This is a genomic window from Patulibacter minatonensis DSM 18081 (genome assembly GCF_000519325.1).
GTDB classification, from domain to species: Bacteria; Actinomycetota; Thermoleophilia; order Solirubrobacterales; family Solirubrobacteraceae; genus Patulibacter; species Patulibacter minatonensis.
The window spans coordinates 4,406,140-4,463,810 of the sequence record NZ_KI912613.1; the positions used below are offsets into that span (position 1 = coordinate 4,406,140).

Sequence of the window (57,671 nt, forward strand, 5' to 3'; positions counted from 1 at the left end):
CCGTCCGCCGCGGCCGCCCGGTCCGGCGTCGGATCTGCGTCGCTCCGGCGAAGATTTCGCGGCGCGACCGCGAACGCATAAGTGCCCTTGAGGTGCTCCGTGCAGGATGCAGGCAGATCGATTCCTCCCCAGGGGTCATCGGTGTCATCCAGCTCGCACTCGTCCGCCACCCGCCCCGTCCGACGCGCCACCGTGCGCGTCAAGCACGCGGCCGCTCCCATCGCGGTCGCCGGGGTCGTGGCGTTGTCGGCGACCGGTCTCGGGTTGTCCCCCGCGCCGGCCGCCGCCGCGGACCGCGTGCAGCAGCGCCTGGTGGCCGAGGGGTTCCTCTCGGCGGCCGACGTGACGGGCTCCTTCGACGCCCGGACCGGCGCCGCCGTCGCCCGCTGGCAGGCCGCCCGCGGCCTCGATGCACACGGCGTCGTCGATGCGGTGACTGCCGACGAACTCCTGGGTACAGGCTCGACGCAGGTCCCCCAACGAAGGATCCCCCGATGACCCAGCAGAGCGACGTCTCAGCCGGACGAGCACAACGCCGCAGCCACCGCGGCCGGCGCCTCGCGCAGCAGGCCATGGCCGGCGTCGGCAACAACGACCTGGCCCGCCGGCTGCGCCGCAAGGCCCAGGAGCCGCGTGCCGATCGCCCGGTAACGCAGATCACGGCCACCGACGACGACGCTCAGAGGAACCGCAAGCGTCGCCAGGCGCGGCCCCACCGCGGGTACCGCGCCCGCACCCAGACCGCGTAGCGCGGCCGCCAGTCCCGACGGATCGCAGGCCGCCAGCGCGTCGCGCTGCGCGGCCCGCGCCTCCGGCGGATCGCCGTCCCACAGGGGCAGCTCCGCCCACCGCTCCGCGAACGTCGCGGCGCCCTCCTGCTCGAGGAACACCGCCTGCTCCTCGTCCGATCGCCGCCGCGCGGCGCGCTCGTCCTCGTCCTCCATCCCGGACGTCGACGACACCAGCACCACCCGCGACACGAGCGCCGTGTGCTCCAGCGCCAGGTGGAGGCCGACGCGCCCGCCGAGCGAGTAGCCGGCGACCGTCACCGGCCCGTCCGACGCCTCCGCCAGCCCGCGCAGCACCGGGACGAGGTCGTCGAGCACGTGCTCCAGGTCGACGGGCCGCAGGTGCGCCGCAGCGCCGTGGCCGCGCAGGTCCGGCGCCACGATCCGCAGGTCGTCCCCCGCGGCGAACGCGACCCCGTCCCACGACGCGCCGGAGCCGCCGAAGCCGTGGAGGGCCAGGACCGTCGTCTGCGCCATCCGGCCGAAGCCTCGCAGAGCCGCGCGCGCGGCCGCGCTCTGGCACCCTCAGGGGGTGTCCGCGACCGACCCACCGCTCCGAGACGGCCACGGGAGCCGCGCGCTGGTCGCCGCGCTGGTCGACGAGCTCGTCCGCTCCGGGGTCACGGACGCCGTCACGTCGCCCGGCTCCCGCAACACGCCGCTGCTCCTGGCACTCGCCGCGCACCCGGGGCTCCGGACCCACGCGGTGATCGACGAGCGCTCCGCGGGGTTCGTGGCGCTCGGCATCACGAAGGCGTCCGGCCGGCCGACGCTGCTGTGCTGCACCTCCGGCAGCGCCGTCGCGCAGTACCTGCCGGCCGTCGTCGAGGCGCACCACGCCCGCCTGCCCGTCGTCCTGATGACGGCCGACCGCCCCGCGGAGCTGCGCGACGTCGGCGCCGGGCAGACCGTCGACCAGCTCGGCCCGCTCGCCCCCGTCCTGCGCTGGCAGCACGAGGCCGCCGTGGACACCGCCACGGCGTCGACCGTCCGCTACGCCCGGACCCTCGCGGCCCGGGCGCTGCACGCCGCGGCCGGCGGCGGATCCGCCGGACCGGGGCCCGTCCACCTGAACCTGCCGCTGCGCGAACCGCTGGTCGTCCCGGACGCCGACGCCACCGACGGGCCCGCACCGGCCGACGAGCTGGTGCCCCCGCGCGCGGACGGGCGGCCGTGGGTCCGGCGCACCGGCGAAGCCGGGCGGCCCGACGACGACGCCGTCCGGCTCCTCGGCTCGCTGCTGGCCTCGCGACCGCGCGCGGTCGTCGTCGCCGGGCGACACGAGGAGGAGCCGCGGCTCGGCCCGGCGCTCGCCGCGCTCTGCGAGCTCCTGTCGCTGCCGCTGCTCGCCGATCCGCTCTCGAACGCGCGGCGCGGCGACGCCGCGATCGCGCGCTACGACGCGCTGCTGGCGGCCGGCGGTGCGGACGGTCTCGGCACGCCGGAGCTCGTCGTCCGGCTCGGCGACCTGCCGACGAGCAAGCCGCTGCGGGCGTGGCTCGCGTCGCTGCCGACCGACGTCCCGCAGGTCCACGTCGCCGCGGACGGCGCGTGGCAGGACCCCGACGGCGTGCTCTCCGACGTGATCGTCGCGGCACCGCTGCCGCTCCTGGAGCAGCTCGCACCGCGCCTGGCCCACGCGCCGCGCGACCCCTCGTGGCTCGCCTCGTGGCGCGCGGCCGACGACCGCGTCGCCGCCGCACAGGCGTCAGTGCTCGACGAGGGCGACGACGACACGGCGCCGACCGAGCCCTGGCTGGCCCGCGAGCTGACCGCGCTCCTTCCCCCGGCGGCGACGCTGCTCGTGGCGGCCTCGATGCCGGTGCGCGACGTCGAGGGGTACATGGCCCCGCGCGGGCAGGTGCGTGTCGTCTCCAACCGGGGGGCCAACGGCATCGACGGCACGATCGCCACCGCCTGGGGCCTGGCGCTCGGGCGCGGCGACGGCGACGGCGAGGTCGTCGTGCTGCTCGGGGACGTCGCGCTGCAGCACGACGCCGGGTCGCTGCTCGCCGCGGGCCGTTCCGGTGCGGACCTGACGGTCGTGCTCGTCGACAACGACGGTGGCGGCATCTTCCACTTCCTGCCGGTCGGCGAACGGGCCGATCCGGACGTCGAGCGGCACGTGATGACGCCGACGGGCCTCGATGTCCCGGCGATCGTCGCGGCGGCCGGCGGCGTGCTGCACGAGGTGCCTCGCCGCGCGGACCTCGTCCCGGCCCTGCGCGCGGCGTCGGCGCACCGGGGGCTCTCGGTCCTCCTGGTCCGGACGGACCGCGCCGAGAACCGCGCGCTGCACCGCCGGCTCGGCGAGGCGGTGTCGGACGCCATGTCGGCGCCCCCGCTCGCGGTGGCCGACGAGACCGCCCCGTCGGAGTAGCGGGGCCGGGCGCCCGCCGCCGCGCGGGTCGTCAGCCCCGCGGACGCTCCGCCACACGGGCCGCCCACGCCGTCAGCCGCGGGTGCGACGCCGCGTCGAACGTCCCGCGCTCGTGGAGGACGCGGTGGAACGGATCGTCGTCGCCGGGCGGCGGTGCCTCGACGCCGTAGCGGAGGAACGGATAGGCGGTGACGTCGCAGATCCCGAACGCGTCGCCGCAGAGGTGGTCGACGCCGTCGAGGCGCTCCTCGAAGCGGTTGAGCCAGGTCCGCATCCGTGCGGAGTCGTCGTCGACGGCCCGCGACTCGCTGCCGCTCAGCCGGGACAGGTCGAACCCGACGGGCCCGAGCAGCGCGGCGAGCCGGTTGGGCGGGCCCTTCCACACCTCGTTGAAGCGGTGGCAGAAGACGTCCGCCAGCGCGGCGTCGCCCGGATCCGACGGCCACAGGGCCGGGGTCGGGAACCGCGCCTCGATCCACGCCAGGATGCGCGGCGAGTCGGTCACCACGGTGTCGTCGTCGGCGAGCAGCACCGGGACGAGGTCCTGACCGCTGGCCTCGCGGACGACGCGGCGGTCGTCGGGGTCGACGTCGACCCACTCGACCTGCAGGCCCTTGTGCCCGGCGGCGAGCGCTATGCGCTCCACGTTGGTCGAGTGCGGCACGCGCAGGACGCGGAGGTCGGCCATGCGCAGGATCGTACGGGGCGGGGCGCCGCTCAGGCCGAGAGCAGCGGCAGCAGCGCCTGGAGCTTGATCTCCGTCTCCGCGAGCTCCGCCGCGGGGTCGCTGCCCTCGACGACGCCGACGCCCGCGAAGCAGCGGGCGAGCTCCGGTTCCAGGAGCGCGGAGCGCAGGGCGACGGAGAAGTCGCCGTCGCCGGTCGCGTCGATCCAGCCGACCGGGCCGGCGTACCAGCCGCGGTCCATGCCCTCGAGCGCCGGGATGAGCGGCAGCGCCGCGGGCTCGGGGAAGCCGCCGACCGCGGGGGTCGGGTGGAGGCGCTCGACGAGGTCGAGGACCCCGACCGCGGTGGCCAGGTGCGCGCGGATCGGCGTGGCGAGGTGCTGCGCGCTGGCGGCCTTGACGACCTCGGGGCGGGGCGCGGCGGTCGTCCAGATCGCCAGGTCGTCGAGGCGCTCGACGATGCGCCGGACGACGATCGCGTGCTCCTCGCGGTTCTTCGCCGAGCGCATCAGGTGCTCGCCGAGGTGGGTCTCGACCGCAGGGTCGCTGCTGCGGCCCGTGGTGCCGGCCAGCGCCAGCGTCGCGACGCGGTTGCCGGCCCGACGGACCAGGAGCTCGGGGGTCGCCGCGATGAAGGTGCGGTCGCCACGACCGACGGCGAGGACCACGCAGCCCTCGTACGCCTCGTGGAGGACGCCGATGACCGCCGCGGGGTCCGGCGTGGCGCGTCCGGCGACCTGGACCTCGCGGGCGAGGACGATCTTCTCGAACGCCCCCGCGCGGATCCGGTCCACGCCGCTCTGCACCGCGTGCTCGTAGTGGGCGGGCGGGAGTGCCGAGACGATCCGCGCGCGGGAGGCGGGGTCCGGGTCGAGCAGCGGGGCTCGTGCCGGCTCGACCACGTCGACGCGGGCCAGGGCGCCGCCGACGAGCTCCTCGGGGTCGTCGGTCGCCCGCACCAGGACGGCGATCGTCGCGCGGACGCGGCCGCTGCGCCCGGCGAGCGCGAGCGTCGGGACGACGAGCGACGCGGCCGCGAACCCGTCCCAGGCCAGGGTCGACGCGCCGTCGTCGGCGAACGCGAAGCCGCCCACCGCCACGAGGCCCTCGGCCTCCTCCCCCGCGCCGGCGTCGGCGACGGCGTCCGCGGAGCGCGTGCTCCACGCCCGGGCGACGAGCCTGAAGCGCTCGGGCCCCTCGGCCTCGAGCGCCTCGACGCAGCCGAGCGTCGCGAGCACCTGGCCGTCGCGGTCGCGCTGGCCGTACACCGACCAGGCCTCGCCGGGGAGGCGGCCGGACGCCACCGTCGCCATCGCGTCGAGCGTCGGGGGCGCGTCGACGGTGATCGCGGCGAGCACCGGCCGGCCGGAGCGGGTGGCGCGGCGACGGGCGGTGCGGGCGTGGGCCAGCAGGCGGTCGCGGTCCGCCGGGGTCAACGGGACCGCGGGCTCCCGGTCCGCGGTGCGGGACTCGGGGACGACCGTCGAGGACATGGATGGATGATCGCAGCGGGAGGGGAGCACCACAGCGCGACGGGTCACACCCGCACGCGCCGGGGACGGGCCCCGACGAGCGCCCGCCGGACGCGGAGCGCCCGGACCGCCGGGCACCCCGCCGCGGCGCTCAGGTCTCCTCGCGGCCCCGCGAGATCGCGACCTCGCCGGTGCGGATCATCTCGACGAGCCCGTACGGGCGCACGAGCTTCTCGAACGCCTCGATCTTGGACCGCTCGCCGGTGATCTCGGCGATGATCGACTTCTTCCCGATGTCGACGATCTTGCCGCGGAAGACCTCGGCCAGCTCGCGGATCTCGGACCGCGTCTGCGGGTCGCAGGAGACCTTGAACAGCGCGAGCTCGCGGGCGACCGTCTCGGCCGGCTGGAGGTCCTTGATCTTCAGGACGTTGATCAGCTTGTGCAGCTGCTTCGTGACCTGGTCGATCGGCTGCGACGCGCCGTCGAGCGTGAGCGTGATGCGGGAGATCCGCTCGTCGTCGGTCGGGCCGACCGAGAGCGTGTCGATGTTGAATCCGCGGCGCGTGAAGAGGCCCGAGACGCGCGTGAGCACGCCGGGCTTGTTCTCGACCAGCACGGACAGGACGTGCTTGCGGCCGCTGCGGACCGAACCCGCCGCGTGCAGGTCGTCGAGGGAGAGGAGCTCGTTCGTGTCGACCATCATCAACCCACCATGTTCCGTGCGGCCTCGCCGGGCGCGATCATCGGGTACACCTTCTCGTCGCGGGTGACGCGGACGTCGATGAACGCCGGGCCCTCCGCCTCGAACGCGGCGCGCAGATCGTCCTCGAGCGACGAGGACTCCGTCAGGCGGATCCCGCGGATGCCGTAGGCGTCGGCGAGCTTCACGAAGTCCGGGAAGGCCTCCTCGCCGCCGAACGTGTGCATGTCGACCTGCGAGTAGCGCTCCTGCCAGAAGAGCTCCTGCCACTGGCGGACCATGCCGAGGTAGCCGTTGTTCAGGATCACGACCTTGACCGGGATGTTCTCCTGGCGGATCGTCGCGAGCTCCTGGATGTTCATCTGGATGGACCCGTCGCCGGTGACGACGACGTTCAGGCGGTCCGGGACGCCCATCTGCGCGCCGATGGCGGCCGGCAGGCCGAAGCCCATCGTGCCGAGGCCGCCGGAGTTGATCCACCGGCGGGGCTCGGGGTAGTGGTAGTACTGCGCCGCCCACATCTGGTGCTGGCCGACGTCGGAGGAGATGATCGCCTCGCCGCCGGTGACCTCGTAGATCGCCTGGATGACCTGCTGGGGCTTGATCTCGCCGTTCTCGCCCGGCTCGTACGTCAGCGGGTGGCGCTCCTGCCACGTGTGGATCCGCTGCCACCAGGCGTCCATGCGGCTCTGGTCGGCGTCGAGCTCCCGGTACTCGTGCGCGAGCTTCGGGAGGATCTGCTTGGCGTCGCCGACGATCGGGATGTGCGCCGGGATGTTCTTCGAGATCTCGGCCGGGTCGACGTCGATGTGGATGTACTTCGCGCGCGGCGCGAACTCGGAGAGCTTGCCGGTGACGCGGTCGTCGAAGCGGCAGCCGACGGCGATCAGGAGGTCGGCCTCGTCGACCGCGTAGTTCGCGGCGCGGGTGCCGTGCATCCCGAGCATGCCGATCCACTGCGGGTCCGGTGCGGGGAACGCGCCGAGGCCCATCAGCGTGGACGTGATCGGAGCACCGGTCTCGCGCACGAGCTCGCGCAGGGCCTCCGACGCGTTGGCGGAGACGACGCCGCCGCCGGTGTAGAAGACCGGGCGGCGGGCCGCGGCGATCGCGCGGGCGGCCTGGCGGATCTGCTTCGCGTTGCCCGTGGTGCGGGGCTGGTAGCCCGGCAGGTTCACGTCGGTGACCGGCTCGTAGGCGATGTCCGCCTTCGTGAGGTCCATCGGCAGGTCGACGACGACCGGGCCGGGTCGACCGGTGCCCGCGATGTGGAACGCCTCGTGGATCGTGCGCGGGATGTCGCGCGGGTCCGTGATCAGGAACGAGTGCTTGACCGCCGGCATCGTGATGCCGATCGTGTCGGCCTCCTGGAAGCCGTCGGTCCCGAGGAGCTCGGTGCGGACCTGCCCGGTGAAGAACACCACCGGGACGGAGTCCATCATCGCGTCCATGATCGGGGTGACGAGGTTCGTCGCGCCGGGGCCGGACGTGCCGAACGCGACACCGACCTTGCCGGTCGCCTTCGCGTAGCCCTCGGCCGCGTGCCCGGCGCCGGCCTCGTGGCGGACGAGCACGTGGTGGATGCCGGCGTCGTAGAACGCGTCGTACGTCGGGAGGTTGGCACCGCCCGGGTACCCGAATACGACGTCCACGCCCTCCGCCTTCAGGCACTCCATGATCGCGTCGACCGCACGCATACGCCCATCCTCCTCCCCGACTGAACCGCAGGGGACCCGTTGAAAGCACGAGGCCGCCCGGGTCGGACGGCCAGAAAGACCGATGGTAGCAGCGGATCCGTGCCCTTCGCCGCCCCGGACGCACCTGCACGAGGGACGCCCGCGGACGCGGACGACGGGCGGGCCCGCGGTCAGCGCGCGCCGGCGCCGGTGCTGGGCGTCGCCGCGCCCTCGTCGGCGGACTCGGCGGCGCGCTCGTACGGGTTCTCCGCCTCGCCGCCGTCGGCGTCGGGCGCGTCGTCGGCCGACGCGACGGCGCCCGCGGCGGCCTCGTGGTCGAGCGCCGCCTCGTTGACGGCCTCCGGCAGGTACCGGACCTCCGGGAACCCGAGGTCGGTGCCGCAGCTCATGCACATCGTGTCGGTGATCGGCAGCAGCCGGCCGCAGGTGTCGCACTGCCGGCGCTGCTCGTAGCGGTGCCCGGGATACACCACGGAGGCGATGTATCCGAACAGGGGCAGGCACGCCGCGATGAAGAACCACAGCAGGAACGAGCTGCCCTTGGAGCGGCCCTGGAGCCCGCCACCGATCCCGAAGAGGACGCAGATCGCGAGGAAGAATGCGAACGGTCCGTCCACACCACTAGCCTATCCTCTCCGACCGGCTCACCAGGAGCCGGTCACCGGAGACGCACCGAAGGGCACGACCACGTTCCGCTGGGCCAGCTTGAGCACCCCGTCAGCCGCGCTGCTGGGCGAGCCGGTGCTCCTGGCGGCACCGGTGTCGCCGTTCGCGCGGCGTGCGCCGGGGCGCGGTGCGTGGGGTCACGAGCCCCTGACCGGCGCCCAGGTGCGGCTGCTCGTGGTCACTGCGACCCGGGTCGCGGTGCTGACGCTCGACCGCGACGTCGGCGGGCCGGTCTACTACCGGCCCCTGCAGATCGAGATCGAGGTGCCGCGCGACGAGGTCCGCGGCGTCGAGCTCGGGACCTACCGCCCGTCGCGCCGCTTCACCGTCGTCCTGACGGAGGGCCGGTCCTGGCACCTCGAGGTGACGACGTTCGGGCGACGCCTCTGGGGACCGATCATCACGGCGCTCGGACAGGTCCAGCGCGGACCGGCGACGGACGTCGTGCGGGGGCCCGAGGGCGGCCCGGAGAACCAGGTCGTCTCGCCGGACGCGCGCGCGTAACCCGTGCCCCTCCCCCGGATCCCGGCGCTCCGGCGGCCGCGCGACCCCGGGCTGACCGTGGTCGTGCTCGCGGCGCTCCTGCTGTCGGTCGCCTACGGCGTGTGGGCGTGGCAGCGGCACCGCTGGTACCTGACCGCGGGGTACGACCTCGGCATCTTCGACGAGGCGACCCGCAACCTCGCCCACCTGCGCGCGCCGGGCTCGTCGTTGCGGGAGATCCCGAACCTCTGGGGCGACCACTTCCACCCGATCATCCTGCTGTGGGGGGCGCTCCGCGCGCTGTGGCCGTCGCCGGTCGCGCTGCTCGTGTCGCAGGCCGTCCTCGTGTCCGCGGCGATGGTGCCGCTCTACCTCCTGGCCCGGGACCGGGCGGGCACCGTCGCCGGCGTGCTCCTCGCGCTGGCGTACGGGACGTCGTGGGGCGTCCAGCGGGCGATCGACTTCGACGTCCACGAGCTGGCGTTCGCGCCGGCGCTCCTGGCCTGCGCTGTCCTCTTCGCCGACCGGCGGCGGTGGCGCTGGTTCTGGGTCTCCGTGGTGCTCCTCCTGTGCGTCAAGGAGGACGTCTCGCTGCTCGTGGTCGCGCTCGGGATCTGGCTCGTCCTGGAGGGCGAGCGGCGGCACGGGGCGGCGGCGGTCCTCGCGGGGATCGCCTGGTTCGTCCTGGCGACCCGCTGGTGGATCCCGTCGATCGGGGTCGAGAGCTTCACGTACTGGACGTACTCGCAGTTCGGCGACGACGCGCCGAGCGCCCTGGGCGCTGCGGCGACGCACCCGTGGCGCCTGGTCACGGTGGCCGTCGACCCGGCGGTCAAGCTCGGGACGATGGCGGCGCTCGTGGCCCCGTTCCTCGTCGTCACACCGTGGCTGACGCGGCTGGCGATCCTGCCGGTCCCGCTGTTCGCGGAGCGCTTCCTGTCCGACCAGCCGGTCTACTGGGGCACGTCCTTCCACTACTCGCTGCTCCCGACGATGGCCCTGGCGATCGCCTCCGCGGGCGGGATCGCGACCGTGCAGCGCGCGCTCGCCCGGCGGTCGCTCCGCACCGGGGCGGCTCCGCGCTGGGCCGTCGCGGCGCGCCGCACGCCGGCCGTGCTGGCCGGTGCCGGGCTCGTGGCCGGGACGATCGCGTGGTTCGCGGTCTACGACCGCGGCCTGACCAGCCCCGAGGGACCGCCGCTCGCGGCCATGGCGACGCTGCACGGGCCGCCGAAGCTGGTCGACCGCGTCGCGCTGGACCGGCTGGTCGCCGCGGTGCCGCGCAGCGGGTCGGTGGCGGCGCCCCGGCGCATCCAGCCGCACCTGACGGGACGCGGGCAACCGGTCCACGTCCTGGAGAGCCGCCTGATCGGCGTCGGGCACCCGCTGCACGTCGCGACCGACGACAACGTGCTCGTCGACCTGACCGACCCCACGACCGACGTCGTCGCCGAGCGCGGCCGGTACGCCGAGGTCGTCGCCGCCACCGACGACCGCCTGGCCGCGGGCGGGCTCGTCGGCGTGTGGGGCGATCCCTCCGGGTGGGTCGTCCTGCGGTCGCCGCGCGCCCCGGGCGGGGCGCCCGTGAGCCCGTCGCTCGGCGTGCTGTCCGGCGCCCCGGCGCGGACGGCGCGCGACGCCGCCAACGCCTGGCGCCGGGCGCTCCTCTCGACGGCGCAGGACTGCGCGATCAGCTGCGACCCGAGGGCCAAGGCCCGGCTCGACGCCGCCGCCGCGACCCTCGACCGGGCGATGCAGGCCGCCGGCGCCGCGTCGCCGGGCGCGTGCGGTCCGATCCTGCGGGGCGTCGGGCCGTCGGCGGCGGACCTGCTGGCCCGACGCGCGGCGATCACCGCGGCCCCCGGCAGCGGGGCGGCCCAGACCAGCTACCGCGACGCGGTCGACGGCCGGCTCTCCGGTGCCGCCCGCCGGGCGCTCATGGTCTGCGCGCCCGCCGACCCGGCCGTGCCGGGCCGCGGGCTCCCGCTGCCGCCGCCCGGTCCGGGCGCGACCGCCTGAGGGCCGCGCCGGACCTCCCCGGACCTCAGAGCCCGAGGATCTCGCGCGTCAGGCGGGTGACCTCGCCGCCGTCGGCGCGACCCTTGGTCTCCTTCATCACGGCGCCGACGATGGCGCCGATCGGCTTCATGTTGCCCGTCCTCAGCTTCTCGACGACGTCGGGGTTCGCGTCCAGCGCGGCCTGCACGACCGGCCGCAGCTCGTCCGCACCGCCGACGGCCGCGAGGCCCTTGTCCTCGACGATCGCGGCGGGCGAGCCGCCCTCGGCCACGAGGACGTCGAGGACCTGCTCGCCGGCCTTGCGGTTGATCGTCTTCGCGCCGACGAGGGCGACGAGCTCGGCCAGGGCCTGCGGCGTCACCTTCGACGCCGCCGGATCGGTGGAGGACTCGTCGTCGGAGGCGTCGTCGTCGCGGCGCAGGGCCTCGAGCCGGCGGACGAGGTCGTTGCCGATCCAGTTGGCGACCTGCTGCTTGTCCGCGTCATCGCCTGCCGCGGCCAGCGTCGCCTCGAAGTAGTCGCCCAGCGCGCGCCGGAAGGCGAGCAGGCGGGCGGACTCCTCGTGCAGGCCGAGCTCGGTGCGGAAGCGCTCGGCGCGCTCCAGCGGCAGCTCGGGGACGGACGCGAGCGCGGACTCCAGGAGCTCCTTGGGCACCGCGACCGGCGGCATGTCGGGCTCGGGGAAGTACCGGTAGTCGTGCGAGCCCTCCTTGGACCGCAGCGACGTGATCGAGCCCGTGCGCGGGTCGAAGTGCAGGGTCTCCTGCTGGACGCGCTCGCCGGCCCGCACGAGGGAGATCTGACGCGCGACCTCGGCGTTGATCCCCTGCTCGATGAACCGGAACGAGTTCATGTTCTTCAGCTCGGTCTTCGTGCCCAGGCCGGTGTCGCCGACGGGGCGGATGGAGATGTTGGCGTCGCAGCGCAGCGACCCCTCCTCCATGTTCACGTCGGAGACCCCGAGCTGACGCAGGGTCTCGCGCAGCAGTCGCAGCCAGCTGGAGGCCTGCTCGGCGGAGCGGATCTCCGGCAGCGTGACGATCTCGGCCAGCGGCGTGCCGCCGCGGTTGTAGTCGACGACCGAGCTCGTCGAACCGCCGATCCGGCCGCTCGCGCCGGCGTGCGTCAGCTTCGCGGCGTCCTCCTCGACGTGGACCCGCTCGAGGCCGACGTCGCCCAGGCGCCCACCGTCGACCAGCGGTTCGTCGAACTGGCTGATCTGGTAGCCCTTGGGCAGGTCGGGATAGAAGTACGACTTGCGGTGGAAGACCAGCCGCTCGGCGAGCTTCCCGCCGAACGCTGCGCCGATCATGAGGCCCAGGCGGATCGCCTCGGCGTTGACCACCGGCAGCGTGCCCGGCATGCCGAGGCAGACCTGGCAGGTGTGCGTGTTCGGCGGGTCGCCGAAGACCAGCTCGCACCCGCAGAACATCTTCGTCTTGGTCGCCAGCTGGACGTGGATCTCCAGCCCGATGACGGGCTCGTACTCGGTCATGCCGCGTCCTTCCCGGTCGGGTCCGGCGCTCCGAGCTCGGCGACCCCCGAGGCGGTGGCGGACCCGTCCCGCACGCTCCCCGAGTCCGCGCCCCGTGCCGGCGAGCCGTCGAAGGCGAACGCCAGCTCGAGCGCGTGCGCCGCATCGAGGATCGCCTGCTCGGAGAACGCCGCACCGGAGAGCTGCAGGCCGACGGGCAGCCCGTCGGAGAGCCCGCACGGGATCGAGATCGCCGGGACGCCGGCCAGCGACTGCGGCAAGGTCGTGACGTCCGCCTGGTACATCGCGATCGGGTCGTCGGTGCGCTCGCCGAGGCCCCAGGCGACGGTCGGGCTGGTCGGCGTGGCGATCAGGTCGACCTCCTGATGGACGGCCGCGAAGTCCTCGACGATCTTCGTGCGGACCTGCTGCGCACGCCGGTAGTAGGCGTCGTAGAAGCCGCTGGAGAGCGCGTAGGTGCCGAGCATGATGCGGCGCTTGACCTCCGGGCCGAAGCCGTCGTGGCGGGTCTTCGTGTAGAGCTCGACGAGGCCGCCCTGCCCGATGTCGGCGCGGTTGCCGTAGCGGACGCCGTCGAAGCGGGCCAGGTTCGAGGAGGCCTCGGCCGGCGCCAGCAGGTAGTACGCCGAGAGCGCGTGGCGGGCGTGCGGCAGCGCGACCTCGACGATCGTGGCGCCGAGCGACTCGGCCGTCGCCAGCGCGGCGTCGAACGAGGCGCGGACGCCCGGCTCGATGCCCTCTCCGAGGAGCTCGGTCGGCACACCGATCCGGACGCCGTCGAGGCGCTCCGCGGTCGGGAGGTCGATCTCGGGGCTGTTCCCGGTCCACCCGATCGACGTCATGTCGTTCGGGTCGGCGGGGCCGGTCATCGCCCGGAACAGCGCGGCGGCGTCCTCGACGTTGCGGGTGATCGGGCCGGCCTGGTCCAGCGACGAGGCGAAGGCGATCATCCCGTAGCGCGAGACCGAGCCGTACGTGGGCTTCAGGCCGACGACGCCGCAGAGCGCGGCGGGCTGGCGGACGGAGCCGCCGGTGTCGGTGCCGATCGCGGCGGGCGCCAGGCCGGCCGCGACGGCGGCCGCGGAGCCGCCGGACGAGCCGCCCGGGACCTTCGTGCGGTCCCACGGGTTCAGGACCGGGCCGAACGCGGAGTTCTCGTTCGACGAGCCCATCGCGAACTCGTCCTGGTTCGTCTTGCCGAGCACCGTGGCGCCGGCGTCCTGCAGCCGGGCGATCGCGGTGGCCGTGTAGGGCGGCAGGTACCCGCGGAGCAGGTTCGACGCCGACGCCGTGGGGACGCCGGTGACGCAGAAGAGGTCCTTGACGGCCAGCGGCACGCCCGCGAGCGGCCGGTCGGTGCCGGGGGCCGCGTCGCGGTCGCCGAGCCCGGCCTGCAGGTCGTCGGCCAGCCACGTGAAGCTGTTGGTGTCGTCGGCTGCCGCGCGTTCGCGGTAGGCGCCGAAGAGCTCGTCCTGCGAGAGGTCGCCGCGGCGCAGCGCCGAGGCGGCCTCGACGACGGAGAGGGAGGTCGGGTCGGTCATGTCAGGCCTGGGGGCTCGGGACGCGGAAGCCGTCGTCGGACGCGTCGGGCGCCTGGTCGAGCGCCTGCTCGCGGGGCAGCGACGGGCGGGGCTCGTCGGCCCGGAGCGCGCTGCGCTCGACGAGGACGTGAGCGGTCGGCTCGACGCCGTCGAGGTCGAGCTCGCCGATCGTCTCGAGGTGGCCGAGGACGGCGGAGAGCTCCCGCGCCATCGGCTCGATCTCGTCGTCCCGCAGCTCCAACCTGGAGAGCGTGGCGACGTGGAGGACGGTGTCGCGGTCGATCATGCGGTCCCGATGGTAGAGGCGGGGCGCGGGGAGGGGTCAGCCGGGTCGAGTGCCGGTGCCACCGCGAACCGGGGCGACCCGCCCGGCGGCGTTCGACCGGCCCGGGATCAGGTCGGGGACGTCGTCGGGACGGGCCGCGGCTCGGGGAGCTGGTCGTCGGCTCCGCGCCGGCGCGTCCGGTCGTCCGCGAGGGCGACCCAGGGTCCGGCGGCGAGCAGCAGCAGGCCGGCGAGCCCGACCCAGCCGCCCCAGCCGACCACCGCGTCGATCGGCGGGTTCTGGGACCGGACGTCGTCGGAGCCCTGATACATCGGGAGGACCTCGAAGACGTCCGCGGCACGGATCCCGGGGAGGAAGGCGAGCAGCCGGAGCCCCGTGGCCACGAGCGCGATCGCGGCGACCGGGAACGCGACGACGAGACCCGTCACCGCGCCGTACGTCGGGCGCCCCGGACCGGCCCGCAGGGCGAGGACCAGCGCGGCGATCGCGGCGACCGGGGCGAGCAGGACGAGCTCGAGCCACGGGTGCCCGATCCCGCCGAGCCCGCGCGTCGCTGCCAGACCACGGACGTCCCCCGCGTACGCGGACGCCCCGTAGCCGCGCAGGACGTAGACCGCCTCGTCCCCGCCGCCGTGGAGGTCCTCCCGGAGCCACGGCCCCAGCAGCCCGACCACGACGACCACCACGCCGAGGACGACGAGCCACTCGCCGCGCCGCCAGCGGTCCGTCGGGAGGAGGGTACGCATCGCCGGGCACTGTACGGGCGATGCGGGCGCACGAGGATCCCGTCCGGCGCCGGACGGACGCCGGGGCGGCCGCCCGACGGGTCCGACGACGGCGCTCAGGTGCCGGCGCGCGGCAGCGGGACCTCGCGCGGCGACGGTGCCGGGACGTCGCCGCTCCCGCGCGTCCGGTCGTCCGCGAGCGCCGCCCACAGCCCGGCGAGGATCAGCGCGAGGCCGGCCAGCAGGATCCACCCGCCGGTCGCCACGGCCAGCGAGGCGTCGCCCCCCGGCACGCCCTCCGTCGGCCCCGGGATCCGGACGCCGGGACGCACGACGAACAGCCGCACGACGGCGACGCCCAGCGCGAGCGCCGCGACCGGGACCGCGACCACGAGCGCCGTCACCGGACCGTACGAGGAACGGCCCGGTCCGCCCCGCAGCGCGAGGGCCACCACGACGGCGACCGCGACCAGCACGAGCGCCACGAGCTCGACCCACGGGTGACCGAGCGCGTCCCAGTGCCGGTCCTCCAGGACGAGCGTGGCGCCTTCGACGGCGACCCCGCAGACCCCGCGGCCCTCGGCCGCGTCTCCGCCGACGGGGGCACCGAGCGACCCCGAGCACGACCGACCCTCGTCCGCCGTGAAGACGGCGAGGAACGCCGAACCGAGGAGGACGACGGCGCCCGCGGCGGCGAGCAGCTCGCCGCGGCCCGGGAGGCGACGGAGGCGGGTCCGGACGGCGGTCGGAGCGCTCTCCGGGGCGCTTCCGCCGCCGGGGAGCAGGATCCCGACGAGGAGGACGGCGAGCGCGGCCAGGCCCACGACGGCGCCGAGCCCCGGCCACGGGTGCGCGTCGGGCTGGGCGACGAGGAACGCGCCGAGCCGGTCGGTCGTCGCGAGCGTCGAGACGACCGACGTGCCGAACTCGCCGGTCGGGCGGAGCAGCAGGGCCCGGAGGGCGGTCGCGGCGAGCGCGACGCCGACGACCGCCGCCGCCACGGTGCGCAGCGCGGGCGGGACGCCGCCCGTGCGCAGCCGGACCACGAGGACCGCGACCGCGGTGCCGCACGCGACGACCAGGAGCTCGACCCACGGGTGCCCGAGGTACGACCAGCCGGCCGGGACCGCGACGTGGACGTCGAACCCCTCTCCGAGGGCGTCGACGCCGTAGGTCCCGGCGTGGCCCCAGCCGAGGAGCAGGGACGCCAGGAGGCCGACGAGCCCGAGTCCCGTGAGCGCCGGTCCGGTCCCCGCCCTCGGGGACATCAGCCGGAGGTCGGTGCGCCGGGCGGCCCGTGCTCCGGCGGGGCCGTGCCCGTCCCGGGCGGCCCGATGGCCGGACGGCTCGGCGGCTCCGGGGCGGGATCCGCGACGCCGACGGCGTCGTCCGCCGGCCCGGTCTCGCCCGGCGTGCCGGACGCGTCGGCCACCTCGGCCTCGGCTCGGGGTCCGGGCTCGGGCTCGGGCTCGGGCTCGGGCTCCGCCGGAGGGTCCGGTCGCAGCGGCGGGACGTCGAGGACGGGCGACGGGACGCCCGCGCTCTCCGCGGCGTCGGTGCGGTCGTCGGCCATCGCGATCCAGAGACCGGCGACGAGGAGCAGGATCGCCGCGAGGCCGACCCAGCTCCCGATCGCCGGGCTCAGCTGCACGACGGTGTTCGCCGTGTCGGCCGGTCCGCCGCCGGGGGTCACCGGGGTCCCGATCAGGGCGTTGCTGCCGAGCTCGTCCGCGGCGAGCGACGGCTGGCTGAGCAGCGTCCGCAGCAGCACGCCGAGCAGGGCGAGGACGGCGACGGGGACCGCGACGACGAGCGAGACGACGGCGCCGTAGGTCGGCGTCCCCCGGCCGGTGCGCGCGGCGAGGACGAGGGCGGTGACCGCCGCGATCAGGGCGAGCGCCAGGAGCTCCAGCCAGGGGTGCCCGACGACCCCCCAGCCCGACGGCGGCGTCCCGCGCAGGATCAGCCCGAAGCCGCGCTCCCCGAGCGACCGCACGGTCGCGACCTGGTCGAAGCCGTACCAGCGCAGGAACAGCGACCCGACGAGCAGCACGGCGCCGGCCGTGATGATCCACTCGCCGCGGCGGAACCGCTCGATGTTCACGACCGGCCCCCTGGTCGACGGCCCGACGGGCTCACGACGCGCCGGCCCCGGCCTGGATGCGCGCCGCCTGCACCGTGTTGGCCAACAGCTCGGCGATCGTCATCGGGCCGACGCCGCCGGGCACCGGGGTGACAGCGGAGGCGACCTCGGCGGCCTCCCCGAAGTGGACGTCTCCGACCAGCGACGAGCTGCCGTCGGTGGGCGCCGGGTCCCTGCGGTTGATGCCGACGTCGATCACCGTCGCGCCGGGCTTGATCCAGTCGCGGCGGACCATCTCGGGGCGGCCGACGGCGGCGATCAGCACGTCGGCGCGGGCGCAGACGCCGGCGAGGTCGGCGGTGCGCGAGTGGGCGACCGTGACCGTCGCGTTCGCCTGCAGCAGGAGCTGTGCCATCGGCTTGCCGAAGAGGTTCGAGCGGCCGATCACGACGGCCTCCGCGCCGGACAGCTCGACCCCCGCTTGCCGCAGCAGCCGGATGACGCCCGCCGGGGTGCACGACCGGAGCCCGGGGAGCCCGAGGGCGAGGCGGCCGGCGGAGGCGATGGTGAGCCCGTCGACGTCCTTCTCCGCGGCGATCAGGTTCGTCAGCTCGACGCCGTCGAGGTGGCCCGGGACCGGGAGCTGGCAGAGGATGCCGCTGACCTCGGGGTCCGCGTTGAGCCGGTCGATCAGGGCGACGAGGTCCTCACGCGTGGCGTCGGCCGGGAGCCGGTGGTCGAAGCCCTTGATGCCGACCTCGGCGCACGCGCGCTGCTTGCCGCCGACGTAGACGGCGCTGGCGGCGTCCTCGCCGACGAGGATCGTGGCCAGGCCGGGCGGCCGGCCGTGCTCGGCGACGAACGCGGCGACCTCGGTCGCGACCTCCGCGCGGACCTCGGCCGCGACCTGCTTGCCGTCGATGATCGTGGCGCTCACGTCGGTCAGGCTAGCCGGTGGTCCGGCGCGGGCGGGGCCCGGACGCCGAACGGGTGCATCGTGCCCCGCCGCCGTGCCTCGCGGTGATGACCCGGGACGCACGGGGTGGGGCCCGTCCGCCTACCCCAGGGCTTCGAGGCGCGCGAAGCCCGCGATCAGCCGCTTCTCCCCCACGTCGTCGAAGTGCACGACCACGACGTCGCCGTCCATCCGCACGACCTCGCCGGTGTCGAACTTCACGTGCCGGACGCGCTGGCCCGGCTGCCAGGTCGGCGCCGGCGGGGCGTCGGCCTTGCTGGAGACGAGGTCGCTGCCGCGCTTGAGGCCGAGCGACGAGAGGTCGCGCGGCGGGCCACCCGGGCGCGACGGGGACGAGCCGCGGCCGATGCGCCCGATCTGGCTGAAGTCGCGGCGCCCGCGCTCGGAGCCCCCGAACGACGGTTGGCCGCTCATGGCCTCGGGCGAGGTCTCGTCGAGCGCCTCGTGCGGCAGCTCGCGCAGGAAGCGGCTGGGGACCTGCGACTGCGGCGGGCCGTACATCGCGCGGCGCCGCGCCCAGGTGATCGCGAGGTGCCGCCGGGCGCGCGTGATCCCGACGTACGCGAGGCGCCGCTCCTCCTCGAGCTCGCCGGAGTCGATCGCGCGGGAGTGCGGGAAGATGCCGTCCTCGAGGCCGACGAGGAAGACCGCGTCGTACTCCAGGCCCTTCGCGTTGTGCAGGGTCATCAGCGTGACCTGGCCCTCGGGGCCGTTCGCCTTCGAGTCCGCGTCCGAGAGCAGCGCGGTCTGCTGGAGGAAGCGGTCCAGCGCGTGGAAGGCGTCCTCCGATCCCGTCCCCTCCCCCGCCCCCGCCGTGCCCTCCGCATCGAACTCCTCGGCGTACGCGTGGAGCTGGTCGAGGTTCTCGAGCCGGCCCTCGTCCTGGGGGTCCTCGGAGCGCTCGAGCTCGGACCGGTAGCCCGTGACCCGGAGGACGTCCTCGACGAGGTCGGCGACCCGGAGGTCCGAGCCTGATGCGGTCCCACCCACCCCGGCCTCGTCCGGGGCGCCGAACAGGGTCTCGCGCAGCTCGGCGATCTGCTCGGCGAACGCGCCCACGGCCTTGACCGCGGCGGTCTTCAGCCCGGCCGCCGCGGGGTCGGCGATGACCTCGAGCGGCGTGACGCCGGTCGACGCCGCGTGGTTCAGCATCCGGCCGACCGAGGTGTCGCCGATGCCGCGCCGCGGCCGGTTGACGACCCGCGCGAACGCGACGGTGTTGGCCGGGTTGTGGAGCCACTGCAGGTACGACAAGGCGTCCTTGACCTCGGCGCGGTCGAAGAACCGGACGCCGCCGATCACCTGGTAGTCGAGCTCGGCCTGCGTCAGCGACGTCTCGATCGCACGCGACAGCGCGTTCGTCCGGTAGAGGACCGCCATCTCCCCGAGCGGGACGCCCTCGCCCGCCAGACGCTCGACCTCGGAGACGACCCAGCGGGCCTCCGCGTGGTCGTCCTGCATCGCGCGCACGCGGACCTCGTCGCCCTCGCCCTCCTCCGTGAAGAGGTGCTTCGGCCGCTGGTTGCTGTTGTGCCCGATCAGCCCGTTGGCGGCGTCGAGGATGTGCTGCGTCGAGCGGTAGTTCTGCTCGAGCTTGATGACCTCGGCGTCCGGGAAGTCGTCCTCGAAGTCGAGGATGTTGCGGATGTCGGCGGAGCGAAAGCCGTAGATCGACTGCGCGTCGTCGCCGACGACCATGAGGTTGCGGTGCCCGGGCTCCTCGCCCGCCAGCGGCGCGGTCAGCGCGTTCGTGTCCTCCCCGCCGCCCTTCGCGTCGCGGCCGGTCCCGCCACCCGACGGCCCCGCCTGGTGCATCGGGTCGTCCATGCAGAGGAGCTGCAAGAACCGGTACTGCGCGGGGTTCGTGTCCTGGTACTCGTCGACCAGCACGTGCTTGAACGCGCGACGGTAGCGCTCGCGGACGTCGGGGTAGCGCTCGAAGAGGTCGACCGTGCGACCCATGAGGTCGTCGAAGTCCATCGCGTTGTTCGCGACGAGCTGCTTCTGGTACGCCGCGTAGGCGTCGGCGACCGTGCGGTCGTAGTGGCCGGCGGCGAGGTCCTGCGCCTGCTCCACGCTGCGCAGCCGGTTCTTGTGGTCCGAGATCTGGTTGCGGACAGCGTTGGGGGTGAACCGCTTCGTGTCGGCGCCCTCGGCCTCGAGGCAGCGCTTGACGAGGCGCTTGGAGTCGTCGGAGTCGTAGATCGTGAACTGGCGGGTGTAGCCGAGCTTCTCGGCCTCGACCCGCAGGATCCGCGCGCAGGCGGAGTGGAACGTCGCGACCCACAGGCCACGCGTCGACCGGCCGAGCAGGTCGCCGACCCGGTGCCGGAGCTCCGCCGCGGCCTTGTTCGTGAACGTGACGGCGAGGATCTCGCCGAGCCCGCACTGCCCTGACCGGACGAGGTACGCCACCCGGTGCGTCAGGACCCGCGTCTTCCCCGACCCCGCGCCGGCGATCACGAGCAGCGGCCCGCCGGGGTGCTGGACGGCGTGGCGCTGCGGCTCGTTCAGCCCCTCGAGCAGTTCTGCGGCGTACGCGTCGACGGAGTTCACCTATCGAGCATAGGCCCCGATGAGGACAGGTCCCGACCCCGCGGCGGACGCCGGCCAGGACGTGCTCCGGGGGTCCGTCAGGTGCAGGAAGAACGCGCTCCGGGCGCTCGCCCGCCCGGTAGCGTGGCCCCCGATGTCGTCCCCCGGACCGTCGACCATCCCCGAGCGCGTCCGCGCCCACGCCGCCGAGGTCGCCGGGTCCGCGCGGTTCGTCACGATCGACGAGGAGGCCCTCGGCGCGATGGACGCGACGGCGGCCACCGACCCGCCCGGACGCGACGAGGTCCGGCACTTCCACGGCGACGACCGCGAGGCCCAGGCCGCGTACGTCCTGGCGCTCAATGCGGTGAACTTCGGCTCCGGCTGGTTCCCCACGATCCGCAAGCGCCCGCACTCCAGCGGCTACTGGACCGTCGCGTGGGGCCTCGCCGACCGGTGGCGCGACCACGGTCCGTGGTCGGCCGCCGACCTCCGCGGGCTCACCGCCGCCGACGTCGCCGGGACGCTCGGACAGCCCGCCGGCCACCACCTGATGGCGCTCTACGCCCAGGCGCTGCGCGACCTCGGCGCGTGGCTCGGCAAGCGCCGGGCGGTCGACGTCCTGGACGCCCACGCGGACTCGGCGGCGCGGCTCGCCGACGCGCTCGTCGAGGGGATGCCGTTCTACCGCGACCACGGCCTCTACAAGCGGGCGCAGATCCTCGGCGCGGACCTGGAGCACTTCGGCCTCGCGGAGCCGCGCGACCTCGACGACCTGACGATGTTCGCGGACAACCTCGTCCCCCACGTCCTGCGGTGGTCCGGCGTCCTCGTCTACGACGAGGAGCTCGCCCGTTCGATCGACGCGGAGGAGCCCCTGCCGCTGCAGCGGGCCGAGCACGAGATCCGCTGCTGCGCCGTCCACGCCGTCGAGCTCCTGAGTCGCCGGACCGGCATCGCGCCCCGGCACCTCGACGGCTGGCTCTGGCACGCCGGACAACGACCCGAGGTGAAGGCCCACCCGCGGCACCGCTGCCGGACCGTCTTCTACTGACGACGCCAAGCATCGCCCGGCGGACGTCCACGCCGCCGCCGACGACCACCGATGACGGCTGCCGTCGGCGTCACTTCGTGGCGACCTGCCCGTCGTCGATCCCGACCTTCTTCGCGCCGGCGAGGCGGATCCTCCCGACGTCGCCCGGGGCGCCGGCCGCCAGGGTCCCCGCCTCGGCGGGCAGCTCGAGCTGCCCCTCCCGCGCGACCCGCGCCGCGACCCTGCGCGGGACCCGGAACGCCGCACCGAGCTTCACCGTCTTCCCGTCCCGGAGCGGGAAGGCCCGCGGGCGGTACGCGTCCAGGAAGATCGACGGCGCGCTCTCGGAGTCGTCGTCGCCGAAGCGCTCACCGCCGACGACGAGCTGCGGCTCGAACGGCACGTCGATGGGCTCGCCGCCGCTGTTGGTGAGGCGGTAGACGACGACCACGACGCGTCCCTTGGTGCGGTAGGTCCCGTAGCCCGGACCCCGCGACGGGATCTCGGACGTCTGGGCGACTCCCACGAGCTTCGCGCTGAGCCGCCCGGCGCGCAGGCGGGTCCCGGCGTCGACCACCGTGAGCCGCCGACCCTCCTCGGCGCACGAGCCCTCCTTCCCGCGGACCGGATCGATCCCGACCGCCGCGCAGGGCCGTGCGGTGTCGGGGGCCCGCTCCGGCGTCCCGGCGGCCACGGCCGCCATCACGCGGTCGAGCTCGGCGAACCGCGGGTCGGCGATCTCCGTTGCGTCGGCCCTGAGGAACACGCCGCGCCCGTAGTCCTTCACGAACGACGTCGCCGTCTCCCCGTAGAAGCCGTCCTTGTCGCGGACGAGGCGTTCGCCCCGGTCGTTCTCGAGGAGCCGGTCCCGGGCCTCGGACGTCTGCGGAAGCTCGAGCGAGAACCGCGGGAATCGCCGTGATCCGGCGATCGCGTCCGCCAACCGCAGCTCGGGGGCGTTGCCACCCGTCGACACCTTCAGCGCCGCCCCGGTGGCCGTCTCGAAGTTCCGGGACACGACCGCCGCGTCCGTGCGCGGTGGCGGCGTCGGGGCGTCGTCATTCCCACCGCAGCCGGCGACACCGGCGGCGAGGGACGTGACGACCGCGACGAGGAGGAGCGTGCCGCGCGGAGGAGCGGCACCGCGGGCGGGACGAACGAGCATGGACGGCAGGATGGCCGTCGACGACCGTCCGCACAACGCCGATCGGCGGTTCTCTGCGGGCCGGGCCTCAGCCGCCGGCGGGGCTCCGGCCCTGCTTGGGCCGCAGCTCGTGCACCTGCGCGCCGTCCGGCTCGCGGACCGTCGCGTCCGCGCCGGGCGTCCCGCCGAGCGCCCGGACCTGGGCCTCGAGTTCCGCGACCCGCCGCCCGAGCGCGCTCATCGCGTCGGCGATCGGATCGGGCAGGTGGATCCAGTCGGCGTCGGGGCCCTCGACCTTGCGGCCGTCGATCTTCACCGGGTGCCCGGGGTTGCCGACCACGGTGCTGTTGCGGGGCACGTCGGTGATGACGACGCTGTTGGCGCCGACCTTCGCGTCGTCGCCGACGGTGATCGGGCCCAGGAGCTTCGCGCCGGAGCCGATCGTCACGCGGTCGCCGACCGTCGGATGGCGCTTGCCGACCTGGAACCCGGTGCCGCCGAGGGTGACGCCCTGGTACAGCGTCACGTCGTCCCCGATGCGGGCGGTCTCGCCGATCACGACGCCGGCGCCGTGGTCGATGAAGCAGCCGCGGCCGATGACGGCTGCGGGATGGATCTCGATGCCCGTCAGCGTGCGCGAGGTGTGCGCCAGGACCCGCGGCACGATCGGCACGCCGCGCTGCTGGAGCCCGTGGCTGACGCGGTGGACCAGGAGGGCCTGGACGCCGGGCCACGTGGCGAGGATCTCGAACGTGCCGACGCCGCGGGCGGCGGGATCGCGCTCGTGCGCGGCCCGCACGTCACGGCGGAGCTCGGCGCTGACGCGCGCGATGGAACGGAGGCCGAACACGGTCGACGAAGGCTAGCGCGCGCCCCAGCGCGGGCCGTCGCACAGGAGGCTCGCGGCCGGCCCCGCCGTCGGTGCTGCGCCGGACGGGCCGGGACGACGGCCCGGGGTCGCGGCGATCACCGGGGCTGGAAGAACGGCATGCTGGCGTAGCGCTCGCCGCTGTCGGGCAGGATCACGGCGATCCGCTTGCCCTTGTTCTCGGGGCGGGAGGCGACCTGGATCGCGCCCTGCATCGCGGCGCCGCACGACAGTCCGGCGAGCACGCCGCACCGCTTGGACAGCGCCCAGGCGGTGTCGATGGCGTCCTCGTCCGTGATCTTCACGATCTCGTCGACGACCCGGCGGTCGAGGACCGGCGGCACGAATCCCGCGCCGATGCCCTGGATCCGGTGCGGGCCGGGGTTCTCGCCCGACAGGACGGCGGACGACGCGGGCTCGACCCCGACGACGAGCGTGTTCTCGTCGTGCTGCTTCAGCACGTGGCCGACGCCGGAGATCGTGCCGCCGGTGCCGATGCCGGCGACGAGCACGTCGATCCGGCGATCGAGCTGCTCGAGGAGCTCAGGGCCCGTGGTCTTGCGGTGGATCGCCGGGTTGGCCGGGTTGGCGAACTGGTCGGGCATCCACGCGTCGTCGCCGTCGGCGAGGCGGCGGGCCTGGTCGACGGCCTCGGTCATCCCGCCCATCGACTCGACGACCTCGACGCGCGCGCCGAACAGGCGCAGCAGCGTCTCGCGCTCGCGGCTCATCCCCTGCGGCAGGCAGATCGTCAGCTCGTAGCCGCGAGCGGCGGCGACGAAGGCCAGGCCGATGCCCGTGTTGCCGCTGGTGGCCTCGATGATGGTCGTCCGCCCCGGGGCGATCCGACCCTCCTTCTCGGCCGCCAGCACCATCGCGAGGGCGATGCGGTCCTTGACCGAGCCGCCCGGGTTGTACGTCTCGAGCTTGCCGTAGATCTCGACGTCGGTGCCCGCGGGCTCGAGGGGCTTCAGCCGCACGACGGGCGTGCGCCCGATGAGGCCGGTGATGTCCGTGATCTCTTCGGGCACGATCAGATCCAGTACATCGTCTGGCCCTGCTCCCGGGCCTCGCGATCGATGACGTCCTGGATGGTCGTCCCCGCGAGGACGGCGCGCGCGGCCTCCGCGACCTCGGCGAAGACGCCCGTGGAGTCCTGGCCGAGCGGCCCGTCCAGCATCTCGACGACCTCGAGGACCGTGATCTCCCGCGCGTCGCGCGTCAGGACGTACCCGCCGTGCACGCCGCGCTGCGACCGCAGCAGACCCGCCCGCCTGAGCGTCGCGAAGAGCTGCTCGAGGAACTGCCCCGGGATGTCCCGCCGGCGCGCGAGCTCCGCGACGGGGACCGGCGTCGTGACGCCGCCCGCCCGACCGAGCTCGGTCAGCGCCTGCACGGCGTAGGGAGATTTTGCGGTGATGGAGATCATCGAGCGGTGTCGCGGCCCACGGGACGACAGGAGCGGGCCTCCGTACAGTTCGATCCTATGGGAGGAACCGGACCGCACGCCACGCGGATCCAGGAATTCCCGGTCGAGAGACCGGGAATCCGTACGGCGGCGGACGACCCGCGACCCGCGCGGCCCGGAGCGCTGCGCACGATGGGGCTCCTGGGCCCGCCGCTGGCGCTGATGGGGCTCGTCTGGTTCCTCAGCGCGCAGCCCGACCTCAACTCGGGCCTCAAGGAGGACTTCCTCCTGCGCAAGTGCGCGCACGTGACCGAGTACGCCCTCCTGACGGGCCTCTGGGCGCGGGCCGTCGCGGGGCTCGCGCCGCACCTCCGGCGCGCGCGGTCGACGCCCCTGTGCCCGGCCGTGGCCACGGGTGCCGCGGCGACGGTCGCGCTGCTCTGGGCCGCGAGCGACGAGTGGCACCAGACCTTCGTCCGCGGACGCGTCGGAGCGGTCCACGACGTCGGGATCGACGCGATCGGGATCACGATCGCGACGGTGCTGCTCCTCGGGACGCGGGTCGGCGTCCTCGCGGGCGTGCGGGCGCGGCGCCCTTGAGCCGCCGCGGCGCGGCACAGGCGGTGCCGGACCCCGGGACGACGACCGGCCGGGGAGACCCCGGCCGGTGCGTTCGGACGGTCCGCCGTGCGGACCGCGGAGGGTGCCTGGACGGCGCGGCGGCTAGAGCCAGCCGCGCTCCACGGCGATGAGGACGGCCTGGGCGCGGTCGACGGCGCCGAGCTTGCCGTAGATGTTGTGCAGGTGCGTGCGGACGGTGCTCGTGGAGAGCCCGAGCTCGCTGGCGATCTGCTTGTAGACGCGGCCGGCGGCGAGACGACGGAGGACCTCCATCTCGCGACCGGACAGCGGGCACGGCGCGGCGCTGCGGGCACGGCGCTGCGACGGGACGGCCTGGTCGTAGAGGAGCGAGCGGAGCTGGCTCGCGTCGATGCCCATCGAGCGGGCGACGCGCATCAGCGCCTGCGGCGAGACCTCGTCGCCGTGACCGTGGTGCGCGATCAGGTCGGCGAGGCGCAGGGTGGCGACGTCGCGGTCGACGTCGTCGGCGTGGTGGCGCTCGACCAGGCGGGCGAGCTCGCGCGGGAGGCCCCAGCGGCGGACGAGGACGCCACCGACGAGCGCGTGGTCGACGCCGAGCTCGCGGCGCTCGGCGACGATCCGCTCCTCGGGGGTCGCGTCGCGCGGGAGGACCTTGTCCGGGTAGCCGGCGTGGGCGTGCAACAGGACGAGCTTGCCGACGTCGTGGAGCAGCGCGGCGGACGAGAGCGTCTCGACGTCGACGTCGCCGAGGATCGCACCGATGCGGTGGATCGCGGTCTGCACGGCCGCGACGTGGCGACGGTGGGCGTCGGCCTCGCGGCCCCAGCTGCCGGCGCGGTCGAAGTAGTCGACCGTGCGGGTGCGCTCGGCCAGGACGCGCAGCGACGGCGGCGTCACGACCTCGATCGCAGCGGCGATCGAGGAGATGCGGCCGGCGGACGCGGTGTCCAGGCGGTTGGCCACGCGCAGGACGCCGAGGCCGAGACCGAGATCGGTCTCCAGCGCGGCGACGATCGCGGACGGGTCGACCGGGTCGGCGTCGAGCGCGGCGACGAGGCGCGTCTGCGACTCGGCGAGCGCCGGGAAGCCCTCGAGGGCCTCGAACGCGGCGGTCAGCCGGCGGCCGTGCTGCTCGTTGGGCCGGGTCGGGACGGACCCGGAGGTCGTCGAGCGGGGGCTCGTCGACGAGGTCTTGTCCGTGGTGGGCGGGAAGGTCGGGGCGGCGGAGTGGTTCACGGGAGTTGGGCGAGGAGTCCAGGGCCTCACTGGACACATCGGCGATCCCGCCGTCCAACTTGAGTCCTCTTCGGTATCGGTTTCGCGTCAGTTCGGTAGACGCGCTCTGGACGCTGGTTTCCGGGGTCGCTGGACACCCCGTGAGGGTTGGCCCCGAACCGCGACCACGACGGGCGGAACGCGCGGTCCGACCGACGCCCCGCGACGCTCAGCCGGCGAGTGCGGCGTCCACCCGGCGCAGGGTCTCGTCGCGGCCGAGCGCCGCGGCGGACTCGAACACGCCGGGGGAGACGGCCGTCCCGGCCAGCGCGACACGCAGCGGCTGGAAGACGTCCTTCGCCTTCACGCCGCGCTCGCCGACGAGCGCGCGGAGCGCCTGGTCGACCACGTCGGTCGAGAACGGGTCCAGGGCGGCGAGCGTCTCGCGGACCGCCGCGAGGTGCTCGAGGTGCCCGGCGTCCAGCCACTTGTCGCGGGCCTTCCGATCGTCCACCGGTCCGGCGAAGAGGAAGCCGGCGAGCGTCCAGAAGTCGTCGACCGTCGAGATCTTCTCCTGGCTGATCTCGACGGCGGTCCGCAGCAGGTCGTCCCGGCCGGCGATCTCGTCGGCGTGCCCGGTGGCCTCGAGGTGGCCCCTGATGGTGGCCGCGAGGCCGTCGACGCCCTGACCGCGGAGGTACTTGCCGTTCAGCCACTTGAGCTTCTGCTCGTCGAACCGCGCGGGGTTCTTCGAGACGCGGTCGATCGCGAAGCGCTTGACGAGCTCGTCGCGCGGGATCTCGGTCTCGTCGTCGGCGTCGCCCCAGCCGAGCAGCGCCAGGTAGTTGACGACGGCGTCGGGCAGGTAGCCGGCGTCGCGGAGCTCCTGCACCGACGCCGCCCCGTGACGCTTCGACAGCTTCTTGCCGTCGGGGCCGTGGAGCAGCGGGAGGTGTGCGTAGACGGGCTCGTCCGCACCGAGCGCCTGGAGGACGAGGAGCTGCTTCGGGGTGTTCGAGAGGTGGTCCTCGCCGCGGATCACGTGCGTGATGCCCGCGTCGAGGTCGTCGATCGCGACCGCGAGGTTGTAGAGCGGGCTGCCGTCGGCGCGCGCGATCACCGGATCGTCGAGATGGACGTTCTGGAACGTCGTGTCGCCGCGGATCAGGTCGCGGACGACGGTCGCGCCCTCCGGGACCCGCAGACGGACGGCGCCGACCTCGGGGTCCGTGCTGCGCGTGGGGTGGTCGGCGCCTCTGAATCCGCGGTCCGCGCCGTGCTCGGCCTTGTAGGCCTTGACGTCGTCGGCGGTCGCCGTCGAACGGTACGCCTTGTCCTCGTCGAGCAGCTGCCGCACGACGTCGCGGTGCCGGTCCTCGTGGGTGGTCTGGAGGACGGGCTCGCCGTCCCAGTCCAGGCCGAGCCAGCGCAGGGCGTCGAGGATCTGCTCGATGTTCTCCGGCGTCGAGCGCTCCTTGTCGGTGTCCTCGATGCGCAGCAGGAACTCGCCGCCCGAGCCGCGGGCGACGAGCCAGTTGTAGAGCGCGGCACGGGCGCCTCCGACGTGGAGGGCACCGGTCGGTGAGGGGGCGAAGCGGACGCGCATGGCCGCGAACCCTAGGGCAGCGCGGGTGCGCGCCGCGCGCACCTCGGCCCGCGGCGCACCGCGGGCCGAGGCGGTCGGGATCAGCCGGCCGGGACGGCGACCGTGCGCGTGACCGCACCGGCCGTGGCGCCGGTGGTGAGGACCTTCACGACGAGCCTGCCGCCGGACTTGCGGACCTTCTTGGCGATCGACGCCGGGACCGCGGCGGACACCGTCTGGGTGGTGCCCCGCGCGACCGTGATGCTGCGCGAAAGCTTGGCGGCCGATCCGGCGAGCTTCACCGACGGCCGGACGACGCAGCCGGACGCCGGAGCCGAGGCCGGGCAGACGACCTTGACGCTGACGCTCCGGCGGCTCTTGCCGACGGCGACCGACGAGATCCGCGCCCGGGCGATCTTCACGACGGCGGCCGGCGCGGCGGCCGCGGCTGAACCGAGGCCCGCGATGCCGAGCGACGCGAGCGTGGCCGGGTCGATGCCGGCGGTCTTCGCCGCCGCGGACAGCGCCCGGACGGCGGCGGCCTTCGTGGCCGGGTCCGTGACCTTGCCTGCCAGGTCGATGAGCTTCTGGATCAGGGGGCCGATGGCCGGGAGCTGCAGGACGCTCGGCAGGCCGAACTGCGTCGTCAGCTGGTCGAGGATGCCGGTGAGCGACTTGAGCGCGTCGGCGGCGGTCGGGATGCCGCCCTCGAGGATGGCGGTGAAGCGGGAGAGGACGTCCCCGACGAGCGGCAGCTGCGCCGTGCCGGCGATCAGCGTCGTCGTGAGCTTCGTGACCGTGCCGAGCACGCCCTGCAGGAGCTGGGTGGTCGCGGCGACCGGTCCCTCCTTGACGAGCTGGAGGATCTGGGACGGCGACAGGAGGTCGACGATCTCGGTGACGGCCGTGAGCGGCGCGGCGACGAGGGTGTTGATCAGCGAGCTGATCGCGTTCGCCGGGAGGATCCCGGGGAGCGTGCCGGCGAGCAGCTGGTCGGCGATCGAGCCGGTCAGGCCGGTGATCGACCCGACGAGGCCGTTGATCAGCCCACCCAGGTCTTGGTGCTGCACCACGGCGGGTGCGGGCTTGGTGGTCGCGGCCATGGCGGCCGTCGGCGCGATCGTCGCGGTGCCGAGGGCGGCGGCGACACCGACGACGAGGGCGGGGTGGCGCAGGACGTACGGGGGCATGCTGGGACCTCTCTCCGAAGGGACGATGCGGCCGGGTGCCGCGTTCCCCCGTCTCCTCGGCGACCCCCCGTCCGAGCTGTGAGCGAAAGCACAGGAACTCGGCGGATGTCCGACCGAGCACACGATCGTTCACCCAAGCGGCCCGGGATGTGCATACGCCGTCCCGTCCGGTCGCTGCGGACGGACGAGCGGACGCCCCGGCGGTGGCCGGGGCGTCCGGTGGACCGATCTCGTGCGGCGGGGTCAGGCGGCCCTGCGGACCTTGACCGTCTTCGAGACGGCACCCGCCGTGCTGCCGACGGTCGTGACCTTGGCGACGACGCGACCGCCCGACTTCTTCACGCTCTTGACCGCGGCGGCCGGGACCGTGGCGGAGAACGTCTTCGTCTTCCCGCGCTTGATCACGGCCGACTTCGTGGTCTTCGCGGTGCGGCTCCCGATCTTCACCGACGGCTTCACCGTGCACCCGGCGGCGCCGGCCGTGGCGGGGCACGAGACGCGGACGCTGATCTTCTTGCGGTTCTTGCTGACCTTGACCGACACGATCTTCGCGCGGACCGTCCTCGCGACGCCGGTCGCGGGGGTCGCCGGGGTCGTGGCGGGCGTCTTGGCGACGACGCGGCCGAGGCCGAGGAGGTCGAGCGCGGACTGGATCTGCGCGGGCGTCAGGCCGAGGCTCGTCCCGGCGGTGGTGAGCGCCCCGACGGCGGCGGTCTTCGCCGGACCGTCGGGGACGGCCTTGCCGGTCTGCGCGATGACGCCGAGCAGCGGGCCCACGACGGGGAGCGACGCGACGCTCGGGTAGCCGAGCAGGCTCGTCACCTGGTCCAGCAGGCTCGTCAGGGTCGCGAGGCCCGAGGCGGTGCTGGGGACGCCGCCGCCGAGCACGGACGTCAGCTGCGAGAGCGCGGACGTGACGGCGCTCGAGGACAGGGTCGAGCCGCCGGCGAGGCTCGTCAGCGTCGGGAGCAGGCCCTCGAGGAGCGGCGCGACCGCCGCGGGGTTCGTCGCGATCTGCTGCACCTGGGCCGGGGTCAGGACGCTCAGCAGGCTCGTCACGTCCTTGGGGACGAGGGCGTCGACGGTGCCGGTCACACCGGTCAGCGCGTCGGTGAGCGCCGTGATCGTCGCGGGCGGGAGCACCGCCGGGAGCACGCCGGTCGAGCCGTTCACCAGCGGCGTGACGAGCTCGACGACGGGCTGCGTGACGGCGCCCAGCAGGCCGCCGAGGAGTCCCTGGGTCGTGACCGTCGCGGCCGCGGGCTTCGGGGTCGACGCCGCGGCGGCGACCGGGGCGATCGTCGCCGCGCCCAGGGCGGTGGCGACCCCGACGACGAGCGCGGGATGACGAAGGGCGGAGCGGGACATGAGGACCTCGGGGAGACGGTGGGGGCGGCGAGTTGCCGTTCCCCCGTGTCGTCGGCCCGGACCGCGGTCCGCGACGCCGAACGTCCACGAAGTCGACGGATGTCCGACCGGCGAGCCGGCGGCCCGTGCGGCGATCCGCGGCGCGACGGGCCCCTCCGCCGCCGGTCGGGCCGGCCGCCGACCGACGGGCCGGCGAGCGCCCTACGCCGCGACGGGCTCGGCGGTGCCGACCGGCGCCGCGGCGGTCGCCGGCGGGGCGCCGAGGGTCAGGGCGCCCTCGCCGAACAGGCGCTCGAGCTCCATCTGCAGCGTCGCGTTCGGCGCCACGCGGTACTCCGGCCCGAGGCGCAGGGTCCGCGGACCGCCGGAGGTCGAGACCGTCAGGACGACCACGGTCTCGCCGCGGTGGTCGGTCAACAGGTGCTTGAGCCGCGAGAGCGCGGACTCGCGGATCGCGGTCCCGTCGGCGCGCACGAAGAGCTCCGTCGGCGCCGCGGCGGCCACCCGCTCGGCGCGGCGCTCGTCCGCGGCGCCCGCTGCGGCGGCCATCTCCTTCTCCGTGGGCTCGAAGACCTTGGCGCTGTTGACGAGGACGGTCGCGCGCTCGTCGTCCTTGAGGTCGACGCGGCCGCGGATCAGCACGACGGCGTCGGGCTGGAGGATCGGCTCGAGCTCCGGGGTGCCCTTCGGGAAGACGACGATGTCGACCGACCCGTCCGTGTCCTCCAGCACGCCGCGGAGCATGACGTCGCCCTTGCGGGTGTTGATCCGTCGGATGCCGGCGACGATGCCGCCGACCTGGATCCACGAGTCGTGCGGGCGCGAGCGGAGGTCCGAGAGCCCGCACTCCGTCTTCTTCGCCAGCGCGTCGCGGACGTCCTTGAGCGGGTGCGCGGAGAGGAACAGGCCGATGACCTCCTTCTCCATCGCCAGGAGCTCGCGCTGGTCGAACTCGACCGTCGGGATCGGCGGGTGGGTCGACGTCTTCCCCGCTCCCCCGGTGTCGGCGGCCCCGCCGTCGTCGCCGAAGTCGAAGATCGAGCCCTGGCCGGCGGCGGCGTCCTGCTGGACCTTCTTGCCGACCTGCTGGGCGTCGTCGACGATCGCGAGCATGCCCTTGCGGGGCGCCCCGGTGGACGTGAACGCGCCGCAGCGGATCAGGGAGTCCAGGGCCTTGCCGTTGACCGCCTTGTGGTCGACGCGCTCGCAGAAGTCCCACAGCGACGTGAACGCGCCGTCCTCGCGGGCGGCCTTGATGGCCTCCACCGCGGAGTGCCCGACGCCCTTGACGGCGTCGAGGCCGAAGCGGATCTCGCCGTCGTGGACCGTGAACTCGTGGTCGGACTCGTTGACGTCGGGCGGCAGCACCGCGATGCCCATGTCGTCGCACGTGTTGAGGAAGAACGGGACCTTGTCCTTCGTCGACATCACCGACGAGAGCAGCGCGGCCATGTACTCGGCCGGGTAGTTCGCCTTCAGCCACGCGGTCCGGTACGAGACGAGGCCGTAGCAGGCGGCGTGCGACTTGTTGAACGAGTAGTTCGCGGCGTTGAGGTTGGTCTGCCAGAGCCAGTCGACGACGCCCGCGTTGGTGCCCGACTGCAGGCAGCCCTCGCGGAACGCGGGCTCCAGCTCGGCCATCTTGTCGAGCTTCTTCTTGCCGATCGCCTTGCGGAGGTCGTCCGCCTGACCTGGCGTGAACCCCGCCAGGTCGCGGGCGATCCGCATCGACTGCTCCTGGTACAGGATGACGCCCTTGGTCGGCCCGATGATCGGGGCCAGACGGGGGTCCGGGATGTTGATCGTGTTGGGGTCGTGCTTGCCCGACGCGTACGTCGGGATCTGGTCCATGGCGCCCGGGCGGTAGAGCGCCACCAGCGCGATCAGGTCGTCGAACTCCGTCGGGTTGACCTGGCGCATGGCCTTGCGCATGCCCTCGGACTCGAACTGGAAGACCCCGACCGAGTCGCCCCGCGCGAGCATCTCGTACGTCGGCCGGTCGTCGAGCGGGATCTCCGAGATGTCGATCCGCTCGCCCGAGGACCCCTCGATGATCTTCAGGGCGTCCTGGATGACGTCGAGGTTCCGCAGGCCCAGGAAATCCATCTTCAGCAGGCCGAGCTCCTCGACCGGCCCCATCGGGAACTGGGTGACCCGCTTGTAGATCTTCTCGCCGCGCTCGTCGACGGTCTTGGAGTCCGTGATCTGGATCGGCACCACGGACGAGAGGTCGCGGTCCGAGATCACGACCGCGGCCGCGTGGATGCCGGCGTTGCGGACGGTGCCCTCGAGGCCCATCGCGACGTCGAGGACCTGCTTGGCGATCGGGTCGGAGTCGTAGACGCCGCGGAGCTCGGTGCCCTCCGCCAGGCACTTCTCCAGCGGCGGCGTCTTGCCCATGATGGGGTCCGGGATCAGCTTCGCCAAGCGGTCGCCCGTGGCGTAGTCGAAGCCCTGCACCCGCGCGGAGTCCTTCGTCGCGTTGCGCGGCAGCATCCGGCCGAACGTGACGATCTGCGCGACGCGTTCCTTGCCGTACTTGTCGGTCACGTACTTCATGACCTCCTCCCGACCACGAACGGAGAAGTCGATGTCGATATCCGGCATCGACACGCGGTCCGGGTTCAGGAAGCGCTCGAACAGCAGGTCGTACTTCAACGGATCGAGATCCGTGATCCCCAGGCTGTACGCGATGATCGACCCCGCCGCCGACCCACGGCCCGGACCGACCGAGATGTCGTGGTCCTTCGACCACTTCACGAAGTCGTGCACGATCAGGAAATAGGCGTCGTAGCCCATCTTGTTGATCACCGCGAGCTCCATGTCCGCCCGCTCACGCGCCGCACCCGGGATCGGATCGCCGTACCGCGCGATCAACCCCTGCCGCACCAGCTCCCCCAGGTACGCCTGCTCGTCCTCGCCCTCCGGCAGGAAGCGCGGCAGCAGCGACCCCTCGTTCAGCGGGATGTGGACGTCGCACCGCTCAGCGATCTCCAACGTCGTCGGGATCGCGTCGGGCCACTCCGCGAACTGGTCCTGCATCTCCTGCGTGCTCTTGACGTAGAACTCGTTCGTCGAGAACGACATCTTCGGGTTCGCCAGCGTCGACTGCGTCTGCACGCAGAGCAGCGCCTCGTGCGTGTCGTAGTCCTCGCGGTGCAGGTAGTGCACGTCCGTCGTCCCGACCAACGGACGACCCGTCTCGCGCGCGATCCGCACGATCCCCTCGTTGCACTTGTCCTGCAGATCGATGCCGTTCTTCTGCACCTCGAAGTACACGTTGTCGCGCCCGACCACGTTGAACAGATCGTCCACGTGCGCCCGCGCACCGTCGACGTCGTCGTCCGCCAACGTCGTGCACATCCGCGACGCCAGGCACCCCGTCAGCACGATCAGCCCCGACGAGTTCTGACTCATCTGCGCCAGATCGACGCACGGCTTGCCGCGCCGCACCCCGTCGGTGAACCCCAGCGACGACAGCCGCATCAGGTTCTTGTAGCCCTCCGTCGACTGCGCGATCACCGTCAGGTGGTTCGGCTTGACCTTGTCCTTCGACGCATGGTCGTCGACGAGGTACAGCTCGCACCCGATGACGGGCTTGATCCCTTCCTTCTTCGCCGCCTTGTACAGCTCGACGACGCCGTTCATCACGCCGTGATCGGTCAACCCGATCGCCGGCTGATCCAACTCCGCCGCCCGCTTGACGAGCTTGCCGATGTTCGGCTGACCATCCAGCAACGAGTACTCGGAATGGACGTGGAGATGAACGCAGGAACCGGAACGCACGCCGCCAAGAGTAGGCGCCGGACCGGACGTCGCGGGGGTCGGCGGGCGGGGTCGCGGGGTGGTCCTCGAAGACCCCCTGCTCAGCGCGGTGACGGGGCCCGCGGCCGGCCGGTGGTCAGGCGCCCTCGGGGGCGGGCGGTGCCTGCGCCCGGAGCCGTTCCGCAGCGTCCTCGAGGCCCCGGATGACCTCGTCCGCGGCCTCCAGGCGGCCGCCGGCCAGGAGCTCGCGCGCACCGCGCGCGAGCTCGCCCATCCGGATCGACGGGTCCAGCGCGCTGCGGGAGCGGACCGCGACGGCGTCGATCCGGGGCGCCTCGGCGGCGGTCGCCCGTTGCCGGTCGTGCCGCACGGCGACGGCACGCACCGCGTCCAGCTCGCCGCCGAGCTCGTGCAGGCCGCGCCGGAGCGTGGCGATCATCGCGTCACGCTCGCGGACGTCGGCGGCGCGGGCCCCGGCGGTCGCGGCGGCACGGGCCTCGAGCAGCGCGACGCGCGCGGACGCGACCTCGGCCATGGCCTCGGCGTTCTGGGCGCGCGCCTCGGCGCGCTCGCGGCGGAGCGCCTCCTCGCGCAGCCGGAGCTCGAGCTCCGCGGCCCGGGCGAGCGGTCCGACCGCGGACAGGCCGTCCGCGGGGTCGCGGACCTGGTGGACGGGCGTCACCGGCGGGGCGTCAGGAGCCGGGGGTCTGCTGCGACTGCGACCGCGCGTACGCGAACGCCCCGCCACCGGCGGCGACGAGCGCGAGGACGACGGCGCCCTTCTTCGCCTTGGACCGGAGGCCCAGCCGCTTGGCGACGTACCACTTGGCCGCCTTCCAGGTGACCCAGCCGAGCAGCGTGTAGAAGCCTCGTTCGGAACGGCGCATCGACCGCAGACTAGCGACCGCCGTGCGGCGTTCCCGCACGACGTCGTGCGGGAGCGCCGCCCCTCGACCGGCTACTCGGTGCCGGTGCCGGTGTCGACCTTGCCGTTGGCCAGCTGCCACGCGAGGCGCGACTGGAGGGACCACAGCTCGATGAAGCCCGGGGAGGCGTCCTGGGCGAACAGGCCGCCGGAGGCCGAGAACGATGCGAGCTGCGCGTCGTAGACGGCGTTCGGCGACTCGCGCGTGACCACGCGGGCGGAGCCCTTGTAGAGCTTCATGCCGATCGTGCCCGTGACGCGGAGGTTCACGTGCTCGATGTAGGCCTGGATGTCGGTGCGCAGCGGCTCCCACCAGAGGCCGGCGTACACGAGGTAGGCCCACTTCTGGTCGAGGCCCGGCTTGAACTGGTTCTGGTGGATCGTGCCGACGAGCCGCTCGAGCTCCTTGTGCGCCGGCAGGATGATCGCCGCGGCGGGGATCTCGTAGATGTCGCGGACCTTCAGCCCGACGATGCGGTCCTCGATGTGGTCGAGGATGCCGACGCCGTGCTTGCAGCCGAGCTCCGCGACGCGCTCCAGCAGCGGCACGATCTCGAGGCGCTCCCCGTCCAGTGCGACGGGCACGCCGGCCTCGAACGTGATCGCGACGGTCTCGGACTCGTCGGGCGCCTCCTCCGGGCGCGTCACGAGCTGGAAGACGTCGTCCTCCGGCGCGTGGCCGAGGTCCTCGATCCAGCGGCCCTCGGACGAGCGGCCCCAGAGGTTGTCGTCGATCGAGTACGGGGCGGGCTGGCCGGCCGGCGCGTTCTTGACCGGGATGCCGTGCTCGCGGGCGTAGGCGAGCTCCTCGTCGCGGCCCATCGCCCAGGAGCGGACCGGCGCGATGACCTTCAGCTCCGGCGCGAGCGTGGCGATCGTCGCCTCGATGCGGACCTGGTCGTTGCCCTTGCCGGTGCAGCCGTGCGCGATCGTGTCGCAGCCGTGCTCGCGGGCGTACTCGCAGGCGAGCTTCGCGATCAGCGGCCGGCCGAGCGACGTGAAGGCCGGGTAGCCGTCGCCGTAGTTGACGTTCGCCTTGATCGCGGGGATCAGGTACTCGTCGGCGAACTCCTGGCGGGCGTCGTGCACGATCGCCTCGACGGCGCCGAGGGTGCGGGCCTTGCCGGTGACCTCGTCGTAGTCCTCGCCGGGCTGTCCGAGCTCGATCGTCAGCGCGACGACCTGGGCCTGATACTCGTCCTGGATCCACTTGAGCATGACGCTCGTGTCGAGGCCGCCCGAGTACAGCAGGAGGACCTTGCGGACCTCGTCCTTGTCGGCGAGGTAGGACGCGACCCGCGTACGGCCCGGATCCGCCACGCGTCGTACTTCCGTGTGCTCGGCGGAGGTTTCGGGCGGCGTGGGCTGATCGGTCATACGACGGCGTAGGGTACCGGCGCGGCTCGCGCGCCGGACTGCGCCCCGCGGACGGTGTCCGGGGTGCTCCCGCGGCCCGCCCGGACCGACGGGCTCGAGCCTTCGGAGGGGGCGGTGCGATCAGCGCCGCGCGGCGCCGGAGGACGGAGTCCCGGGGGCCGTCGCGTCCCACAGCAGCCGGCGTCCGGACATCACCCCGGACCCGTCGGCGCCCTCGGCCTCGAGCGTCGCCCGGAGCGCCTCGCAGCGGTGGCGCAGGTCCGGATCCGGGTCCAGGACCTGCCGGCACGCGCCGCGCACCACGCGGTCGCTGACCCACCACCAGGCGCCGCCGGACACCACGGTGAAGGTGACCGCGGCGCCCACGCCCCACGCCGCCGGGCTGCCGTCCGCCGCCGACGCGGCCGCGAGCCCGAGGCCGAACGTCACCGCCGCGGCGAGCAGGTTGCCGACGAGGAACACCGCGCGGGCGCCGCGCCCGTGCGCCGGGGCGACGGCGAACCACAGCGCCCAGCGGTCGTCGGTCTCCAGACGTCCCGACGCCCCCGTCGTCTGGAGCACGACGAGTCGGCGCCACCCGGTGACGCCGCCGGGTGGGGCGACGAGCAGCCGCTCCCGGCCGTCGTCGTCCCGGACCCCGAGGACGCCCGGCGCGTAGACCGCGTCGCCCACCTGGTTCGTCGCCCACAGGCCGGCGTCGCCCGGCTCCCGGACGCGCCACGGCTCGTCGGCCGCGGGCCCGCGCGTCGGTCCGGAGGGGTCCGTCGCGGCCTCCGGGGTGCCCGGGGCCGCCGCGCGGGGCGGGTCCGGGTCGACGGGCCCGGTCCACCACAGGCCCCGCAGCTCCTCGAGCCGGGCGAGTGCGGCGTCGTCCCCCGCGAGCGCCGCCCGCGCGACGTCGAGGATCGGACCGTCGACGACCCGCACGGCCCCGTCGACCGCCACGCCCGCCAGGCCGAGGCGCCCGATGACCGTCACCCCGGCCGCGATCAGCGCCAGCGCCGCGGCGACCGCGACGAGCGGCCCGAGCGGGACCGGTCTGCCCGCGAGCAGGTCGAGGAGCACGAGGACCGCGAGGAGCGCGGCCATCGACCGCGACGCGGTCAGGAGCACCGGCGGCATCGCGTGCGCCTGCCCGGGGCCCGCCCAGCGCCGCGCGACGGCGAGGGTCACGTCGTCGGCCAGCGCCGGCCGCGAGACCACCCGGGCCGCGGCGAGCCGCTCGTCCGCGTCGGGCGCGCCGGGGCGCTCGACGAGCAGGACGTCGTGCCCCTCGTCGGTGGTGGCGCCCAGCACGCCCGGGACGAGCTCCCGGACGCCCCCGGGGACGCCGAGGCGCGGGCGTCCGCGCACCGCCTCCGGCAGGCGCCCGCCGCTCACCCGTCGTCCCCGCGCGCCGCGCCGAGCAGCCGCAGCCGGCGGATCCGGCCGTCGCCCGTCTCCTCGACCCGCAGCGTCCGCCCGAACAGCTCGAGCTCGTCGCCGACCTCCGGCAGGCGCCCGAGGGTCTCGAGCAGGTGGCCGCCGACGGTCGCTTCGTGGAAGTCGTGGTCGGTGGTCGGGTCGTGCTCGGCGCCCTCCACGCGGACGAGGAGGTCGTGCATGCCGGCCTCGCCGTCGACCACCAGGTCGTCACCGTCGGGCCGGACCAGGCGCTCCTCGTCGTGGTCGAACTCGTCCTCGATCTCCCCCACGAGCTCCTCGATCACGTCCTCCATCGTGATCAGCCCGACGGCGGTGCCGTGCTCGTCGACGGCGATCGCCAGGTGCTGGCGGGCGCGGCGCATCTCGCGCAGCGCGACGCCGACGAAGGTGGCGTCGCCGACGCGGACGACGGGCCGGGCGAGGCCGACGAGCGCGGAGCCGTCGTCGCGCAGGAGCGCCGCGAGGAGGTCCTTGGCGTGGACGACGCCCTCGACCTCGTCGAGCCCGGCGCCCTCGGGGCACAGCGGCAGGCGGGTGACCCCGGTCTCGACCGCGACCTCCGCGGCCTCGGCGACGGTCAGCGCGTCGCTGGCGACGATCGCCTTCCGGCGCGGGACCATGACCTCGCGGACGCGGCGGTCGTCGAACTCGAAGACGTTCTCGGTCAGGCGGCGCTCGATTGGGTTGATCTCGCCGCCCTCGTCGGACTCGCGCAGGATCTGGAGCAGCTCCCGCTCGCTGAACGGCGACGACCCGGCCTCGCTCGCGGGCGGGATCCCGAACGGCTTGAGCAGCAGGTTCCCCAGGCCGTTGAAGAGCTGGACGAGCGGCCGGGTGAGGAGGAAGAAGATCCGCAGCGGCGGGACGACGGCCAGGACGACGCGGTCGGTGCGAGCGATCGCGGCGCTCTTCGGCGCCAGCTCGCCGACGATCACGTGGAGCATCGTGATCAGGGCGAACGCGAGCACGCCCGCGATCCCGACGCTGCCGATCCTGGCGCCCTCCCCGAGCACCGGTTCGAGGAGCTCGTGGAGCGCGGACTCGCCGAACGCGCCGAGGCCCAGCGACGCGAGCGTGATCCCGAGCTGACAGGCCGCCAGGTACGAGTCGATGTGGGTGACGGCGTGCCGGACCGACTGGGCGCCGGGGCGCTTCCCCTCGACCCAGTCCTCGATCTGGCTCTCGCGCACGCGGGCGATCGCGAACTCCCCCGCGACGAAGAAGGCGTTGGCGAGGACGAGGAGGAGGGTGCCCGCCAGCTCGAGCGCGACGGTCCCTCCGGAGGCGAGCGGCATGAGCCCCTGACGGTAGCGGGCGGCGTCTTCCGAGCACCGCGGCGGCCGACCCGCGAAGATGCCGCCGATGCCGACGCCCGGGTCCACGACGCCGCGGGGACGGGCGGTGCGCCGCGCCGTCCTCGCCCTCGTCGCCGTCTTCCTCGTCGCGACGGCGGCGGCGCTCGTCGTCCGCTCCGGGTCGGGGTCGGACCTGCCGCCCGTCCGGGTCGACCGGGCCTCGACGGCGGGGACCCGGGTCGACCGCTACGACCTCGACAGCGTCGCGGCCGACCGGTCCCTCGTGCAGACCGTGGTGCGGCCGACGGGCGACGTCCGCGGACGTCCGCTCCTCGTCCTGCTCCACGGGAAGTCGCAGGACCCGGCGGTCCTCGCCGGCGGACCGCTGCGCGCCGCCCTGGCCGCGCTGGGCGACCGCGCGCCCGTCGTCCTGCTGCCGGCCGACGACGGCGGGTCCTACTGGCACGACCGCCGGAGCGGGGCGTGGGCGCGGTACGTCCTCTACGAGGCGATCCCCGCGGTCCGCCGGCGGTACGGACTGGACGCCCGCCGGCAGGCGATCGGCGGGTTCTCGATGGGCGGCGCGGGCGCGTTCGCGCTGGCCCGCGACGCGCCGGGCCGGTTCTGCGCCGTCGGCGGCCACTCGGCGGCCCTGTGGACCGATCCGGACGCGACCGCACCTGGGGCCTACGACGACGCGGAGGACTTCGCGGCGAACGACCCGGTCGGACCGGTCGTGCGCCGGGAGACGCAGCGCTACGGCGTGCCGCTGATGCTCGACGCGGGGACCGACGACCCGTTCCTGGCGGCGGACCGCGCGTTCGCGACGGCGCTGCGCCGACGGGGCGAGGACGTCCGGTCCACGACGGGCCCGGGTGGGCACGAGCTGCGCTACTGGGAGCGCGGCATGGCGTCGTACCTGCGGTTCTACGCGCGGGCGCTGGCCCGCTGCGGCCGGCGGTAGCCGGACGCGACGGGCGGGGACCCGAGGCTCAGAAGCCGGCGACGCCGGTGGTCGGCGTCGTCGGCGCCTGGTCGGCCGGCTCGTTGGCGAAGCCCGGGAAGGCCTCCGTGAGCAGGAGGAAGTAGCAGGCGGCGCGCATGATGTAGCCGAGGCAGAACGACATCGCGCCGTGGACCCCGTCGGGCAGCTTGCCCGTGAAGAGGACCGCGAACCACGCGACGACCGCGAGCAGGTACAGGAAGATCGCGATGAAGAACCCGATGAAGTACACGGCGATCAGCGGGATGATGCGGAAGAAGACCAGCGCGCGGCTGTAGGACGCCTTCGGCGGGCCGATCTGGAAGACGACCGGGTACTCCGGGTGCTCGCCGCCGTCGAACGGCGGGTACTGCGAGACCGCGACGAGGCTGTACGCCTGGTACCGGGCGAGGAACCGCACGAAGCCGGCGTTGAAGTCGTAGAGCCCCTGCGGGTACCTGCCCGTGAAGAGCAGCGCGAACCACGCGATGATCGTCGCGAAGTACGCGGCGAAGCCCCAGAGTGCCCCGACGACGGCGTGCGGGATCGAGCAGAAGTAGCGGAAGAACGTGGTCAGGCGGCTGGCGCTCGCCTCGTTGGTCGCCGAGTAGGCGGTCTCGCCGGGTAGTGGCATGGAGGACTCCGGGTGGTTGTGACGCAGCTCTGGCGCGTACGTCGTTTTCGGGGCGGTTGTACCAGTCGCGACGGACGGCCGGTCGGAATATCCGGGTGGTCCCCGACCATCCGTCCGGCGCCGCCCCGACCGCTACCGTCACCGCCGTGGAGCCGATCCCGATCCAGCAGGCGCGTGCCCGCTACGCCGAGCTCGTCCGTGCCCCGCGCGACCTGCTGGAGCTCGCCGATCCGCGGGACGACCGCGCCCGGCTGATCCCCGCGTCGACGCTCGTGTTCGCCCTCGGCGCGTGGGAGGCGTTCTGCGAGGAGCTGCTGCGTGCCGCGGCCGTCGGCGTCGTCGGCGCGGCCCGCCGACCGGAGGACCTCCCCCGCGCGGTCCGGGAGACCCTGGTCGAGATCGTCGGCGAGCCCGGGGAGCCGTGGGAGCACGTGCTGCGGCGGCTCGGCGGCGGCTGGCACCGGGCGGCCGTGCGGCACCTCGGCCGGGCGCTCGAGCACCGCTTCCGGCACTGGAACACGCCGAGCGCGGCCGGTGTCGACCGGCTGGCCGAGCAGGTCGCCGGCATGCCGCCGATCTCGCCGCGCTGGCCGACGGTGGACGGTCATCCGGGCGCCGACGTCCTCGACGACGCGATCCGGCGACGGGGCGAGGCGGTGCACCTGGCGCGCATCGACTTCGGCGCCGACGTCGTCGTCCCCGTGCTCGACCTGCTCGACGGCGTCGTCGACGTCACAGCGAGCACCGTGGCCCGGCGGATCGGGCATCTGCCGCCGGTGTCGTCGGGCTGACGGGCGGTCGCCCCTCGTCGCTTCGGAAGCGACTCGCGGGGCGGCGCCGCGCGGGTCAGCGGGCGGCGAGGCCCGCCGCGATCCGGGCGACGCCGTCGTCGATCTGCTCGTCGGTGATCGTCAGCGGCGGCAGCAGGCGCAGGGCGCTCGGCGTCGGGCCGTTGACCCAGACGTCGTGGTCGGTCACCAGGCGGAGCGCGAGCTCCCCCGCGCTGCCGTGGCGGGCGACGGCCTCGGGCGTCAGCTCCGCGGCGAGCATCAGGCCGCTGCCCCGGACGTGCTGGACGTCGGGATGCGCCTCGAGGCCGGAGCGGAAGCGGTCGCCGGCCTCGACGACGCGGGCGAGGAAGCGGTCGTCCTCGATCACGTCGAAGACGGCCAGCGCCGCGGCGCACGAGAGCGGGTTGCCGGCGAACGTCGAGCCGTGGTCCCCGGGCTGGAGGACGTCGTAGAGGTGCGGGGCGGTCACCAGCGCGCCGATCGGCAGGCCGTTGGCGAGCGCCTTGGCGACCGTGATCGCGTCGGGCACCACGCCGGAGGCCTCGTAGCTCCACATGGTGCCCGTCCGGCCCATCCCGGACTGGACCTCGTCGACGATCAGGAGCGCGCCGTGGGCGTCGCACGCCTCGCGCGCCGCACGGAGCACGTCGTGGTCGATCGGCAGCACGCCGCTCTCGCCCTGGATCGTCTCGAGCAGGACCGCGGCGGTCCCGTCGCCGACGGCGTCCTGCACCGCCTCGACGGTCGGCGGCACGGCGCGGAAGCCGGCGACGAGCGGCGCGAACGGCTCCTGCTTGGCCTCCTGCGGCGTGGCGGACAACGCGCCGTAGGTGCGGCCGTGGAAGCCCTTGAAGAGCGACACGATCTCGCCGCCGCGCTTGTTCCGGCGCGCGAGCTTGATCGCGGCCTCGTTGGCCTCGGCGCCGGAGTTCTGGAAGAGGACGCCACCCCCGAGCGAGCTCGTCGAGAGCCGCTCGGAGAGCCGCGTCGGGCCCTGGAGGTGGACGAGGTTGCTCGTGTGCAGGAGCTTCCCGGCCTGCTCCTGGATCGCCATCGTGACCGCGGGGTGCGCGTGCCCGAGGGACGTCACGCCCAGGCCGCACAGGAGGTCGAGGATGCGCCGGCCGTCGACGGTGTGCAGCCAGACGTCGGCCCCGGACTCGACCGCCACGGGCAGGCGGGCGTAGTTGCGCAGGACGTGGCGGGACTCGAGGTCCTCGAGCTGGGCGAGGGTCAGCGGGGCGCTCATGCGTGGGGTCCTCCGTCGGGGACGCGGGTCACCGCGCGGGCCGGATCTGGGTGCCGCAGCCCTCGTCGGTGAAGAGCTCCAGCAGCACCGAGTGCGGCTTGCGGCCGTCGACGATCGACGCGGCGCCGACGCCGGAGTGGACCGCGTCGACACAGGCCTGGAGCTTCGGGCGCATGCCCCCGGCGATCCGGGGCAGGGCCTCCTCGACCTCGTCGGTGCTCGCCTGGACGACGAGCGAGTCGGGGTCGTCGACGTCGCCCAGCCAGCCGGCGATGTCCGTCAGGAAGATCAGGCGCGTGGCCCCGAGCGCCCGCGCGACGGCGGCGGCGGCCTCGTCGGCGTTGACGTTGTGGGCCTGGCCCGACTCGTCCGAGCCGACCGACGCGATGACGGGGACGAAGTCCTCCGCGACGTGGTCGATGACGCCGGTGTCGACGCGGGTGACGCGGCCGACGAAGCCGACGTCCTCGCCGCTCGGGCCAGTCGTGGTCTCGACCTTGAAGAGGTTGCCGTCGTCGCCGGAGAGCCCGACCGCGGGCTGGCCGTGGCGGTTGATGCGGACGACGATGTCCTTGTTGACCTTGCCGACGAGGACCATCTTCGCGACCTCGACGGTCGCCTCGTCGGAGACCCGCAGGCCGCCGCGGAACTCGACCGGCAGGCCGAGCCGGCCCATGAACTCGGTGATCGCGGGACCGCCGCCGTGGACGACGACGACGTTGACGCCGACGTACTTCAGGAGCGCGATGTCGCGGGCGAAGTCCTCGCGCAGCTCCGGGTCCGTCATCGCGGCGCCGCCGTACTTGATGACGACGGTGCGCTCGCGGAACTGCCGGATGTAGGGCAGGGCCTCGAGCAGGGTGCCGACGTCGCGGACGCCGAGCCCCGTGGAGGCGTCGGGCGTCGGGGCGTCGGGGTCGTTCACGTGGGCAACCCTAATGGCCGGGCCGGTTCCGGGGGCGTGTGACGGTCGTCCGGTGCGGGTTCGAACCGGTCAGGTCGTGTACTCGGCGTTCAGCGTCACGTACTCGTGGCCGAGATCGCTGAAGTAGACCTCGGTCTCGTTCGCGAAGTCCTGGCCGGCCGACGCCGCCCCGAGCGTGATGTCGTACTCGACCTCGACGCCCCGGACGAGCGCCTCGAGCGCCGGGCGGTCGAAGACGACCTCCTGGCCGTCGCGGCAGACCTCGATCCCGGCGATCCGGACCCCGACGGGGTTCAGCGCCGGACCGGGCAGCACGGCGCCGACGGCCTGGACGATGCGGCCCCAGTTCGGGTCGCCGCCGTAGAGCGCGGTCTTCACCAGCGGGCTGTTGGCGACCTGGCGGGCGACGCGCTCGCACGCCGGGCCGTCGGCACCGCGGACCGTCACGCGGCCGACGCGCCGGGCGCCCTCGCCGTCGGCGGTGATGAACAGGGCGAGCTGCCGCAGGAGCGCGTCGAGCGCGAGGCCGAAGCGCTGCTCGTCCGGCGTCCCGGGCTCGACGGCGACGCCGCTGGCGCCCGAGGCGATGAGGACCGCGGTGTCGGACGTCGAGAGCTGCCCGTCGACCGAGATCCGGTCGAACGAGCGCTTGACGCAGACGCCGAGGAGCAGGTCGGCGGTCTCCGCGGAGAGCTTCGCGTCCGTCGTGACGAAGCAGAGCATCGTCGCGAAGCTCGGCTGGATCATCCCCGCGCCCTTGCAGACGGCGTGGAGCGTGACCTCGCCGCCCTCCAGGGCGACGGTCAGGGTCGCCGTCTTCGGGAAGAGGTCGGTGGTCTCGATGCCGCGGCGGAAGTCGGCGTCGCCGTCCTCCGCCAGGGCCTCGCCCGCCGCCGCGACGCCCTGGGGCACGACGTCCATCGGCAGCGGCACCCCGATCACGCCGGTGGCGCAGACGGCGACCCGGTCCTCGGCGACCCCGGAGGCCGCGGCGGCGGCCGCGCGCACCTGGCGGGCGGTCGTGAACCCGTCGCGGCCGGTCCCGGCGTTCGCGTTGCCGCTCGTGATCACGACGGCGCGCAGGGCGTCCAGGCGCGACTCGTCCTTCGTCACGAGCACGGGCGGCGCCGCGGTCCCCGACCGGGTGAACCGCGCGGCCGACACGGCGTCGGGCGCGTCGCAGACCAGCAGCGCCACGTCGGTCCCGCCGGACGGCTTGATCCCCGCGGCCACCCCCGCGGCGCGGAACCCCTTCGGCAGCCCGCGGTCGGCGACGCCGACGACCGAGTCCGGCACCTCGACCCATCGGGAGCGGAAGAACGGGGCGTCGGCGGGCGGGTTGGAGGAGGTCGCGGGCACGGACATCGGGGGGCGAGTCTAGGCGGGCGGCCGCCGCGCGGCGGCCGGGTCCGACGAACGGATCGCCCCGAAGCTCAAGGTTCGAGCCCGACCTGCCGATCGATGAGCACCCGTGCGCCCGTGCGCGCGACCGTCCCCCGGAGCAGCCGCGTCCCGCCGTCGCGTCTCGCCGTGGCGGTCCGCGGTCCGGGATCCGGCGCGACGGTCGGGATCCGACCGCTCGGTGCACGACGTCGCCACGAAGGGCTCAAGGTCCGGGCCGTCCGTGCCGATGGGACGAAAGTCCCCTCGGGCGCGCGTGCGCCCGGACCCAGGAGCCCGCCGTGCCGTCCCGTCCCGCCCGTCGCCCAGCCGCCGTCGCGCTCGCCGCGGGCCTCGCCGCCGCCGGGGCGTTCGCGCCGTCCGCGCACGCCGGGGTCGTCGGTCCGGACGTCGTCCCCACCGTCGAGGGCCGGGGCACCGCCACGGGCGGCGGAGCGGCGCAGTTCGTCGTCCGGACCCGGAACGTCGGGACCGCCGCCACCTCCGGTCCCGTGGTGCTCGCGCTGTCCGGCCGTGCCGTCGCGTCGGCGGAGACCCCGGGGTGGACCTGCTCGGCGGACGACGCGTCGTCGGACTCCCGGACGTGCACGCTCGGCCGGGCGCTCGGTGCGGGCGAGTCCGCGCCGGACCTGACCGTACGGACGACGGCGGACGGCGACACGTCCTCGCGGGCCGAGCTGTCCGCCCGGGTGACCGCCGGGGGCGGCACCTCCTACCGCCCGAGCCTCGCGACGGTGCCGGTGCTCCCGGCCTCGCCCGTCGACGTCGGCCTGACCGCGACCGCGGCGCCGGCCCACCGCACCGGGGAGCGACGTTACGCGCTCGTGGTGCAGAACGGTCCGGACGCCGCCACCTCGGCCCCGCTGGTCGTCACTGTCCCGCACAGAACGGGCGACCTGCCGCTCACGGCGCTGTCGGGCACGGGCTGGACCTGCGACCGGGCCGCGGCGCGATGCACGTACGCCGCGACGCTCGCCGCCGGTGCCGCCGCGCCGCCGATCGAAGCCCGGACCACGCGCGCCAAGGTGCCCGAGGCCTGGGAGGAGCCCGCCGACGACGGGATCGCCGCGGTGCTCTCCGGCGGCGGGGACCCGGCGACGGACCGGGCCGACGTCACCACCGCGACCGGGCCGTCGTCGTACGTCGACCTGACGCCCGTCGTCGACGATGCGGGCGCCGCCACGGGCGGCGCTCGACGCTTCTCGGTCCGCGTCCACGGGATCGGCCCGGCCGACAGCACCGGCGTGATCCGCGTCGCGTTCACGCGCGGGCCCACGGACGCGCTCGACACCGGCCTGCGCGCGAGCGGCGCCGGCTGGATCTGCGACCAGGGCACCTCGTCGTGCACCTACGCCGGGGTCGTGCCGTCCGACGGCGACTCCCCGCCCATCGAGGTGGTGACGCCGGCCGGTGGCGGAACGGCAGGGCCGAGCCTCATCGCCCGGGTCACGGGCGGGGGCGACGCCGGGAACGAGGGCGTCGGCCCGACGGGCAACAACAGCGGCACGGCCTCCGTGCCCCCGGTCGTCGGCGGTCTGGAGCTGCAGATGCGGGACCGGACGCCCGCGCTCCGCCCGCGCACCACCAGCGCGACCCTGCTGGCCCGCAACGTCGGGGCGGACGACACCACGCCGGTCGAGCTGCGGCTCTTCCTCGGCGACGCGCGCGGGGACGGCTGGACGTGCACGGGATACCGGCTCTGCCGGCACGCGCCGCTGCGGGCCGGTGAGTCCGCCGCACCCCTGCGGCTCACCGACGAGGTCCCCCTCGCCTCGCACACGTTTCCGTACGACGCCGGCTCGTTCGGCGCCTCGCTCTACGCGACGGCGCAGTCCCACGGGGACGTCGGGGTCGGGACCAGCACCGGGGTCGGTTCGACCGCCGCCGACCTGGCCGTCGAGGTCGCACCCGGCGCCGCGCCGACCGCCGGGGGCCCCGGCCGGTTCACCGTCGTCGCCCGCAACCGCTCCCCGAAGCCGCTCACGGAGCCCGTCACGGTCGCGATCGACCACCGCGACGCCCCCGCCGCACGGATCACCGGCGACGCCTGGGTCTGCACCGAGCGCGACGAGTCCCGCACGAACTGCACGCACGCCGCACCGCTCGCCGCCGGATCGGCGCTGCCCGCCCTCGCGGTGGACTACGTCGCGCCGACGGCGGGCCGCGACGACCGCGTCGCCGTGACCGCGCACGCCTACGCGAAGGACGGCGCGCTGCAGGACCTCGACGCCGCGACGCGCGGAGCGACGGCGTCCGTGCCCGTCGTCGGGACGCCCGTGGACGCCGTCGTCACCGTGGAGGACCCGCGCCCGCAGGTCGGCCCCGCCCCCGGGACCGCGTCGCTCGTCGTGCGGAACGCCGGATCCCGCGCGGCGACCGGCCCGGTCCGACTGGAGCTCTCCGGCGGGCGCGGCGTCAGCGGCGACGGGTGGTCGTGCACGCGTCGCTGCGTGCACCCCGGCCCGTTGCCCGCGGGCGGCGCGCTGCCGCCGGTCGGCGTCCGCGTGACGCCGGACACCGACGACCCGACGACCACGAAGCTGTTCGCGCAGGTGGTCGCGCCGGGCGAGTCCCGCACCGGCAACGACGAGTCGATCCTCGCCATGCCGGCCGCGACCGACGCCCGCGGCCGCCGACTGGCCGTGTCCCTGCCGGCGGGCCCGATCGAGTCCGAGCGCGGCGACGCGATCACCGTCTCCGCCCGGGTCTCCGCGTCGGCGCCCGCCACCGAGCCCCTGTCGCTGGGCGCGACCGCCACGCCGGGACTCGTCGTCGAGGGCCTCGCCGCCCCCGGTCTCGTCTGCACCGACCCCACGACCTGCCGGTGGGAGAGCGGCCCCGCGGCGGGCGAGACCCGCGAGGTCGTGGTCCGCGCGCGGATCGCCGACGACGCGACGGGACCGCTCGCCCTCGGTCTGCGGGCGACGTCCGACGCGCCCGACGTCTCCCCCGGCACCGCGTCGCTGCGGGTGCTGCCGCGCGGGGCGGGCGCCGACCTCGCCGTCACGGCCGGGGACGCGCCGCCGGTCGCCCTCGGCGGGCGCTACGCGATGCCGCTCGTCGTCCGCAACGGCGGCACCGCCGACAGCCCCGGGCCGATCACGGTCTCCTACGGCGCACCCGCCACCCCCGGCGCGGCGTTCCAGGCGTCCGGTCCCGGCTGGGACTGCGCCGAGCTGCGGCAGTGCGTCTGGGCCGGCGGCCTCGCGGCGGGCGGGACGCTCCCCGAGATCGTCGTCCGCAGGCGCCCGTTCGCGACGACGGTCAACGGCGGCGTCGAGCAGATCACCGCCACCGTGTCGGACGACGCCGACACCGTCACGACCAACGACGCGGCCGAGGGCGCGGCCCGCGGGACCGGCGCCTCGGCGGCGGACCTCGCGATCAGCGCCACGCCTGCCGCCCCGTCCGTCAGCGACGCGCGCGGCACCTTCGACGTCCGGGTCCGCAACGTCGGCGGCCGGCCCACGACCGACCAGGTCGAGGTCGACGTCGACACCGGGACCCTCTACGGCTCCCTCGACGAGCTGTCCGGGTCGATCGTGGCCGCGACCGGTGACGACTGGCGCTGCTCCGGACGCAGCGCGCGCTGCGTCCTGCTCCGGCCGCTGGCGGCCGGCGAGGAGGCACCGCCGCTGCGCACGTCGGTCCTCGCCCCCGGCTTCCCCGACGCGTCGCAGGCCACGGGCCGCGACCGCCTGACCTCGATCCGTGCGCAGGTCGCGGGCGGCGACCCCGACGGCTCGCGTTCCGACGACCGCGCCGTCGCCGGCAGCGGCGTGCGACTCGCCCCCGGACCCGATCTGGTCCCCTCGGTGGGCGCCGCCGACGTCGCGGACGCGAGCGGCACCGCGACGTTCGAGGTCCGCATCACGAACGCCGGCACGGCACCGACCACGAACGGCGTCCAGGTCGACTACGGCGACAACGGCCTGGGCGCGCGGCCGCACGACGCCGCCGGTGACGGCTGGTACTGCCCGGGCGTCCTCGGCGGCCGCGGCAACGAGGGGCACTGCACCCTCGACCACGAGCTCGCGCCCGGCGAGACCGCGCCGGTCCTCCACGTCTCGTCCGACCACGACGCCCGCGACGACGCCGACCGGATCCGGCAGGACGTCCGGGTCACCGGCGACGACGGCGGCTGGACGGCCAACGACGCGGTGACGGCCTACGCCCCGGTCCGTCCCACCGGCGCCGGCCCGCAGCTCGTCGCGAGCGTCGACCAACTGGCGCCCGGCCGGGTCGGGACGCCTGTCGCCGGTCGCGTGCGCGTCCGCAACGTCGGTGACCTGCCGGCGGTGGCCGCGGTCCGCGTCGACGTCGAGACCGGTACGGGCGGCGACGTCACCGGGCCGGGATGGACCTGCACGGCGCTCCAGGCCGGGGTCTCCCGCTGCGCCCGGCCCGGCCCGCTGCTCCCGGGTGCCGAGGCTCCCGCCCTCCGGGCCACGGCGGCGACGCCCCCGAAGGGCCGCACGACCGACGTCGCCCTCCGCGCCGGGGTCGTCGCGCCGATCGGCGACGTCGGTGCGTTCTCCGGCGGCTTCGTCGCTGCGTCGGCCACGAAGCCCGGCGGGGTCCCCGCCGCGCTCGGCGTGCTGCTGACCGGAGGACACCCGCTGCGTCCGGGCGGCTCGACCACCGCCACCGCCGTCGTCCACAACACCGGGGGTGCCGCGTTCCCCGGCGACGTCACCGTGACGCTCGGCGCCACGCACGGCACCGTCGACGCCTCCGACCCCGGAGACGGCTGGACGTGCGGGACCGACCGTCGCTGCGTGCACGGCGGACCCGTCGCGCCGGGGGCGGACCTGCCACCGATCGGCCTGACGGTCACCGCGCCCCGCGGGCCCGCGTCGGCCGGGACGACCGAGGTCACCGCATCGCTGCCGCCCGCGGGCTCTCCGGCCGCCGCGGACGACTGGTCGACCCACGACGACGAGGCCGTGGTCCAGGTGGGCGTCGGCGACGGTCCGACGGACCTCGTCGCCCGGATCGTCCCGGAGGCCCCGCCGGTCCGCGGGGCGACCGCCTCGGTCCTCGTGCACGTCCAGAACACCGGACCGGTCCCGGCGGCCGCGGACACCGTCCTGACGCTGACCTCGTCGGTGCCGGGCGCACGTGCCGAGGGCGACGGCTGGTCCTGCGACGGGCTGCGCTGCACGCATCCCGGCCCCGTCGCCGGCGGCGCGTTCCTGAAGACCGTCCGCCTGACCGCCCCGGTCCCGGGCGACGCACCCCGTGACGCGATGTCCGTCACCGCGTCGGTCGTGAACGCGGACGACGACGCGACCGGCAACGACGCGTCCCGCTGGAGCACCGGCATCACCGGCGCCCCGTCCGACGGCGGCGTCGCGGCGTCGCCCTACTACGCCGTCGCGTCGGCACGTGCACGGGTGCTCGCCGGCGAGACCGGGCCGTTCCAGCTCGCCCTGAGCGGCATCGCCCCGATCGCCGGCGAGGAGGGGACCGTCGTCGCGATCCTGCCCGAGGGCCTGACCTACGCGGGCGGCCCGAGCGGCGCCCCGGCCCCCCAGGTCGACGGCCGGCGGCTCACCTGGCGGGTCCGGTTCCCGGACGAGGGGGCCGACGCGGTGGTCCCGTTCGACGTCGCGATCGACCGGACGGTGCGACCCGGGTCCCTGCCGATCGAGACCACGATGACGTCCGACGCGCTCGCGTCGCGCCAGCGCCGCACGGGCGCGGTGGAGGTCACGGACGCGCCGGCCCAGGTGACCGGGGTCGCCCCGAGAGCGTTCGACGACGCCGCGCCCACGACGGTCGCGTTCTCGGGCGACCTGCTCCGCGACCGCGACGTCTTCGAGCTCGTCTCCGGGAGCACCGTGCTCCGGGCCTCCGCCCAGACGGGCGACGACCACGTGGTCACGGGGACCGTCGACCCGCGTGGTGTCGCCCCGGGTGTCTACGACGTCGTGGTCCGCCGCGCGGTCGGCGGCACCCTCACGCTGCCCGGCGCGGTCACGATCAGCGCGGCGCCGAAGCAGCCGGACCCGCCCGCCGACCCGGGCAGCGGCGGGGGCGGCACGCCCGCTCCGGGCGGCGGGACGACGGGGCCCGACACCGGAGGCGGTTCGACGACGACCCCGACGACCGACCCGGCGGCGGCCCTGGCAGCGCTGCTCGCCGGCCTGGGCGCGCAGACCCCGAAGCCGGCGCCCGCGCCCGCCGCACCGGGCGCCGCCCCCGTCGCCGCGAGGGTCGCGTTCTCGGGCACCCCGCGCGCGCCCCGGACCGCGGCGCTGGCCCGCTCCGGCTGGCTCGTCTCCGTGCGCACCACCACCGCCACCGCGATCCGCGCCGACCTGACCGCGGACGCCACCACCGCCAAGCGCCTCCGACTCCGCCGCGGAACCGTCCTCGCGACCACCACCACCGGCCCCCACCTCGCAGGCACCGTCCGCCTCCGACTCCGCGTACCCACCGCCCTGCGCACGAAGGTCCGCCGAGCCAACCGCATCACCGGCACACTGCAGGTCCGATCGATCTCCTCGACCGGCCCCGCGAGCACGAAGCGCCGGGTGACGATCCGCCGCTGAGGCCGACGACCTCCCGACCGTCGGATTGAGCGTCTGGGCGCCACGGCCTGTGGGAGGATGCCCGCAACCTCGCCGGTGTGCGCCGCTCGAGGAGCCGCATCGTCCCAGGAGTCCCGTGCGCCCGCCAACGATCCGTCCGTTCCGGTCAGCCCACACCAGGGCGCTGCTCGTCGGCTTCCTGCTCGTCCCGATCGGGGCGCAATCAACAGCCGACGGCGCGGTCGTCGGGCCGGACGTCGTCGTGTCGGTGGCGCCTGACGGGCCGGTGGAGCGCGGAGCGATCGCCACGTTCCGGATCGCGGTGCGCAACGTCGGGACGGGCCGCACGACCAGTCCCCCGGTCGTCGAGATCGACGCCCAGACCCCGGAGCAACCCACGACCGCCGACGGTGACTCGTGGTCGTGCACCGGCGTCGCAGGGGCGCCGACCAGGTGCACCTACGCTCGAACCCTGGGAGCGGGAGAGTCCGCGTCGATCCTGCAGGTCCGCAGGCGCGACGCCCGGCGTTCCGACGCAGGCGTCGGGCACGTGTCGGTCGCCGCGAAGGTCGTCGCGGGCGACGACGGTCCCGTCTACGTCGGCGGAAGCACGGCACAGTCGCCCCGTGTCTCCTCGTCACTCGTCGACCTCGGGATGACCGTCTCGGCGACACCCGCAGGCCGGACCGGACCACGTCGATTCCGCGTCCGCGTCCGCAACGGGGACGGAGCTGCCACGACGGCCCCCTTCGCCGTCGAGTTCCCGCGGGGCTCGGACGCTCCGCCGCTGGAGGCCGCGGGTTCGGGATGGCGATGTGACGATGCCAGGGCGACCTGCACGCACGACGGGATCCTCGCCGCCGGGGAGAGCGCGTCGCCGCTCGACGTCACCGTCACGCTGGCGACACCCCTGCTGGACGCGTCACGGGACGGCCTGACGGCGACCCTCACCGGCGGCGGCGACGACGGCAGCGAGCGGGGGTTCGCGTCGGCCGCCGAGGACCGCGCCTCGACGCCGCGGTTGCCACGGTCCTTCACCGATCTCGTCACGACGATCTCCGCCGCGGACACGAACCCGGGCGCCGACCCGCGCTACGTGGTGCGTGTCCACGCCGTCGGTCCCGCGCCGAGCACGGGACCTATCAGCGTGCGGCTCGGCCGGGGCTGGGGGTCGATGATCGATCCGACGGTCCGAGCGGCAGGCGCGGGCTGGATCTGCACCGCGGCGGACGGCACCTGCACGACCGTCGCAAGGATCGACGCCGGGGCGACCGCTCCGCCCCTCGTGGTGACCGTCCCCGCCGGCGCGGGTCCGCCCGGTCCTGCCCTGACCGCGAGCGTCGCCGGAGGGGGTGACGACGCTCCGGACTCAACGTCCGACCTCGACAACGACCGCAGCAGCATCACGACGGCGGCACCCGAGGCACGCTCGGCAGGTCATCTCGACCTCTCGATCCCAGAACCCGTCCCGCTGACCGTCGGAGGGCGGCCGACGTGGCAGATCTCCGTGCGCAATCCGACCACCGGGTCGGGGGATCCCCCGGTCGTCCGGGTCGACGCTCCGTTCTCGGCGACGGCGAGGGGAGACGGATGGACGTGCACGCGAGCGCTCGTCTGCCGACGTGCGAACGCCGTCGCTCCGGGCGACGACGTCCCACCGATCAGCGTCTCCATGGAGGTTCCGGTCAGTACGGCGATCGGGGCCGCGACGGTGAACGCGATCGCCGATTCCGCGCCAGGGGTCGCGACGTCGACCACCACGGGCATCGGCTCGTCGGTCGGCGCACTGGACATCAAGCTCACGTCGGACGGGCCGCTGCTCCGCGGCGAGCGTGCCCGGCTGGCCGCCCGGGTCGTCAACCCAGCGCCGGTCGACGTCGCGGGGCCGGTCACGGTCGCCCTCAGGCGTCTCGGGTCCGCATCGACGTTCACCGGCGACGGCTGGGCGTGCACGGACGGCGAGTCCGGGACGACGTACTGCACCCACGAGGGCCCCGTGCCCGCCGGCGGGACACTTCCGACGGTCGACGTCGCGTTCACGGCTCCCCCCGCCGACACTGTCGCGGTCGCCACGTCGGCGTCGGTCCACGCGGTCCCGGGCGCGGTACGGGGCGGAGGTGCGACCGCCTCCCTGTCCTTGCCGGTGATCGGCTCGCCGGCGGACCTGACGATCACGGCCGAAGGTCCTGAGCCGCAGGTCGGACCGGATCTCGGCACGGCGCTGCTCGTGGTCCGCAACCGGGGGGTCCGTGCCGCCCGCGGGCCGGTGTCCGTCACCGCGACCGAAGGTCGGCTCCTCGGTGGCGACGGGTGGCAGTGCGGGCGGAGATGCGTCCATCCGGGCCCCGTGCCCGTGGACGGCGCCCTTCCTCCGCTTCGCGCGGAAGCGTCGAACCCGGCGTCGACCGGCTTCACGTCCGTCGGCATCTCCGCGACCGTCTCCGGTCCCGACGACGCCACGACCGTCAACTCCACCGCCCGAGCCACGTTCCCGGCAGCGACGGACGCTCGCGGTCGGCAGATCTTCGCCTCGCTCCCGCGTTCGGCCCAGGGCGATCGCGACACGACCCTCGAGCTCCCTCTCCGGGTCGACGCCCCGACCCTCACCTCCGAGTCGGTCGATCTCGCGGTGACCGCACCACCAGGCATCGTCGTCGAGGACATCACGGGACCCGATGTCTCCTGCTCCTCGAGCCTGCGCTGCAGGTGGGCACGAAGTGCGACAGCCGTCCGGACCCTCGACGCGACGGTCCGCGTCCGGCTCCTCTCCGACGCCGTCGGCCCCCTGGACCTCGATGTCCGCGCGTCGACCGGCACGGCGGACGTGACGCCCGGAAGGGCGACGACCCGCGTCGTGCCCCGGGGATCCGGGGCCGATCTCGCGATCGCCGTCGGTGACGCGATCCGACGGCCTACGGGGGCGACCCCGACACCCGTCGTCGTCCGCAACGGAGGATCGGCCGACCACAACGGGCCCGTCGCGGTCTCGTTCGGGTCGACGTCGTCGAGTTCGAACGGGCTCTCCCCATCGGGTGCCGGCTGGGTCTGCGAGACCAACGGTACGAGTTGCACCCACCCGGGTCCTGTCCGCGCCGGATCCGTCCTGCCCGAGATCACCGTCCGCGCCGACTACATTGGGTTCGCCGTCGGTGGCATCGTGCCGCTCACCCCGACGGTCGAAGGTGCCGAGGACACCGTCTCCACGAACGACCGGGCCGAGGCCGCCGTGCGCGTGACCGGCGCGGCCGAGGCCGATCTCGCCGCGTCCGCGGAACCGACCGGCCGGATCCTGAACGGGCGCGACGCCGAGTTCGTGTTCCGCGTCCGCAACGTCGGCGGTCGGCCGACGACCGAGCAGGTCGATGTCGATGTCGACGCCGGTCTCACGTTCGACCCCGCGACCACCACCACGACGATCGTCGCCCGGGGCGAGGAGTGGCGCTGCTCCGGCCGGGACATGCGGTGCGCGCTTCTTCGGCCGCTCGCACCGGGAGAGGAGGCACCCGCGCTGCGTGCCGTCGTTAGCGTCCCGGCGTTCCCGGACGCCGCACGGTCCGTCTCCCGTCCGCGCGCCGGCGCCACGCTGACCATTCGCCACGGAGAGCCGGCCGGGATGACGTCGAACAACGTGGCCGCGGCCGAGTCGGGAGCCGCACCGACCACCGCTTCGGACGTCGTGACGGCCGTCAACGCCGACGGTCCTGTGCCTCCGGACGGACCGGCGTCGTTCTCGGTCCGGGTCGGGAACGTCGGCACCGAGACGACGACCGCCCCCGTGGAGATGGACCTCAGCACGTTCAGCGACGAAGCCCGCACCGTGACCGCCCGGGGTGACGGATGGTTCTGCCCCAGGGGCTCGCTCGTCTGCCGTCTCGATGGCGCCCTGGAGGCCGGTGCGACGGCGCCCGACGTCCACGTCCTGGTGATCGACGACGTGGGTCGGCGGAGCGGCGAGGTCGAACTCCGTGCGCGGGCGACCGGGGACGACGGCGGTTGGACCGGCAACAACGCCGGCTCGGCGACGTCGGTCGTCCGCAAGTCGGGGGCCGGCCCCCGCACCGTGACCTGGATCCAGGATCTGCGGCCCGGAACCGTAGAGACCCGGCCGACCGCATCGGTGCGGGTGCTCAACGCCGGCGACGCGATCGATCCCGGACCCATCAGGGTAGACGTCGACGCGCGGCTCAGCGACGGCGGGACGGTACTGGCGCCCGGCTGGACCTGCGCCGGCAACCGCTTCGGAGGGCGGGTCTGCACCCACGACGGCCCGCTCGGCCCCGGATCCGAACTGCCCGCGATCGTCCTCACCGGCCCTCGGCCTGAGCAGGGCGTCTCGTCCCCTACGACGTTCCTCGCCGGCGTCACCCGCCCGGGGGACATCCCCCTCACCGACGGTGCCGTCAGCGCCGCAACGACGAGCCCCGGCCGCGCGCCGGCGTCCCTCGGGGTCTCCCTCGCCGGAGCCCGCCCGTCCCTTCCGGGAGAGACGGTCCGTTCCGTCGCGACGGTCCGGAACGCGGGTGCCACCGCATTCGGCGGCCAGGTCGTCCTGAACCTGAGCCACCCCTCCGCAGCAGCGATCTCCTCGGGAGACGGCTGGACGTGCACCGAGGCTGCGGATCGGTGCACCCGTCCCGGCCCGGTCCTGCCCGGCGAGGAATTGCCGCCGGTCCACATCGACGTCACGACCCCCCGCCTGAACGGCCGGAGCTCGGGCACTGTCGGTGTCGCCCTCCCGCAGCGAACGGAACCGGGTGCTGCCGACGACTGGTCGATGCACGACAACGTCGCGGTGGTGACGTCGGGCAGGGGCGGCGGCCTGACCGATCTCGTGGCCCGTGTCGCGTCCGAGACGCCCCCGGCAGCCGGAGGGACCGCTTCGACGCTCATCCGGGTGACGAACGCCGGAACCGAGACCGCGAACGCGCCGACGAGCGTGACACTCACCTCGTCTCTCCCGGGCTCACAGGTGTCCGGCGCCGGGTGGACCTGCGAGCAGCTCCGTTGTTCCCGCAACGGCCCCGTGGAGCCGGGGCAGACCCTCGACGTCCTCCGACTGCTCACGCCCGTGCCCACCGACGCAGGACGGGTCCCCCTCGTCATCGGCAGCACGATCGCCAACGGCGAGGACGACGCGAAGGCGAACGACACGGCGCGGTGGAGCACCGGGATCACAGGGGCGCCTGCCGACCTCGGAGTCCTCGCGTCGCCGTACCTGTCGGTGGCACCGGTGCCGGGGCGGGTGGCACCGGGCGAGACTGCACCGGTCCGGCTCGCGGTACGGGGCATCGGGCCGCTGTCCGGCGCCGATACCGTCGTGGAGACGGTTCTCCCGGAGGACGTCGAATACGCGGGCGCATCGTCAGGCGACGCGGCACCCGAGGTCGACGGCCGGCGTCTGACCTGGACGCTCCGCGC

At 74.6% G+C, this 57,671-nt stretch carries 42 protein-coding genes (1 of these 42 running past the window's edge); 10 read left to right on the plus strand and 32 right to left on the minus strand.

Annotation, left to right across the window (positions count from 1 at the left end; genetic code table 11):
• Positions 1-297: 297 nt before the first annotated feature.
• The gene (locus PATMI_RS38025) at positions 298-498 is read left to right on the plus strand and encodes a peptidoglycan-binding domain-containing protein (protein ID WP_211241768.1); all 201 of its coding nucleotides are present in this window, start codon (positions 298-300) and stop codon (positions 496-498) included.
• Between the two features lie 17 nt (positions 499-515).
• Here the strand turns inward: PATMI_RS38025 and PATMI_RS32065 are convergent, their stop codons facing one another.
• Positions 516-1,265 (minus strand): alpha/beta fold hydrolase, encoded by a 750-nt coding sequence (locus PATMI_RS32065; RefSeq protein ID WP_051472101.1) that lies wholly within the window; start codon positions 1,263-1,265, stop codon positions 516-518.
• Positions 1,266-1,320: 55 nt separating this feature from the next.
• On the opposite strand from PATMI_RS32065, the gene menD reads away from it, so the two are divergent.
• Positions 1,321-3,168: a 2-succinyl-5-enolpyruvyl-6-hydroxy-3-cyclohexene-1-carboxylic-acid synthase gene (gene menD, locus PATMI_RS0120580; protein WP_036726211.1), complete on the plus strand. Its 1,848-nt coding sequence runs from the start codon at positions 1,321-1,323 to the stop codon at positions 3,166-3,168.
• A gap of 31 nt (positions 3,169-3,199) precedes the next feature.
• Here the strand turns inward: menD and PATMI_RS35185 are convergent, their stop codons facing one another.
• The 5 genes from PATMI_RS35185 to PATMI_RS38030 form a co-directional block, all read right to left on the minus strand.
• Positions 3,200-3,856, minus strand: coding sequence for a glutathione S-transferase family protein (locus tag PATMI_RS35185; RefSeq protein ID WP_051472102.1), 657 nt, complete (start codon positions 3,854-3,856; stop codon positions 3,200-3,202).
• Positions 3,857-3,885: 29 nt separating this feature from the next.
• Positions 3,886-5,346 (minus strand): isochorismate synthase, encoded by a 1,461-nt coding sequence (locus PATMI_RS0120590; RefSeq protein WP_026912255.1) that lies wholly within the window; start codon positions 5,344-5,346, stop codon positions 3,886-3,888.
• A 130-nt stretch (positions 5,347-5,476) separates the two neighbouring features.
• The gene (gene ilvN / locus PATMI_RS0120595) at positions 5,477-6,031 is read right to left on the minus strand and encodes an acetolactate synthase small subunit (protein ID WP_245604240.1); all 555 of its coding nucleotides are present in this window, start codon (positions 6,029-6,031) and stop codon (positions 5,477-5,479) included.
• Positions 6,031-7,725, minus strand: a complete 1,695-nt coding sequence (ilvB, locus tag PATMI_RS0120600; protein ID WP_026912257.1) for a biosynthetic-type acetolactate synthase large subunit — start codon at positions 7,723-7,725, stop codon at positions 6,031-6,033. The genes ilvN and ilvB overlap by 1 nt, the downstream gene beginning before the upstream one ends.
• A gap of 170 nt (positions 7,726-7,895) precedes the next feature.
• Positions 7,896-8,342, minus strand: coding sequence for a hypothetical protein (locus tag PATMI_RS38030; RefSeq protein WP_211241769.1), 447 nt, complete (start codon positions 8,340-8,342; stop codon positions 7,896-7,898).
• Between the two features lie 88 nt (positions 8,343-8,430).
• Here PATMI_RS38030 and PATMI_RS0120610 point away from each other — a divergent pair, with 88 nt between their 5' ends.
• Entirely contained in the window at positions 8,431-8,895 is a 465-nt protein-coding gene (locus PATMI_RS0120610; protein ID WP_157260886.1) for a hypothetical protein, read from the plus strand.
• Between the two features lie 3 nt (positions 8,896-8,898).
• Positions 8,899-10,893 carry a DUF2079 domain-containing protein gene (locus PATMI_RS0120615; protein WP_026912259.1) on the plus strand — a complete coding sequence of 665 codons (1,995 nt, stop codon included), beginning with the start codon at positions 8,899-8,901 and terminating at the stop codon, positions 10,891-10,893.
• A gap of 25 nt (positions 10,894-10,918) precedes the next feature.
• On the opposite strand, the gene gatB is transcribed toward PATMI_RS0120615, so the two are convergent.
• The 8 genes from gatB to PATMI_RS38590 form a co-directional block, all read right to left on the minus strand.
• Entirely contained in the window at positions 10,919-12,388 is a 1,470-nt protein-coding gene (gene gatB, locus PATMI_RS0120620; RefSeq protein WP_026912260.1) for an Asp-tRNA(Asn)/Glu-tRNA(Gln) amidotransferase subunit GatB, read from the minus strand.
• Entirely contained in the window at positions 12,385-13,929 is a 1,545-nt protein-coding gene (gene gatA, locus PATMI_RS32080; protein ID WP_051472103.1) for an Asp-tRNA(Asn)/Glu-tRNA(Gln) amidotransferase subunit GatA, read from the minus strand. Before gatA ends, gatB begins: the two co-directional genes overlap by 4 nt.
• A 1-nt stretch (position 13,930) precedes the next feature.
• The gene (gene gatC, locus PATMI_RS0120630) at positions 13,931-14,215 is read right to left on the minus strand and encodes an Asp-tRNA(Asn)/Glu-tRNA(Gln) amidotransferase subunit GatC (protein ID WP_026912261.1); all 285 of its coding nucleotides are present in this window, start codon (positions 14,213-14,215) and stop codon (positions 13,931-13,933) included.
• Positions 14,216-14,322: 107 nt separating this feature from the next.
• Positions 14,323-14,961 carry a hypothetical protein gene (locus PATMI_RS0120635; protein WP_026912262.1) on the minus strand — a complete coding sequence of 213 codons (639 nt, stop codon included), beginning with the start codon at positions 14,959-14,961 and terminating at the stop codon, positions 14,323-14,325.
• Between the two features lie 95 nt (positions 14,962-15,056).
• A complete protein-coding gene (locus tag PATMI_RS0120640; RefSeq protein ID WP_026912263.1) occupies positions 15,057-16,208 on the minus strand; it encodes a hypothetical protein in 1,152 nt (383 codons plus the stop codon).
• Entirely contained in the window at positions 16,208-17,044 is an 837-nt protein-coding gene (locus PATMI_RS0120645) for a hypothetical protein (RefSeq protein ID WP_026912264.1), read from the minus strand. The genes PATMI_RS0120640 and PATMI_RS0120645 overlap by 1 nt, the downstream gene beginning before the upstream one ends.
• A gap of 31 nt (positions 17,045-17,075) precedes the next feature.
• Positions 17,076-17,960 (minus strand): bifunctional methylenetetrahydrofolate dehydrogenase/methenyltetrahydrofolate cyclohydrolase FolD, encoded by an 885-nt coding sequence (folD, locus tag PATMI_RS0120650; RefSeq protein WP_026912265.1) that lies wholly within the window; start codon positions 17,958-17,960, stop codon positions 17,076-17,078.
• A gap of 120 nt (positions 17,961-18,080) precedes the next feature.
• Positions 18,081-20,555, minus strand: a complete 2,475-nt coding sequence (locus tag PATMI_RS38590; RefSeq protein WP_026912266.1) for an ATP-dependent helicase — start codon at positions 20,553-20,555, stop codon at positions 18,081-18,083.
• A gap of 133 nt (positions 20,556-20,688) precedes the next feature.
• On the opposite strand from PATMI_RS38590, the gene PATMI_RS0120660 reads away from it, so the two are divergent.
• On the plus strand, positions 20,689-21,588 hold the full coding sequence (locus PATMI_RS0120660) for a queuosine salvage family protein (protein WP_051472104.1): 900 nt from the start codon (positions 20,689-20,691) through the stop codon (positions 21,586-21,588).
• 70 nt (positions 21,589-21,658) lie between these two features.
• Here PATMI_RS0120660 and PATMI_RS0120665 read toward each other — a convergent pair whose 3' ends face one another.
• From PATMI_RS0120665 to PATMI_RS0120680, 4 genes are all read right to left on the minus strand, one after another.
• Positions 21,659-22,732 (minus strand): hypothetical protein, encoded by a 1,074-nt coding sequence (locus tag PATMI_RS0120665; protein ID WP_026912268.1) that lies wholly within the window; start codon positions 22,730-22,732, stop codon positions 21,659-21,661.
• Positions 22,733-22,799: 67 nt separating this feature from the next.
• The gene (gene cysE / locus PATMI_RS0120670; RefSeq protein ID WP_026912269.1) at positions 22,800-23,561 is read right to left on the minus strand and encodes a serine O-acetyltransferase; all 762 of its coding nucleotides are present in this window, start codon (positions 23,559-23,561) and stop codon (positions 22,800-22,802) included.
• A gap of 116 nt (positions 23,562-23,677) precedes the next feature.
• Positions 23,678-24,610 carry a cysteine synthase A gene (cysK, locus tag PATMI_RS0120675; RefSeq protein WP_026912270.1) on the minus strand — a complete coding sequence of 311 codons (933 nt, stop codon included), beginning with the start codon at positions 24,608-24,610 and terminating at the stop codon, positions 23,678-23,680.
• Between the two features lie 2 nt (positions 24,611-24,612).
• Complete coding sequence (locus PATMI_RS0120680) at positions 24,613-25,008, minus strand: RrF2 family transcriptional regulator (RefSeq protein WP_026912271.1); 396 nt, start codon at positions 25,006-25,008, stop codon at positions 24,613-24,615.
• A 171-nt stretch (positions 25,009-25,179) separates the two neighbouring features.
• On the opposite strand from PATMI_RS0120680, the gene PATMI_RS32085 reads away from it, so the two are divergent.
• Positions 25,180-25,587, plus strand: a complete 408-nt coding sequence (locus PATMI_RS32085) for a VanZ family protein (RefSeq protein ID WP_051472105.1) — start codon at positions 25,180-25,182, stop codon at positions 25,585-25,587.
• A 123-nt stretch (positions 25,588-25,710) separates the two neighbouring features.
• Here the strand turns inward: PATMI_RS32085 and PATMI_RS32090 are convergent, their stop codons facing one another.
• The 10 genes from PATMI_RS32090 to PATMI_RS32095 all read right to left on the minus strand — a co-directional run bounded on the left by PATMI_RS32090 (position 25,711) and on the right by PATMI_RS32095 (position 39,735).
• Complete coding sequence (locus PATMI_RS32090) at positions 25,711-26,826, minus strand: HDOD domain-containing protein (RefSeq protein ID WP_245604241.1); 1,116 nt, start codon at positions 26,824-26,826, stop codon at positions 25,711-25,713.
• A 208-nt stretch (positions 26,827-27,034) separates the two neighbouring features.
• Positions 27,035-28,411: a glutamate--tRNA ligase gene (gltX, locus tag PATMI_RS0120700; RefSeq protein WP_026912272.1), complete on the minus strand. Its 1,377-nt coding sequence runs from the start codon at positions 28,409-28,411 to the stop codon at positions 27,035-27,037.
• Between the two features lie 80 nt (positions 28,412-28,491).
• The gene (locus tag PATMI_RS0120705; protein WP_026912273.1) at positions 28,492-29,580 is read right to left on the minus strand and encodes a hypothetical protein; all 1,089 of its coding nucleotides are present in this window, start codon (positions 29,578-29,580) and stop codon (positions 28,492-28,494) included.
• Positions 29,581-29,823: 243 nt separating this feature from the next.
• The gene (locus PATMI_RS0120710; RefSeq protein WP_026912274.1) at positions 29,824-30,948 is read right to left on the minus strand and encodes a hypothetical protein; all 1,125 of its coding nucleotides are present in this window, start codon (positions 30,946-30,948) and stop codon (positions 29,824-29,826) included.
• A 201-nt stretch (positions 30,949-31,149) separates the two neighbouring features.
• On the minus strand, positions 31,150-34,734 hold the full coding sequence (gene dnaE, locus PATMI_RS0120715; protein ID WP_026912275.1) for a DNA polymerase III subunit alpha: 3,585 nt from the start codon (positions 34,732-34,734) through the stop codon (positions 31,150-31,152).
• Between the two features lie 115 nt (positions 34,735-34,849).
• The gene (locus PATMI_RS0120720) at positions 34,850-35,395 is read right to left on the minus strand and encodes a hypothetical protein (protein ID WP_026912276.1); all 546 of its coding nucleotides are present in this window, start codon (positions 35,393-35,395) and stop codon (positions 34,850-34,852) included.
• Between the two features lie 10 nt (positions 35,396-35,405).
• Positions 35,406-35,600, minus strand: coding sequence for a hypothetical protein (locus tag PATMI_RS0120725; RefSeq protein WP_026912277.1), 195 nt, complete (start codon positions 35,598-35,600; stop codon positions 35,406-35,408).
• A 71-nt stretch (positions 35,601-35,671) separates the two neighbouring features.
• Positions 35,672-37,015, minus strand: coding sequence for an argininosuccinate synthase (locus PATMI_RS0120730; RefSeq protein ID WP_084270130.1), 1,344 nt, complete (start codon positions 37,013-37,015; stop codon positions 35,672-35,674).
• A gap of 120 nt (positions 37,016-37,135) precedes the next feature.
• Positions 37,136-38,395, minus strand: a complete 1,260-nt coding sequence (locus PATMI_RS0120735; protein ID WP_026912279.1) for a hypothetical protein — start codon at positions 38,393-38,395, stop codon at positions 37,136-37,138.
• Complete coding sequence (locus PATMI_RS32095; RefSeq protein ID WP_157260887.1) at positions 38,392-39,735, minus strand: hemolysin family protein; 1,344 nt, start codon at positions 39,733-39,735, stop codon at positions 38,392-38,394. Before PATMI_RS32095 ends, PATMI_RS0120735 begins: the two co-directional genes overlap by 4 nt.
• Positions 39,736-39,802: 67 nt before the next feature.
• Here PATMI_RS32095 and PATMI_RS35190 point away from each other — a divergent pair, with 67 nt between their 5' ends.
• Positions 39,803-40,699, plus strand: coding sequence for an alpha/beta hydrolase (locus PATMI_RS35190; protein ID WP_051472107.1), 897 nt, complete (start codon positions 39,803-39,805; stop codon positions 40,697-40,699).
• 28 nt (positions 40,700-40,727) lie between these two features.
• On the opposite strand, the gene PATMI_RS35195 is transcribed toward PATMI_RS35190, so the two are convergent.
• Complete coding sequence (locus PATMI_RS35195; RefSeq protein WP_026912280.1) at positions 40,728-41,351, minus strand: DUF4389 domain-containing protein; 624 nt, start codon at positions 41,349-41,351, stop codon at positions 40,728-40,730.
• 146 nt (positions 41,352-41,497) lie between these two features.
• Here PATMI_RS35195 and PATMI_RS0120755 point away from each other — a divergent pair, with 146 nt between their 5' ends.
• Entirely contained in the window at positions 41,498-42,142 is a 645-nt protein-coding gene (locus PATMI_RS0120755) for a hypothetical protein (protein ID WP_026912281.1), read from the plus strand.
• Positions 42,143-42,197: 55 nt separating this feature from the next.
• Here the strand turns inward: PATMI_RS0120755 and PATMI_RS0120760 are convergent, their stop codons facing one another.
• From PATMI_RS0120760 to argJ, 3 genes are all read right to left on the minus strand, one after another.
• A complete protein-coding gene (locus PATMI_RS0120760) occupies positions 42,198-43,391 on the minus strand; it encodes an aspartate aminotransferase family protein (protein WP_026912282.1) in 1,194 nt (397 codons plus the stop codon).
• A 28-nt stretch (positions 43,392-43,419) separates the two neighbouring features.
• Positions 43,420-44,316, minus strand: a complete 897-nt coding sequence (gene argB, locus PATMI_RS0120765; protein ID WP_051472108.1) for an acetylglutamate kinase — start codon at positions 44,314-44,316, stop codon at positions 43,420-43,422.
• Positions 44,317-44,385: 69 nt separating this feature from the next.
• On the minus strand, positions 44,386-45,681 hold the full coding sequence (gene argJ / locus PATMI_RS0120770; protein WP_051472109.1) for a bifunctional glutamate N-acetyltransferase/amino-acid acetyltransferase ArgJ: 1,296 nt from the start codon (positions 45,679-45,681) through the stop codon (positions 44,386-44,388).
• A gap of 317 nt (positions 45,682-45,998) precedes the next feature.
• Here argJ and PATMI_RS0120780 point away from each other — a divergent pair, with 317 nt between their 5' ends.
• Positions 45,999-52,274: a COG1361 family protein gene (locus PATMI_RS0120780; RefSeq protein WP_026912286.1), complete on the plus strand. Its 6,276-nt coding sequence runs from the start codon at positions 45,999-46,001 to the stop codon at positions 52,272-52,274.
• A 115-nt stretch (positions 52,275-52,389) separates the two neighbouring features.
• Positions 52,390-57,671: the 5' portion of a hypothetical protein gene (locus PATMI_RS0120785; protein WP_026912287.1), read on the plus strand. Its footprint extends 949 nt past the window's final position; the window shows 5,282 of its 6,231 coding nt (coding positions 1-5,282); it begins with the start codon at positions 52,390-52,392; the stop codon falls past the right edge of the window.

Bases quoted from the DNA above. Each gene is read 5' to 3' on its own strand.
- PATMI_RS32065 (WP_051472101.1), bottom strand. From the start codon at position 1,265: ATGGCGCAGACGACGGTCCTGGCCCTCCACGGCTTCGGCGGCTCCGGC.
- ilvN (WP_245604240.1), bottom strand. From the start codon at position 6,031: ATGATGGTCGACACGAACGAGCTCCTCTCCCTCGACGACCTGCACGCG.
- PATMI_RS32095 (WP_157260887.1), bottom strand. From the start codon at position 39,735: ATGCCGCTCGCCTCCGGAGGGACCGTCGCGCTCGAGCTGGCGGGCACC.
- gatB (WP_026912260.1), bottom strand. From the start codon at position 12,388: ATGACCGAGTACGAGCCCGTCATCGGGCTGGAGATCCACGTCCAGCTG.
- PATMI_RS0120640 (WP_026912263.1), bottom strand. From the start codon at position 16,208: ATGTCCCCGAGGGCGGGGACCGGACCGGCGCTCACGGGACTCGGGCTC.
- PATMI_RS0120730 (WP_084270130.1), bottom strand. From the start codon at position 37,015: ATGACCGATCAGCCCACGCCGCCCGAAACCTCCGCCGAGCACACGGAA.
- argJ (WP_051472109.1), bottom strand. From the start codon at position 45,681: ATGTCCGTGCCCGCGACCTCCTCCAACCCGCCCGCCGACGCCCCGTTC.
- PATMI_RS0120635 (WP_026912262.1), bottom strand. From the start codon at position 14,961: ATGCGTACCCTCCTCCCGACGGACCGCTGGCGGCGCGGCGAGTGGCTC.
- ilvB (WP_026912257.1), bottom strand. From the start codon at position 7,725: ATGCGTGCGGTCGACGCGATCATGGAGTGCCTGAAGGCGGAGGGCGTG.
- PATMI_RS0120590 (WP_026912255.1), bottom strand. From the start codon at position 5,346: ATGTCCTCGACGGTCGTCCCCGAGTCCCGCACCGCGGACCGGGAGCCC.
- PATMI_RS35185 (WP_051472102.1), bottom strand. From the start codon at position 3,856: ATGGCCGACCTCCGCGTCCTGCGCGTGCCGCACTCGACCAACGTGGAG.
- PATMI_RS32085 (WP_051472105.1), top strand. From the start codon at position 25,180: ATGGGGCTCCTGGGCCCGCCGCTGGCGCTGATGGGGCTCGTCTGGTTC.
- PATMI_RS0120710 (WP_026912274.1), bottom strand. From the start codon at position 30,948: ATGTCCCGCTCCGCCCTTCGTCATCCCGCGCTCGTCGTCGGGGTCGCC.
- gatC (WP_026912261.1), bottom strand. From the start codon at position 14,215: ATGATCGACCGCGACACCGTCCTCCACGTCGCCACGCTCTCCAGGTTG.
- PATMI_RS0120705 (WP_026912273.1), bottom strand. From the start codon at position 29,580: ATGCCCCCGTACGTCCTGCGCCACCCCGCCCTCGTCGTCGGTGTCGCC.
- gltX (WP_026912272.1), bottom strand. From the start codon at position 28,411: ATGCGCGTCCGCTTCGCCCCCTCACCGACCGGTGCCCTCCACGTCGGA.
- PATMI_RS35190 (WP_051472107.1), top strand. From the start codon at position 39,803: ATGCCGACGCCCGGGTCCACGACGCCGCGGGGACGGGCGGTGCGCCGC.
- PATMI_RS35195 (WP_026912280.1), bottom strand. From the start codon at position 41,351: ATGCCACTACCCGGCGAGACCGCCTACTCGGCGACCAACGAGGCGAGC.
- PATMI_RS0120665 (WP_026912268.1), bottom strand. From the start codon at position 22,732: ATGCTCGTTCGTCCCGCCCGCGGTGCCGCTCCTCCGCGCGGCACGCTC.
- PATMI_RS0120725 (WP_026912277.1), bottom strand. From the start codon at position 35,600: ATGCGCCGTTCCGAACGAGGCTTCTACACGCTGCTCGGCTGGGTCACC.
- PATMI_RS0120680 (WP_026912271.1), bottom strand. From the start codon at position 25,008: ATGATCTCCATCACCGCAAAATCTCCCTACGCCGTGCAGGCGCTGACC.
- PATMI_RS0120760 (WP_026912282.1), bottom strand. From the start codon at position 43,391: ATGAGCGCCCCGCTGACCCTCGCCCAGCTCGAGGACCTCGAGTCCCGC.
- PATMI_RS0120660 (WP_051472104.1), top strand. From the start codon at position 20,689: ATGTCGTCCCCCGGACCGTCGACCATCCCCGAGCGCGTCCGCGCCCAC.
- gatA (WP_051472103.1), bottom strand. From the start codon at position 13,929: ATGACCGACCCGACCTCCCTCTCCGTCGTCGAGGCCGCCTCGGCGCTG.